This is a genomic window from Hymenobacter terrenus (genome assembly GCF_000972495.1).
In the GTDB taxonomy this organism is placed as follows: Bacteria; Bacteroidota; Bacteroidia; order Cytophagales; family Hymenobacteraceae; genus Hymenobacter; species Hymenobacter terrenus.
The window spans coordinates 1-56,911 of the sequence record NZ_LATM01000004.1; the positions used below are offsets into that span (position 1 = coordinate 1).

The following is a 56,911-nucleotide window of genomic DNA, read 5'->3' on the forward strand; positions in this document are numbered from 1 at the left end:
CAGACTTTTTTTGCCTTGCCTATACCCCGCAACTTGAGTTTGCTAAGCCATTGCCAGAACCTTTCCACCAAACCCGTAACTCACCCTGCCAGGGCTGATAGGCCGCCTAAGGCTTCAAGCAATGCAGTGTGGCGGCGACACGAAACAGCGTATTTTTAGAAGACTGCTGGCACTGTATGTACTACTCCAACTCAAACAAACCTAACTACACAAAAAAGGCGCCCCAGTCAATCTGAGGCACCTTTTTATATACTGTTAGCACAAAATCAGTACAAGCCATATACCCGGAGCTTTATACCTTGCTCCTTGTCTCTTTTATTTTAGTGCGCCGACATCTCCGACTCGCGCTGGGCACTTTGGCCATCAGCACCGCTCTGCCCATCGCTGTTGCTTTCCTGCACTGGCACATCAGTAGCTTGCTGAGCCATCCGTTCTGACATCTAGCCGCTGCCCATGGCACTCTGGTTGCCTTGGCTGCCCTGCACCTGAATCTGGTGGCGCATGGTTTTCTCTTCATTCTTGGGCACCATCACCCGCAGCACGCCGTTCTCAAAATTAGCCTGAATCTGGCGCGGCTCCACGTTATCAGGCAGTTGAAACGAGCGCTGGAACGAGCCGTAGGAACTCTCTACCACATGGTAGCGGCGGTCGTTCTGCTCGTTTTTGAAGTGCCGCTCCCCCGAGATGGTAAGGCGGCCCTGATGGAAATCCACCTTAATGTCTTCCCGCTTCAACCCCGGCAGGGCCACCTCAATCTGGTAGTCTTTTTCGGTTTCGTAGGCATCGACTTGCGGCAAAAACGCCGACACCCGACCCCGGCCCGCCAACGAATCCTGGAAGAACCCGTCGAGCATGTTGGAAAAGCTCTGCGGTATTATATCCGCGAATGAATCCTGATACTTTTGAATGGCCATGACGCAAAAAATTTGAGGTAAACAGAAAGCGCAGTGCCCGGCCAGGCACTGCGCTTTCTACTACCCTGGCAGAGCGTATGTTTCACCAAAAAATACCTATACTGGACCGTATAGGCATTTTTTATTTAAACCACGACCTTCGCCCTCCTCTCTTATGCCTCCATTACTTTGTTCTGGCGGGTGATGGATTCCAGGTGCACAGCCGCCAGGTATTGCTCCACAAATTCGTTCGTCAGTCCCACCGAGGCGCCCTGGCGCAGGGCCCGCTCCAGCACTTCGTTCCAACGGCTGGTTTGAAGGATGGTGATGTCGTTTTCTTTTTTGTACTGGCCGATTTTCTCCGCCACGCTCATGCGCCGACCCAGCAGCTGCATGATTTCGGCATCGAGTTGATTGATTTGCTCGCGGAAGCTGGATAGCGCCGTGAGGAACTCGCGCTCGTTGGTGGTTTCGTGGCGCCACACCAGGCCCTCAATCAGGTCGTGAAGGACTTCGGGAGTGATTTGCTGCTTGGCATCGCTCCAGGCCGCGTCGGGGTTTTGGTGGCTTTCAATCATCGTCCCGTCGAAGCCGAGGTTGAGAGCCTGTTGGGCCACCATGGCCAGCGTATCGCGCCGCCCGCAAATGTGGCTGGGGTCGCAGAGCAGGGGTAGCTCAGGCAGGCGGCGCTTCATCTCGATGGGCAGGTGCCACATTGGCGCATTGCGAAAATCGGTATTGCCGTAGCTCGAAAAGCCCCGATGAATGAGGCCTACCTGCGCTACACCGGCCTTTTGCAGGCGCTCCACGGCGCCCACCCATAGCTCCAGCTCGGGGTGAATAGGGTTCTTGACCAGTACTGGCACGTCGACCCCGCGCAGGGCATTGGCAATTTCCTGCACCGAAAATGGGTTGCCGGTGGTGCGGGCCCCCACCCACAGAATATCGACGCCAAAAGCCAAACAGTCTTCGACGTGCTTGGCGGTAGCTACCTCAACGGCTGTGGGCAGGCCGGTTAGCTCACTAGCTTTTTTCAGCCAGGGCAGGCCTTTGGTACCCACGCCCTCGAACATGCCGGGCTTGGTGCGTGGCTTCCAGATGCCGGCGCGCAGGGCCTGCACCTTGCCGGTGGCGGCCAGGCGCTGGCAGGTGTCGAGCACCTGCTCCTCGGTTTCGGCCGAGCAGGGGCCCGAGATGAGGAAAGGCTTGTCGTCGGGCTGGCGGTTGAATAAGGCGGATTTCATGGTTGGTATCATGGGATATGTTGTTTCTGTTTAGTTGAGAGGTGCCCCACTTTTCAAATTGGGCTATTTGTTATTCAACAACTTACGTACTTAAGGCAAAATCTTGCGGATGTGGTTGGCTTGCTGAATCTGCTCGGTGAGGCCGACGTAGTCTTCCCGCGCCAGCAGCTCACGCAGGTGCTGAAGCTGATGCAGGTGCTCATCGAGCACATCGAGCACGTTGAGCCGGTTTTGGCGAAAGATGGGCACCCAGGTGGCCGGTGCGCTTTTAGCCAGCCGCACCGTGGACTCGAACCCGCCGCTGGCAAGGTCGAAAATACGCTGCTCTTCTTTCTCCTTCTCCAAAACAGTGAGAGCCAGAGCAAACGAGGTGATGTGCGAAATGTGCGACACGTAGGCGGTGTGCAGGTCATGGTCGGCCCCGTCGAGGTAAAGCAGGCGCATAGGCACCGTTTGAAAAAGCTTTTCCACCAGCTGCACGGCATCAGGGTCACTATTAGCCGTGTCGCAGAGCACGACGACCTTTCCCTCGAACAGCTCAGCGAAGGCTGCTTCCGGCCCGGAATGCTCGGTGCCGGCCATGGGATGCACGGCCACGAAACGGCCCCGGTTCGGGTGACCAGCCACGGCCGCCAGCAGCGCCTGCTTGGTCGAGCCTACATCAATTACCACTTGGTGCGCCGCAACGGCGTCGAGCACGGGCGGCAGCACGGCTACCATGGCATCTACGGGCACGGCAACGACGATTAAATCAGCCCGGCGTACGGCGCTGCTCAAGTCATCGATTTCATCGACCAAGCCCAATTCCAGGGCGCGGCGGGCATGGGCCGAGCTTTGCTCCACACCAATGAGTCGCTGCACCAAGCCGTGCTTGCGCAGGTTGAGGGCCAGTGAGCCACCAATCAAGCCAAGGCCGATGATGGTGACGGTCATGGCAGTATGGGAAATTAAAGGCGCAGTCATGCTAAGCGGAGCGAAGGGGTCGCTAAGGTCATTTCGTAATTGATTACTTCTGGGATAGCGCTGCGTCGACAAGCTCAGCAGGGCGTTCTGGACCGGTTTTCTGCCGAGCCGCAACCCTAGCCAGCGCCTCACGCAGCGCTGTTTCGGGCTGGCAGAGGCTGGCGCGCACGTAGCCCAGTCCATTACTGCCGAAGATGCCACCGGGCGTAAGGAAAACGCGGGCCTCGACCAGCACGGCATCACTAAGGGCGTAGCCGTCGGCGAAGCCAGCAGGCACAGCTGCCCAGATGAAGAGGCCCGTTTGGCGCGGCGCGGGGGCGCAGCCCACGGCACGCAGCAGCTCTACTACCAGCTCGCGACGGGCTCGGTAGGTGGCATTTAGCTCCGCAAACCACTCGGGGCCCAGCGCCAGGGCCGCAATGGCGGCCTGCTGCACGGGCAAAAACATGCCCGAATCCATGTTGCTTTTGAAGCGGAGCACATCGGCCAGGATGTCGGCGCGGCCCGCCAGTAGGCCCACGCGCCAGCCGGCCATGTTGTGCGACTTGCTGAGCGAGTTCAATTCGATAGCCACTTCGCGGGCGCCGGGCACGGCCAGCAGGCTGACGGGCGGCGTTTCGTTCAGAATAAAGCCATACGGGTTGTCGTGCACCAGCAGGATGTCGTGCTGCCGGGCAAAGGCCACGAGGCGCGTGAGAAACGGCAGGTCGGCGGCCGCGCCAGTGGGCATGTGCGGGTAGTTCACCAGCATGAGCTTCACCCGGGAGAGGTCGGTGGCGGCCAGGGCATCCAAATCGGGCAGCCAGCCGGCAGCCGCCGTGAGGTCGTACTCGCGCACTTCGGCCCCGCAGATTTCGGCCACGGCGCGGTACGTGGGGTAGCCGGGGTTGGGAATGAGCACGGCGTCGCCCGCTTCCAGGAAAGTCATTCCCACGTGCATCAGGCCCTCTTTGGAGCCCAGCAACGGCAGGATTTCAGTAGCGGCATCCAGGGCCACGCCGTAGTGCTGCTGGTAGAACCCGGCCATAGCGCCGCGCAGCGCCGGAATGCCTTGGTATCCCTGATAGCCGTGGGCACTGGGCAGCGCCGCGCTGGCGGTGAGAGCAGCCGTCACGCTGGGGTGCGGCGGCAAATCGGGACTGCCGATGCCCAGGTTGATGATATTGGCGCCGGCGGCGTTGAGGGCAGCTAGTTCGCGCAGCTTGCGCGAGAAGTAGTATTCGCCGGTGTGGGCCAGCCGGCTGGCAACGGGGATTTGCATGGTGGTGGGGCGAGGCTAACTGAGGGCTTTATTTTGGGTAACTTTCTTATCAGGAAGCGGCTGCTCAGCCTTTGGTTGAAACGCAGATTATTGTGAGCGTTAGAAGCGGGGTAGAATAATGGTTGCGATGAGCCATACGCGAGTCGTTCAACGATTCAACTACCCCAATTTTCGCTGCGCAAAAATGTCCCCTCCTTGGTAGGGAGGGAAGTTTGGTGTTCTGTTGCCATGCTGCCGCGGCGGTAGGTGCCCAGCACCCGCAACTCTTCGGTTACCGGTCCTAAGTCAGTCAGCAAGGCACTGAGCTGGGTGACTTCCTCAAACTCCACATCGGCATGAAAGCCGTAATGCCAGGGCTGGCCGGGGCGCGGGCACGATTGCAACTTGCTCAGGTTGAAGCCGTGAGCGGCTACGCGGGTGAGCACGCCCGCCAGGCTGCCCGGGGCGTGCGACACGTGGAAGTAAAGGGAGGCTTTATCGGCCCGCGGGTCGGGCTGAGCGGTTTCGGCGCGCTCCAGCACCAGGAAGCGGGTGTAGTTGTGCGGGTCGTCGTGGATGGCGGGCACTAAGATGTGGAGGCCGAATTGCGCGGCGGCCTGAGCCCCGGCGACAACGGCCACGCCGGGCGTCCGGTTTTCGGCCAGGAGTTGGGCGCTGTGGCCTGTGTCGTCGGTTTCGACGAGCTTCCAGTTCGGGTGGCGGTCGAGGAATTCGCCGCACTGCCGCAGGGCCATGGGGTGCGAATGCACGGCTTCTATTTCCGCTAGCGTGATGCCGGGCAGGGCCAGCAGGTGCTGGTGAATGGGCAAATACACTTCGCCGGTAATGCGGATGGCGTGGCGCTCCAGCAGCAGGTAGTTGGGCAGGATGCTGCCGGCCAGCGAGTTTTCCATGGCCATGAGGCCGGCTTCGGCGGTGCCATTCATCACGTGAGCCACCACCGCGCCGAAAGTGGCGCAGGGTAGTAGGGCCGGTTTGGCGCCAAAGTACTGGCGGGCCGCTACTTCGTGGAAACTTCCCTGGAACCCCTGAATGGAAACGTGCTTGGGCATGACGCTGCGTGAGAAAGATGGGCAATAAAAAAGGGCCTCCGGTGTGCGGGGCCCTGGTGTTGTTGGCGGAGAGTGTGGTGGTTTACACTAGCAACAGCGGGCCGGCTTCTTCGGATAGAAGAAGTAATAGCCATAGGTAAAGTAGAACTGCTGCGTGGGTACCATGTGTGAAATGGGCATTAAAAAAGCGCCTTCCCGATGAACGAGCGGCGCTGGGAGAGTTTGAGGATTAGCTACAAACGGCGGCTCGTTCTACGCGGTAGCGTAGAAGTAATAATAGCCAAAAAAGTAGCGCGTCTGGAACATGGGGTGATGAATACGGCGGCAAGATAGGCATGAGTTTTAGAAATACAAATTTTCGGTACTGGTTCGTGTTAGTTAAAATGGGGGCTGAGGGTTAATGAGATTCCACACGGGACTGCTGATGTTCTTTCCACTGACCGACCTCTCGGCCCCGCTCTCTTTTGGCGGCACGCATTAAGCGCAGTAGAACTGGGGATGAGGCTGCGCCAGATGCTGAATAGAAATCGCTCCATGTAAGCTTACCTCAAAAGCTCTACCCTAACAACCAAGACGGTGAAAACCGGTTTAGGCAGCTTGTAGTCACCTTTACTGCTGCTTTCTCATGCCCACGCTATTTGAACCATTCGCCCTGCGCGGCGTCACCCTGAAAAACCGCATTGTTGTATCTCCCATGTGCCAGTACAGCAGCGTGGATGGCTTTGCGACCGACTGGCACCTCGTGCACCTGGGCACCCGGGCCGTGGGCGGCGCCGGCCTCATCATCGTCGAGGCTACGGGCGTGTCGCCGGAAGGCCGCATCACCCCCGACGACCTTGGTATCTGGAAAGACGAGCACGTGCCCATGCTCCAGCGCATCAACGCCTTCCTATTGGCCCAGGGCAGCGTGCCGGGCATTCAGCTGGCCCACGCCGGCCGGAAGGCCAGTACTCTCAGCCCCTGGAAAGGCACGGGCCTGGTGCCCGAAAGCGAAGGCGGCTGGCAGACAGTGGGCCCCAGCGCCATTCCCTTCGCCGATAACTACCCCCAGCCGGTAGCCCTCGATGCAGCTGGTATTCAGAAAGTAGTGACTGATTTCCGGGCCGCGGCGGCGCGGGCATTGGCAGCGGGCTTCCAGGTAATAGAGTTGCACGCGGCGCACGGCTACCTGCTGCACGAGTTTCTGTCGCCACTGAGCAACCACCGGACCGATGAATACGGTGGCACGTTTGAAAACCGCATCCGCCTGCTGCTCGACGTGGTGGCCGCTACCCGCGAGGTGTGGCCGGCCGAGCTACCGCTCATCGTGCGCATCTCGGTGACAGACTGGACCGAAGGCGGCTGGAACGCCGATGAATCGGTGCAGTTGGCTGCCATGCTCAAAGCACGCGGCGTGGACATGATAGATTGCTCTACCGGCGGCAACGTGCCCAAGGCGCCCATCCCGGTGGGCCCCGGCTACCAGGTCCAATTCGCCGAACGCATCAAGCAGGAAACCGGCATTCTGACCGGGGCAGTGGGCCTCATTACCACACCGACCGAGGCCGAAGCCATTTTGGCCAATGGGCAGGCCGACGTGGTGCTGCTAGCCCGCGAGTTTCTGCGCGAGCCGTATTTCCCGCTGTTCGCGGCGCATGAGCTGGGGGTTGAGGTGGCGTGGCCGGTGCAATACGAGCGGGCCAAACCGCAGACAATTGTACCCGCAGGCTCGCGGTAGGACAGCAACGCGAACTACGCAGGCGACACCAAACCCTGCACTACCCGCGCCGTCACGAGTAATTGGCCTAGGTGACGGGTGGTGTGCTCGGCCGCATGCACCAGCAAGCCAATGACCGTGGACGGTAGTTGGGCCCGGCCCACGCCGCGCGGCTCGGTCAGGCTGGTTTCGGCAGTAGTGCGCAGCTGCACCAAAGCACTGTTTACCTTCTCACTGAAGCGTTGTACCAATTGATCCACCGTGCCAGACTCAATAGGTAATGGCAAGTTCTCAGCGGCTAAGGCAGCCAGTTGTTCGGCGTTCAGGGCTTCGCCACGGGCGTAGGTCAGCAGCCGGTTGAGCACGCCGGCCAGGTGCTGCAAGTGAAAGCCGACCGAAGCCACGCCGCTGGGCCGCTCATTGAGGAGTTCGGCGGGGAAGTCTTGTAGGGCCGCCGTCAGTTCTTCGCGGGCTTGCAGCAGGGCGTGGGCAATGGGTTGCAATAGCGGTGGCACGTCGGGCAGGGGACCGCGCAGCCAGACTTCGAGGGTTTGGGGATGAGACATAGAGGAGAAGCAGGGAAACTATGGGAGAGCCGCGAATGTACTACCGGCTTGATATTTAGCTAAGGCGCTTCGTGCGCCTTACTTTTGTGATTATGTCAGGTATTAACAATGCGCTGCGCGCCGCCGCCGACCAGTTCGGCACCCCTCTTTACGTATACAATTCGGCGACCATCACCGGTCAGTACGTCAAACTTACCAAGGCCTTTTCGGGGCATAAGACGCGCTTTTTCTACGCCTGCAAAGCCCTGAGCAATGTGGCCATTCTGCGCCACATTTACAACCTGGGCTCGGGGCTCGACTGCGTGAGCATCAACGAGGTGCGGCTGGGCCTGCACGCAGGCTTCGAGCCAGAGAATATCCTGTTTACGCCCAATAGCGTGACGTTTGAGGAACTGGTGGAAGCCAAAGACCTGGGGGTTAATCTCAACATTGATAATATTTCGCTGCTGGAGCGGTTCGGGGCCACGTTTGGCGGCTCCTACCCGGTGTGCGTGCGCCTGAACCCGCACATCGAAGCGGGGGGCAATTACAAGATTCAAACGGGTCACATCGACAGCAAGTTTGGCATCAGCATTCACCAGCTGCGGCACCTGGAGCGTGTAGTGAAAGGCACGGGCCTGCACGTGCGCGGCCTGCACATGCACACGGGCTCCGAAATCAAGGACGTGGGCGTGTTCATGCGGGCGCTGGAAATCCTGTTCGACGCGGCCGGGCGCTTCCCCGAGCTGGACTTTCTGGACCTCGGCTCGGGCTTCAAAGTACCCTACAAGCCCGGCGATGCGGAAACCGACGTGGCTGCGCTCGGCCAGCAGGTGGCGGCGGCATTCCAGACTTTCGAGCAGGAATACGGCCGGCCGCTGGAGTGCTGGTTTGAGCCGGGCAAGTATCTGGTGAGCGAAAGCGGCTACCTGCTGGTGAACGTGGCCGTGGTGAAGCAAACCACCGCCACGGTATTCGCAGGCGTCAATTCGGGTTTTAACCACCTGATTCGGCCCATGTTCTACGACAGCTACCACCACATCAGCAACCTGACCAACCCCAAGGGCACGGAACGGCTGTACACGGTGGTGGGCAACATCTGCGAAACCGATACCTTCGCCTGGGACCGGCTGCTGCCAGACATCCGCGAAAACGACCTGCTGGCTTTCCACAACGCCGGGGCCTACGGCTTCGAGATGAGCAGCAGCTTCAACTCGCGCACCCGGCCCGCCGAGGTACTGCTGGACGAAAGCGGCGAACTGCGGCTGATTCGCAAGCGGCAGACGTTCGAAGACTTGCTAGCCGGGCAGGTGGACACGGCGGAAGTAGCGCGGGCATAGTCGTCGTGTTCTAAACTTCGAAGCAGTTCCCCCAAAAGAGCAATTAGTTGGGACCAAACCCAAACTGGTTCAGCGAAAAGGGCAGTCAGTTCCCCAAAAAGAGGAACTGACTGCATGACTACTTTATTCGTCAGCTACTTGATAGAGGTAGATATGCCAGTACGACCGGGAGTCTGTAAAATCGGCTAGAGGCTGAAGGCCACTCCGGATGGGCGTGGCCAACCGGGCGGCGCTCAAAACAAACCGGCCTCCGAGGCGCCGAAATGCCCGGGCATCGAATGCCCAATCCTGCACGGTGCGCTGCGGAGTACCGGCAACGAGGTAATCGCGGCCCAGCTCGTGCGAAACCAGAAAGCAGCGGTTGCCCCAGGCGTCGAAGTAGGCCCGCAAATCAGCGTCTTTGGCCAGCTCGCCGGCAATAATCGGCCGGAACCGGTGCTTGTACGACAGCGGGTAGTTGTTCTGGTAGCTGTCGAGGGTATAAAAATCGTTCAGCTGCGCCACGGCGGGCGCGAGGCCCAGACAGGCAACCCGGTAGCCAGCGGGCGGCAGCCCCGTACGCCGCGCCAGATAGTCCTTAATAGATTGAAATAGGGGAGCGGCCACGTAGCGTGCGTAGTTCGGCTCGTGCGGACGCGGGTGCCCGGCCAGTTCCCGCAGGTTGTTGGTCCATTCAGTATTCATGAGCAGGCCTGTGAGCAATTGGGCAGCCACCAGTGCCATGCATACCGACCGCCGCGCGGGCGGCAATAGGCGCAGGCTCAGGGCCAAGACGCCGAAGCACGCCAATGGGAGCAAAAAGCCCAGCCGGGTAAGATTGAAGGCGTGCAGCAGGGGCAACTCATGCTGCACGACAGCCACAGCCTGGCGGATGAATCCGCAAAACGCGGCTACTGCTACCAAGCCTGCCAGCCACGGGGCCAGTTGGCGAGCCGTACGCCACTTGCCCCCGGGGGCCCAGGCCAGGGCGGCCAGCACAGCCAGCGCCATAGTCCCCCGAAAAAACTTGCTCGCATGGTATTGTCCCAACACTAGATAGTTCGCCATCAGCCGTAGGCCCGCGCCCAGCCCCGACGGTGCCAGCTGCGTTAAATCGTGCTCGACCCGATGCGAGACGAACTGCCGGGCCACGAGCAGCGAGTAAAACAACGGCCACTCTACTACCACATCTAGCAGCAAGAGCAGGGCCAGACAGGCTCCTATTCGCTTGGCCGCCGCTCGCCGGCCGTGCCGGACATCGTAAAGAGTCAGCGCCGCCAATGCCCCCCAGATAAACGGGCCTACCAATACAAACCACGACCACACTGGAAATACCGCAACAGTCAGCCAGTCCCACCAACGGCCGCGCCCGGCCCGCAAGCGCAGCACGGCCAATAGCAACGCCGGCTGCCCCAGCACGGTCAGCCCGTAGATTGAATAGGTTGGTAGTGTTGCCCAGGTGAGCGCCAGCCCCGCCGCCAGCCCCCGCCGGCCAGGGCCGGGCAGCCAGCACCGGCGCAACAGGGCATACATACCCAGCAGCCCCAATAGCCGCACCAGAGCCTGATGAGCCAGATAAGCCGGAAGCGGTGAGAGCACCCCAAACAGCCAGACCGTTGGGCTTAGACCGGGCCGCAAAGCATTGCGTGGCAACCCATTCATAATACTAGGCATCAAGGTACTGAGCCGATAATCTAACGCTACCCGAAACTTATTCAGCAAGTACAGAATGCTGATTTCGGTGTCGAGATTGTCGTGAATAGTAATGTAGCTATGGTCGCGCAGGAGTGCGAATGGCAGTAAAAAAAGAGCTAATCCAAGCAGAGCCAGGCGCAGGGGCGGCAAAAGATGGTTACGCTCCTTGATTGCATTTAACAGAAGAAAGCGTGGCCTTTTGGCTGCTGGAAGGCGAACCAGCGTGCCGGGGAACTTCATGGAATGAGCTTTCAAAGCAAAAGAGATTCATACAGGCCCGTAAAGGTCATCAATCATGACGGTTCTGAGGGGGCAGCACTCCAAAGGGCCCTAAAGGCCTACAGGGCGGGCATGGCCCTGCGATACTCAAATCCCTATCAGCAAGAAAGATACTACATGTAGCGAATGTAGTACACCCGCGACTGACGCGGACTGACCTGAGCCACGAGGATGCTATCGCGCCAGCACGCCCATCGGTGCTCCGGCCGTTGCAGCGGGCCGCCGAGCTACTATTTGAAGGTAATAACAAGGACCTATTGCCGCCAATTGCTTCACTACGTAGTGTTGTTGCAGACGTGCCGCGTACTTATCGACGCAGACAAAAACCTTTTCGCCGGGCTGCAACTGGCGCAGATGGGCCGGGGTAAGGGTCAGCGCACGGTAAGGCCGATGGGCGGCATCCCAGGGCAACAGGTAGAAGTGGAGTGAGGCGTTGTAGCGCTCGTAGAGAATCGTCAGGCGCTCATTAGATGGGTGCAGACGAGCCACTTCGGGCAGGTGGTGCGCGTAGCGGGCCTGAAAGTTCTTGGCTTCATCTTGCGCCTTACTGTGGAGCGCGAGCAACAAGTAGCTACCCGCGCCGGTGAAAAGTAAAGCCGTAGCCGCAGTAACGATGACAGGGGACCAACGCGCCCGGGCCCACCGGATGCTGGCTGCCAGCCCCAACGCCGCCAGCAGCGAAGTGAACGGAAACAGCGGGGTGCTATACCAGGCCAGCCGCGAGCGGGCCACCGAAATTAGCAGCAGCCCCAGCCCCACGTAAACCGCCGCAAACCGAGTGAATTCGCGCCGCACCGGCTCCGGTTCTCGCAGGCCTTGGTAAATGCCCAGCACCAGCCACACCACCCAGACTCCTGACCCGAGCACCAGCCATAGCAGATAAAACCACCACGGGTTATCACTATTGATAATGAGTTGCGTGTATCGGCCCGCCCAGTCGTTGTACCAAGTGGCGGCCAGATAGCCCGGGCCTGCCGCCTCACGCAGCCAGTAGAATGCCAGCAACGGCAGGACTGCCGCTACCGCGGCCCCATAAAGCGCTGGCTGGCGCCAACGCGGCTGCCAAATGGGCCAGAGCAGAGCCATTGCCAAGCCGGGCAATGGCAGTACGGCCGCAGCGCACTTGGTAAGCAGCGCCAACGCCTCAAACCCAGCGGCCAGCCACAAATAGCGGGGCTGGTTGGTGCGCAACCACGTGAAAAAAGCCAGGCCCAAGCCCGTGAGCCAACAGGTAAGTAGGGCGTCATAATCAGCGGTGCGGGCCATGTGCAGCCAGTTGAACCCCTTGCTGGTAACCAGGATGAGCGCGGCCAGCGCCCCCAGCTTCCAGCTGCGTAATACCCGGCCGGCGAAATAGTACAGCAGCATTGCAGTAGCCACCGAAGCCACCATAGAAGGCAACCGCACACTGAATTCGGAGATACCCAGAACCCTGATGCTCAGAGCTTGCAGCCAGATAAGCAGCGGGGGCTTAGTGTTCCAGAGGTCGGGCAGGCCCCGGTAGTACGTCACGAGCCAGTCGCCGCGCCGGGCCATTGCTACGGCATTCAGAGCCAGACGGGCCTCGTCATAGTTGAGCAGCGAAAGTTCCCAGGTGCCCCAGGTAAGGGCCAGTACCACAACGAGGAACAGGATAATGGTCTGCCAGAAACGGGGAAAAGACTGGGGCAAGCGAGAAGCGGCGGACACCAAGCGAGGGCAAGTTGAAGGAGGGTATTGCTAGATTTTACTGCGCGCGCAGTTAGGCCAGGGCCAATTGCAGGCGCTGGTGGGGTAGCGGTAGTGGTTGGTTAGGAAGAAAGGCTGCCTTTATCGGAAGTGCGGCGGCCAGACCCGGATATAGGGCAGGGCGACTTGAAAGCAAGGCGGTTATGCTCGTCTTACTAGAAACATGACTTGTTTATATACCCGGGGTGACCGGCGTACTTCTTCTATTTTTGGCAGACGCAATAGGCCTGGTTTTAGAGGGGCTGTTCTTGCTCACTCGCTTCGTGAGCTTTGCATTAATTGGAATAATGAAAGCGGTGAGTCCGAATACGGCTTCACTGGCGATTTTAGCGGTACTCACTAGCTGTGCGACAACACGGGTTGGCACCTAGCCTAAATCGGGGTTGTTGCTGGCATCTTTTGACCAGAATAAGCACGTTGTTTTGATGAATAAAGCGCATGAAAAGGAGCACTGGTAAAGGCACAACCTGGAAACCCCCGGGCTACTAAATAGCCTCGAAGCAACCTGTTAACGCCTAGACCAGCGGACCTAGTGAAAGGCTGCTGTAATCAGTAAAACTTTTTTGGCGCGGCCTATTGGGCTTGTAAGCAAGCTCAATAGGCCGCTGGCCGGGTCTGCGACGGTTGTTGAGCTGCACTACGCTAGAATCGGACCCACCCATTAACTAAAAAGCAAAGCCGGCCCGCACAGCAATTCGCTCGAAGACAACGCGCTCGGGCGCCACGTTGTCGCGGGTGAGAGTGGTCCGCTGGGTGCGGTAGGCCAGGCTCACGAGAAAGCCGGTATTGTTATTGAATAATACTTTCATGCCCACACCAGCGGCCCAGAGCGAGCCGCCTTCGTAGGTAACGGGCTGACTAAGATTGTTGTCCTTGCCGGTGATGTTGAAGCCGTAACCGGCGTCGAGGAAATAGAAAGGTAAAAGCGTGCCGCGGCGGGTGAAGTCCCCGCGCAGGCTGGCAAATACCGGCACCAGGCTCTGGGTAGCGTAGAGGTCGGCGCCCACACCCAGGCCGGCAAATACCCACTGATTGAACTTGTAGCCGTTCACGGTTTGGAACGAGAACGCCGAGGTATTGACGGAACTGCTGGTGTTGCGGCCAGCCAGGGCACCCAGCTCGGTGAAATGCCCGAAGCCACGGACTTTATAGGCGACGTTCAGGTTGTGGGCCGGGGGAATGGGCTGCTGCCGCATGGAATCGATTTCGGCCTGACGAAACGCGAACTCATTACGGTCGGCGGTTTGCAGCCGAATAGGGTCAGCGGTGGGCGCGCTGAGCAATTGGCCGTGCAACACCCAGCCGTTTTTCAGGTGCAGCACTTGTTCGGTGGCGTGTTGGGCAGTGGCTTGTTCGAGGCTCAGCAGTAGCAGCGCGCTCAAGAAGAGGAGTCGAATCATAGCAGCAGAAGTCAAGCAATGAAGTGTGGCAGTCAACCACAGCAGCTAGCTTGGGACTGTCCAATTAATTGACAAAAGAACATCACACTGAACAGTTAACAAAAGAAGGTCCTGCTCAGCCGGCGTCCGTGGAGCTAGCTGAGCAGGACCTTCTTTTGGAACAGGCTGACCTTACTATTGATAACCAGCTGGCCCCGGTGTTATTGGTCGAGCCAGGCCTTAAACTCGGGAACTCGCTCGCGGCTGATGATGACTTCGGTGAATGGCGAGGGCAGCAGCAGCACCCGCAGCCGGCTCCCGGCATAAGTGCGGATGTCTTTCACGGCGGCCAGGCTAACGAGGTACTTGCGGTTGAGGCGGAAAAACTGGCGCGGGTCGAGCAGGGCTTCCAGCTGTTCGAGGGTGTAGTCGACGAGGAAGCGCCGCTGGTCAAGGCCCATGAGGTGCACAAATTTGCCATCGGCGCAGAAGAAGGCAATTTCCTCGGTGGTTTTGAACTGGAGCCGGTCGTTGTTACGGGCCAGAAAACGGGTTTTGTAGGGTTTCTGGAACTGCTGAAATACCTCCGTCAGTTGGCGCAAGTTCACTTCGGGCGCCGGCGGGGCCGCGTAGCTGGTGGTCAGCAGGCGCAGTTTTTCCAAGGCTCGGTGCAGGTCGGCGTAGGCAATGGGCTTGAGCAGGTAGTCGATGCTCGTGACTTGGAATGCCTGGATGGCGTACTGGTCGTAGGCCGTGGTAAAGATGATGGGGCAGCGGATTTCAACCTTTTGAAAGATATCGAAGCACAGACCGTCGGCCAGTTGCACATCGAGCAGCACCAGGCGGGGCGGCGGATTGTTGCCGAACCAGTGCACGGAATCTTCCACCGAGTCGAGGCGTTCGACTACCCGAATGGAGGTGTCGTAGCGGTTGAGCAGGGCTACCAGGCCATCGGCGGCCACGGCTTCGTCTTCGATGAGCACAACGTCCATGGACGGTATCAGGGGTTGAGGTTGAGCAAGGGCAGCCGGACGGTGAAGTTGGTAGCATCAGCTTCTACTTCCACGGGCAGCGTGCTAATAAAGCCGTAGCGGCGCCGGATGTTCTCCAGACCCAGGTTGGTGGAAGGCTCCACGGCCAGCTTGGGTTGCAGGGTGTTGCGCACCACCAACTGCTCGTAGTTGGGCGTGGCAAACACCTCAATCAACAGCGGCCGGTTGCGGGAGCTGACGTTGTGCTTGAGAGCGTTTTCGAGCAGCATTTGCAGGGCCACGGGCACGGTATAGCGCGTGCGCAGGGCATCGGGCACGGTAATTTCAATGCGCAGACTGTCCCGGAAGCGGGCCCGTAGCAAGTAGGCGTACGACTCCATAAACTCCAGCTCGGAAGCCACTTCCACTACTTCCTTTTCCTGGTTTTGCAGTACGTAGCGGTATACTTTGGAAAGCTGCTGCAAGAACTCGCTGGCTTGGTTGACGTCCTGGTAGAGTAAAGTCGATAGTACGTTCAGGTTATTGAACAGAAAGTGTGGGTTTACCTGGTCCTTTAGAGACTGGAACTGGGCTTGCAGGCTGATTTTTTTGTGCTGCTCGGCCTCGACCTGGCTTAGGCGCAACTCCCGCATAAAAAACAGTCCCGTATTTATTGTATTCAGAAACAGATTGATGCGAAAGCCTACCGCCAGTATCAGCTTCAGGCCGAGCTGCAACTTGCCGGGTGGCAACGGCTGCACGTAGCGGCCCAGCAGCAGCGCGGGCCCGCCTACTACGACCAGCGTGAGTGGCAGGCTCAACAAAAAAGCCAGCAGTAATGGGTGCAGACGCCAGTTCACGGCCCGGCTAATGGTTGGCAAAGCCAGCTCAATCAGCCGGTTTCCTTCCCATATCAGCACCACGCACACCACAAATAATAGCAGCACGTATCCATTCGCCACCGGCAGCCCATAGTATGGGAGAGCCTCCATCAGCAGCACGTTCACAAAGGTGTAAACGGCTAGCCCCAGCATGTATACGTACCGCAAACGAAGGGAGAATAGCATGGCGAGTGAAGAGTAGCTGGAAAACTACATAAAAAAAGCCCACCCCTAGCTCACGCCGGGGGTGGGCTTCATTTACACGATGACTAAGGACGCAACACGCGGTCAATCACGTGAACCACGCCATTATTAGCCAATTGATTGGCGATTACCACGTTGGCATTATTAGTTCCGTTGCCAGCGCCACGCACCGTCACGCTGGTTCCGCTCACGCCCACCGTCACTGGTCCGCCCAGGGTCGTCACGGGGCCATTGGTCAAGTCTGAGGAGAAGGCCCGACTGCCCACGATGTGCAGCTTGAGTATATTCACCAAGTCTGTATCAGGCACCTGGTTCAGGCTGGTGAAACCGAGTTGGGCGAGCAGAGCTTGAAACGCCGCATCGGTCGGAGCAAATACCGTCAGGTTGGAAGAAGCGTCATCAGCAGCCTTGAGCAGGTCAGCAGCAGCGGTACGCTGCAAGGCAGCCAGCAGTACCGTAAACTGGGCTGGCGAAGCCGTGGTAGCAGCTACTACAATCTCAGAGATTTTCCGAGTCGGCGGAATCAGCACTTTGTTGATGGCGTGAATAGTACCATTGCTGGCGGCTACGTCGGCCGTCACCACGCTAGTGGTGCCGTTGAGCGTGATAGCGGAGCCAGTTTTAGAAGCATACACGGTATTATCGTTCACTCCAGTGGCGGAAGCCGGCTTAGCGGTAAGCTGAGCGCTGGGGCCACTGGGGAAATCAGCGGCCTTCTTGTTGCCAGCCAGTACGTGGTAGAGCAGGATATTACGCAGGGTAGCAATCTGAGCCGCGTCGGTGATGGCCGCGATGCTAGTAGCCGTCTTGAAAGGATCGGGCAACTCAGTAAAAGCCGCATTGGTGGGTGCGAACACCGTGAACGGCCCTGCACCACTGAGCGTAGTACCCAAATCAGCTTTCGTGACGGCGGCTACTAGAGTAGCGAAATCAGAATTGCCTTGCGCCACCTGCACAATATTGCCAGGCCCAGAGGTCGAGCTACCTGCAATCAGCACATTGTCGATAGCATGAATGGTACCGTTGCTGGCGGCTACGTCGGCCGTCCTCACAGTGGAGCTACCGTTGATGGTGATGGTCGAGCCCGTCTTGGTGAGGTTGATAACGTTGGTGGTACTACCAGCGGCTTTCAGGGTAGTCTGCGGACCCGTGTTCAGATCAGCGGCCTTCTTGTTGCCAGCCAGTACGTGGTAGAGCAGGATGTCTTTCAGAGTCGCTATTTGGGTTGGGTCGGTAATGGCCGCGATGCTAGTAGCCGTCTTGAAAGGATCGGGCAACTTGGCAAACGCGGCGTTGGTGGGTGCAAACACCGTGAATGGTCCCGTACCGCTGAGCGTAGTGGCTAGGTCGGCTTTCGTGACGGCGGCTACCAGAGCAGTGAAATCAGGATTGGCCTGAGCTACCTGTACAATGTTTTGCGTGGAGGTAGCCGGCGGCGTTGGCGTGTTGTCATCGTCGTCGTCGCAGCTGGTGACTGCAAAGCCGAGCAGTGCCACCATCAGTACCGGCAATCGCCGGAGAGACAAGAAGGGAGGAAGTGAGAATAACATGAGGCAAACAGTTGTTGAAGGTGGAAAATAAACTTGTTTGCCCCTCTAACTGCCACCTGCCCGGCCCAGATACAGCTCCCGGCGCCATCCGGCATATTTCCGGAGTGTAGTGCTCAAAAACCGGAGTGAACTGCGCCCCCTTTCCGCGAACGCCGCGGTGGCCTTTCCCGCGCCTACGCTTGCAGCAGCCACGCCAGGGCCGCTTCTTCAGCGTCGAAGGTGCGGTACAGGTGGTCGAGGCCGCGGCTGGCCATCACGAACTGATTCATGGCAAGGCGGGCGAATACGTTGTTGGCCACGAGGACCGCGCCGTAGCGGTAGCCACTCTCTCCCACGGCACGGGGCAGCCATTCAGTGGCCATCCATTCCTGCTCGCTCGGACTCAGCGGTGCCATTTCGCGTTGGTCGACCAGCATTTTATCCCAGCGCTGTCGGCGCAGGGCGTGGCCGGCATGGGTGAGCAAGGCCCGGAATTGCACGGTTTCGCGGACGCCTGGCCGGTATTCAAGCCGCAAGTACTCATCGGGCTCCTCCCAAATGCGGCCGATTCTATTCTCAAAATAAAGTGAACGGGCAGGTTTCTTTCCCAACTTAGTTAATGGCGACATGAGCGTTGAATAATTCGACGGCTATGTCAAAAATACCAGAAATCGAGGCCTCAATCCAAGCCCTACCCACCGTTGGCTAACCTTGGCGCACGGTTTCGGCTCTCCTACCCTTCTCAGAATTGTTCGGAGCCTCTGGCTGGGAGCCGTAGCATTTGAGCCCGCTCTAAGGTTTTAATGCTCTACATTAGTGCATGCCCCCAGCTGTGGCACAACCACAACCAGGGACATATCGCACTCTTTTTGCGTCAGTCTAGGCTTGCTCTTCCATGGGCGGGCTGCCCCGGAAGGCGTCTATTTTACTCACGGTGGGCAGCTTCACGGGCTTGTTGTCGTGCGCCGCTTTATAAATGGCTTCCATAATGCGCTGGTCCTGCAAGCCTTCTTCGCCGGGTGTGTAGGGCGTTTTGTTTTGGCGCACACACTCGGCCATATGGTCCATTTCGAGGGCAAACTGGTCTTTGTGCGGGTTGCTGGGCTTCTCGGTAAGCTGCTTGCCACTGGGAGCGTGCACCCGCTCCTGCGCCAGGCCCTGGTAGGTGAAAGCCGGGTCCATTTTGATGGTGCCGGTTTCGGCATACACGGCGTAGCTTTTGGCGTTGAACGAGCCGTAGCCCGTCATGCACTGCGATATCACGCCACTGGGGAAGCGCATCGTAAAGCTCACGTTCTCCTCAACTTCCCTAAACCGGTCGTCGCCCGGCGTGCTGTAAATCTGAGCCGAAACCTCGGTGGGCTCCTCGCCAAGCAGGAAGCGCGTGGTGTTGAGGCAGTATAGGCCGATATCGGGCAGGGCACCGCCGCCGGCCAGCTTTTTTTGGTGCCGCCACTGCCGGTCGTGGGCTTGGTTCTGGCAGTTAGTCATCTGGATGAGCTTGGTAGCGCCATAGGTTTTATCGCGCACGTGTTTCTGGGCCATGCGGTTCAGCGGTTCGTACTGAATGCGGTAGGCAATCATGAGCTTTTTGCCAGCTTTCTTGCAGGCCGCAATCATGTCCTCGCACTCCTTTACGGAGTTGGCCATGGGCTTTTCACAGAGAATATGCTTGCCGGCCTGAGCCCCGCGAATGGTAAACTCGGCGTGCATGGAGTTGGGCAGCACGATGTAAATCACCTCTACTTCGGGGTTATCCTTAAGCTGGTCGTAAGTCTGATAGGAGTAGCAGCTGCTAGGCTTGATGCCGTACTGCCGGGCGATTTTGCCCATTTTGTCGGCATCGCCACTCACCAGGGCCACCGGCTTGGCGTGCTTGCATTGGCCGAAGGCGGGCAGCAATTCTTCCAGCGTGAGGTGGCCCAGGCCCACCAGGGCAAAGCCCACGCGCTGGTCTACGGGGTCGGGGTTGGGCAAGGGGCCGCTTTGCGGCTCGGTGGGCGCGTTCAGGGGCGGCAGCTTCACATCGGTGGGGCCGGTGGCAGGCACAGGGGCAGCTTCGGCTTGGGCCGCGGCTAGGGGCAACGCACTGGCAACACCCACGGCCAGCAGGCCGCGCCCGGCGTGGTTGATGAAGTGGCGGCGCGATTCGTCACAGCCGGGCGCGGGCGCAATAGTTTCAAAAGAAATTGAGGCAGAAGTGTTTTCCTGGAACATTAGCGCAAGGGAAAGGTATCCTCGGCTTACGTAGGACTCCCGGCGCAGTGTTGCGGTGGAGGTTACAACTAGCCGTGCTTGCGGCAAGCCGGTACCCTGCCTCAGCTCGGCAGAATCAGGGCTGTGAGAGGTGCATCGCTAATGCATGGCTTGCATAATTACCGGCACATCCAGCAGCGCATCAAACGACGCAGCCAGATAGTATTTGAAAACGCTGAAGCCAGCCTTCGGGAGTGCTGATACGCACCAGATAGCGGATGAACTCTGGTCGCTGTATCGTAGCACGGGCGCTGTCGTCCGCGTCTCCGCGCCAATAGTGCGTTCCGCGACGCGGACGACAGCGCCCGCGCTACGATGCACCTATCTGAAAGACCTCCTAGGTATTAACTCGTTTTGGGAACTTGATGGGGATAGGTGCTCTGTAGGCATAACACATTAATAATACGCCTGACAAGTAGCTATTTATGCAGAGAAAAGCCTTTATTTGTCATTAAGCCCGGGACACTTTGCTTTAATTGCTGTTTGGTGCCTCGGACAATCTTAAATTCTTTATCTTCTTTTCTATGTTTTCAACTTCTCCTTTCTCTTTTGGCAAACGGCAGGTGCTGGGCTTGTTGCTTGGCGCCCCAATCAGTCTGCTGGCTTCGACGTTTGCCAGCGCTCAGGCACCGGCCTGGCAGAGCGCCGTAGCTCTGACGGTTACCGATAACCCTTCCGCCTCTTTCTCACGCGTGGGGGTGAAAGCAACGGCTACCGATGCCAGCGGCAATTTGTACCTAATTGGTAGCTTCGAGGGCACGGCCACTTTTGGCAGCACCTCCCTGACCAGTGCTGGCTTGAGCGACGTGTTTGTTGCCAAATGGAACCCCACCACCAGCAGTTTTCTCTGGGCCCGGCAAGCAGGCGGTACTGGGGCCGACTACGCCGGCGCGGTAGCCGTGAGCGGTACTAATGTGTACGTGGTGGGCGAATTCTCCGGCAGCTCAGCTAATTTTGGGAGCATCAACCTGACCACAGCCGGCGTTGCGGGTAGTTCCGATGCCTTCATCACCAAGCTGACGGACGCGGGCACCAGCGCCAGCTTTGCCTGGGCCCAGAGTGCCGGGGGCAATGGAGTCGACGCCGCCAACGCGGTGGCTGTGAGTGGCACGAATGTGTACGTAGCCGGCAGTTTCGCCAGCGGTACGGCCAGATTTGGAATTTCTCTCCTTGCAAACGCGGAACCCACCTCTACACCCAACGCTGATGCCTTCATCACCAAGCTAACGGACGCGGGCACCAGCGCCAGCTTCGCTTGGGCCCAGGCGGCGGGCGGCACCGGAATCGATGGCAGCAATGCAATAGCCGTGAGCGGCACTAATGTGTACGTAGCCGGCAAGTTCTCTAATCCCACGGCCAACTTTGGCACCGTTGTCCTAACCAGCCGTGGCTTTGATGACGCCTTTGTGGCCAAGCTGACGGACGCGGGCGCCACCGCCAGCTTCGCTTGGGCCGAGGATATCGGCGGCAGCAGCAGTGATAATGCCACGGCTCTAGCCGTGAGCGGATTGAACGTATTTCTGACGGGCTCCTTTGTGGGCACGGCTACTTTTGGCAGCGTAGCGCTGACCAGCACGGGCAATTCTAACGTGTTCGTGGCCAAATTCGCTGACGCGAGCAGTGCCGCCACCCTAGCCTGGGTGAGACAAGCCGGTGGCTCAGGCCCTAACTCGGGCCGGGCCCTGGCCGTGAGTGGCGCCAACGTGTACGTGGCCGGTGATTTTTCCGGTAGCCCATCCTCCTTCGGAAGCACTTCCCTCAATAGCATTGGCGCCAGCGACGCATTCGTTAGCAAGCTGGTAGATGCGGGCACGACTTCCAGCTTCAGCTGGGCCCAGCGGGCGGGTGGGGGAAATGCCGACGTAGCCCGGACACTGGCCTTGAGTGGAACGAGGGTGTACGTGGCCGGGGGCTTCGCGGGAGCATCAGCCAGCTTTGGCACTATCACTCTGACCAATCCCAACCCAATCGGTGGGGCCAGCTTCGTGGCCTCCATCTCCGATGCGGCACCCCTGGCCTCAGCGTCGGCGGCTCAGCTAGTAGGCGTCAGCCTGTGGCCCAATCCGGCCCGGGAAAATGCTACACTGCGCATTCCGGCGGTGCCGGGCGCTGCGCAAGCTTCCCTCATCCTAACCGATGCGCTGGGCCGGGTACTGCGGACCCAAGCCGTGGCGTTGCCAGCAACGACCACCGTGCCGCTGACTAACCTGGCGCCGGGCCTGTACGCGCTACGCATCCAAGCTGCTGACCAACAAACAACTCAAAAATTCGTGGTAGAATAAGGTCCAAAGGCTTTTTGCAGCCAAGCCCTCTGCGGGCGGAGGATGACGAGCCCGCTTTATTCTGACATCAGGCAAAACGCGTCCAGGATTCCGATTCCGGACGCGTTTTGCTTTTTGTTCGGGGTGGGCGCCCCAGCCGGGAGGAAGTTTTTACCTGGATTTTCCTGCGCCAGACACCCACGTGCTTCTTCGTGACGGGCTACTTCTTCTTAGGAAAGGGCTAAACGCGCCTACATTTGTAGCCACCCATTTATTTGCCTGTTCAAACAGCGTCATGAAACTCTTTACCAAGGTCTTATTATTAGCCACCGCGGCTGTTTGCACGCAGGTAGCGGCCCAGGCGCAGGCAGTTACTCCCATTGGCATTATCCAAGGCAATGGGGCACTGGCCACTTCGGGCACTTACACCGTCGAAGGCATCGTGACGGGCGTGTATGCAGGCCTGAACCCAGCGGGCTTTTACGTGCAAAATGACACGGCCGGCGCCGACGGCGACCCCACGACTTCCGACGCCTTATTTGTGGTACAAACCAGCCCTACGGTGGCCGCTGGCACCAAAGTGCGCATTACGGGCACGGTGCAGGAAATTGCTTCCACCCCATCGTTCAACCAAGCGGTGCTGACCGGGCCGACCATCACGGTAGTTTCGACGGGCAATGCGCTACCAGCTTTCACGACCCTGAATAACGCCACGTTCTCAGGGACCAGCGCCGAGCCTTTTGAAGGTATGCTGGTGCAATTTTCGGCACCCGTTACGGTATCGAATGTGGCCGCGCTGAAATCGCGCGGCGAGTTGACCATCTCCACGCAGGGCCTGGTCTACCAGTCCACACAGTTTGTGGACCCGAACGACGACCCGGCCATTGGCACCAGCAGCAGCGGCACCAGCAACGTGGCGGCCGTTAACGCCTACCAAGCTACCAACGTGGGTAAATCCTTGCTGCTCGACGATGGCCGCGCCGCTACCAGCCCGACGCCTATTCCTTACCTCGACGCGGCTACCCAGACCGTGCGCGTGGGCAGCACCATTGCCAGCCTGCGCGGCATATTGGGCTACGGCAACAGCAGGTGGCGCATTCAGCCGCTGCCGGGCGCCAACGCGCCGGTGCTAACGGTGGTCCGCCCACCGGTGCCCACCTTCGGCCCTATTGATGTGAAAGTGGCCAGCTTCAACGTGCTCAACTATTTCAACGGCGACGGGCTGGGTGGCGGCTTCCCCACCGCCCGCGGCGCCAACACGTTGGCCGAATTCAACCGCCAGCGCAGTAAAATCCTCACCGCCATTGTCCAGATGAATGCCGACGTGGTGGGCCTGATTGAGATTGAGAACGATGGTACGGGGACTAACTCGGCCATCCAGGACATTGTGAACGGCCTGAACCAGACGCTTGGCGCGGGCACCTACGCTATCGTAGACGACGGCGCCAGCAGCCAAGCCAACAATACCGACCTGATTCGCTGCGCCATCATCTACAAGCCGGCTGTGGTTACGCCCTACGGCCCGGCCCTGCTGGCTACTGTGAGCGGCATATTTGAGCGCCCGCCCCTTGCTCAGCTCTTCACTACCAACCTGACCGCAGTGCAGGACACCTTCGCGCTCATCGTCAACCATCTGAAATCCAAAGCCAGCGGCAGCGGCGCCAACGCCGACCAGGGCGACGGCCAGGGTGCCTCCAACCCCCGCCGCAAGAGCCAGGCCAACGCGCTGGTACAGTTCATCGACGCCACTGTGAAGCCCGCCGGCACGCGCTACGTGGTGAGTGTGGGCGACTACAACGCCTATTATGAAGAAGACCCCATGGACATTCTGCGAGCCGCCGGGTTGGTGGTTGGTGGTCCGGCCAGCAGCGCCTCGTACGTGTTCAACGGCCAGAGCGGTAGCCTCGACCATGCCGTACTTACTAGCAACCTAGTGGCCCGCACGGCCGTGGAGAAGTGGCACATCAACGCCAGCGAGCCGGAATTCTTGCAATACGACGTGGCCGGGGCCGCCACCGACATTACCAGCCCCTTCCGCTCCTCGGACCACGACCCGGTGCTCATCGGACTGAATTTCACGAGCGTAGTAACGGGCGCTACTAAGCCCAAAGCAGGCGTGCAGTTGCAAGTGTTCCCAAACCCTGCGCCGGGGCCGTTCAATATTCGCATCACCGGCACGCCCGGCCCACAGCCCCTGATGCTGGACGTGACTTCGCTGCTGGGCCAGCGGGTGCTATCGCTGCGCGGCACGGCCGAGATATTGCAGGCAGAGCTAAGCCGGCGCACCGCCCGGCTGGCGTCCGGCACTTACGTGCTGCGGGTGAGCGGCGCCGATTTCAGCCACGTGCAGCGGGTGGTGAAGCAGTAGAGGGAAAATGGGAATTGAAATGGCAGTGACATAATTCTGGGTAATACCACGAACTGCGGGCTATTAGCTACCCTGACTTACAGTTCATGGCATGGTATTACCCCGTTTCATCGCCTGAAATTGGCCTCAGATTGGCGTGACGTGTATCTCTTAACTCCTCTTTCTATCCTGCATGAAGCCACGCCGCAAGCTCACGGCTGCCCGCAAACCCAACCGATTTCCGGAAGAAAACATAGCTGAGCGATGGAATGCTCGGCACCTGCTGGGCCACACTGAATTTGAGGAGTACCGCTTTGTCAACTGCGATTTTAGCGAGGCAAATCTGAGCGCCCTGCGCTTCGCCAATTGCCTGTTTGAGCGCTGCAATCTGTCGTCGGCTCGTTTGGCGGGCACCGCGCTGCAAAACGTGGCTTTTGAGGAGTGTAAGCTGCTGGGGCTGCAGTTCACGGCGTGCCGCGACATGCTGTTTGGGGTCCATTTCAACCAGTGCCAAATGCGCTACACATCCTTCGTGGGCCGCAAGATGCCGGCCACGCGCTTCGTCGGCTGCACCTTGGACGAGGCCGATTTCGCCGATGCCGACCTTTCCGCCGCCGTGTTTGAGGACTGTTCGCTGGTGGGCGCCGTGTTTCAGAAAACCCAGCTTGCAGGCGCCGATTTCACCACCGCCACCGGCTTCACCATCAACCCCGAAACTAACGCGCTGCTGGGTGCGCGCTTCACGTTGCACGGTTTGCTGGGCGTGGTGGCCAAATATGGGCTAGTGGTGGAATAATAGCTGTACTGACGGGGGCGCGTTGAGTAGCAAGGCCTAATTCGTTGGATAAACTTCAACCATCGAAAAAGCCGCGAGAATTTTCGGGGGTTGAACCTTCCTGTTTCGTTCAGCCTGTGTAGCTTGCATTAGAATTCCCATCTATGCCTGAAAGGGGCAACCTTATAGACTTAGGTTGCTGGCACGCTTTCGGCAAATTGTTAGCTTGCAATGTCCGCACGTTCCCTTGGACGACAAACCAAACGTTTGTGGCATTGCCAGAGGCCGGCGCCGGTGTTTTTAACCGGGGCACGGATATTCTTTCACCTCGCTACAACGACCAGATGGCTAATCGCCGCGCTTCCATTACTGACCTGGCCAAAACCTTAGGCCTTTCTCCTTCTACCATTTCGCGGGCCCTGAGCAATCACGACGACGTGAGCGAAATCACCAAGCAGCGGGTGCGTCAGCTCGCCGAAGAGCTGCATTACCAGCCCAACCAGCTGGCCGCGGCCCTGCGCCGGGGCCGCAGCAACACATTGGGGGTGCTGGTGCCCCAAATCACGGGGCATTTTTTTCCGCAAGTAGTGCACGGCATCGCCACCGAAGCCGCCAAGCTGGGCTTCAACGTGATGATATGCCAATCGAACGAAGACGTGCGGCAAGAGCAGAAAAACATCGACCTGCTGATGCACTCCCAGGTCGAAGGCATTCTGGTGTCCTTGGCCAATACGACGCAGAATTTCACCCACTTCGAAGTCGTACGCCAGCAAAACATCCCACTCGTGTTCTTCGACCGGATAATGGAGGACTTCCGGGGTAATAACGTGAGTTCGGTAATGATTGATGACCACCAGGGCGCCTACCAGGTAGTCACCCACCTCATCGAGCAGGGCTGCACCCGCATTGCGCATTTCACGGGGCCGCTGCATCTAAACATCTACAAAAACCGCCACCAGGGCTACCGCGACGCCCTCACGGCCCACGGCATTCCGATAGATGATGAGTTGATTGTCTTCTGCGAAATGGACCAGAAGGGCGGCACTCAGGCCATGCGCCAGCTCCTGAAGCTACCCCGACGCCCCGATGCACTGTTCTCGTCTAACGACCTAGTGGCCGTGGGTGCCCTGCAGGTAGCCAAGACCCACCGGGTGCGGGTGCCGCACGACCTGACCATTGCCGGCTTCAGCAACGAGGCATTCACGTCGCTCACCCAGCCCACCCTTAGCAGCGTGGATCAGCGCTGCGAGCAAATGGGCAAAACCGCCGTGCAGTTGCTGCAAAAAATGCTAAAAGGCAACGCTAACCGCCAGGAGCCGCCCCGGCCCATCGTGCTCAAGCCCAAGCTGCTGGTGCGGGAGTCGTCGCAACGCCGGCCGAAGTAGGGCTGAGCACCGCGCTCCTTCTCGCGGAGGAAGTGTCGTTTGCTTTCCTCAACCTCTTTCTACCCGAAAGTCGTAGGAAGCCCATTCGGCCCGCTAGTTTGTTAAGTAAAGCGGATTCCCCGTGCTTATCGATGACTGACTCTGCTGCCTTACCTGGGCCGGCCCCCAAGGTCACGCTCTTTACGCCTTTCGCCTATTCTATTTTTCGCGCCATCTGGATTGCGGGCATGGTGTCCAACGTCGGCACTTGGATGCAGAACGTGGCCGGCGTCTGGCTCGTCACCACCCTCACAACGTCGGCCCTGCTCGTGGCCCTGATGCAGACAGCCACCAGCCTCCCCTCTTTCCTGCTGAGCCTGCCCGCCGGAGCCATGGCCGATTTGGTGGACCGCCGCAAGCTGCTGCTGTTCACGCAGGGCTTCATGGCAGTGGTGGCCACCATTTTGGGGGTAATGACGCTGCTGGGTGGTACTTCGGCGCTGGGCGTGCTGGGTTTCACGTTTTTGCTGGGCATGGGCTCGGCTCTAAACTCACCCATTTGGCAGGCGGTGACCAACGAGCTGGTGCCGCGCCCAGTGCTGCCATTCGCCATCACCCTGAACGGCGTCAGCAACAACATCGCCCGGGCCATCGGGCCGGCTATTGGCGGGGCTATTATCGCGTATTATTCCCCGGGCTGGGTGTTTGTGCTGAATGGCCTTTCCTTCCTCGGTACCTGGGCCGTGGTTTACTTCTGGAAGCGCGAAGTGACCATCACCAACGGGCCGGCTGAGAACTTTATCGGGGCCTTACGGGCCGGGATGCGCTATGTGCAGTATTCCCCGTCTATTTATGGGGTACTGGTGCGCACGTTCGCCTTTTCATTTGGAGCGGCGGCCATGTGGGGGCTGGTATCGGTGGTGGTGGCCCGGAAGCTGCACCTCAGCTCAGGGCACTACGGCGTGATGCTGTCGTGGCTGGGCGCCGGAGCCGTGACGGGCGCTTTCCTGATGGGCCGGGCGGGGGAGCGGCTCAGCTTCAACCAGCGGGTGCTGCTGGGCGTGCTCGCCTTTACAGGCACCAACCTGGCGCTGGCGCTCATCATCCAGATTTACGTGCTCTACGCCGTGATGTTTATCTCGGGCATCGCCTGGCTCATGGTCATGACCAGCTTCAGCACTACCGTGCAGCTGAGCGTGCCCAAGTGGGTGCAGGCGCGGGTAATCAGCGTGTACATGCTGGTGTTTCAGGCAGGGTTGTCGCTGGGCAGCTTGGTGTGGGGCGAGCTAGCCGACCACCTCAGCCTGGAAACGTCCCTGCTGCTAGCTGCCGGCTGGATGCTGGTCAGTATCCTCCTGGCCGTGCCTTTCCCCATGCGCGGAGCCGAGGGGCTGGACCTCGCCCCCGCCGAGCACTGGCCCGAGCCCGTGACGAAAAGCACCATCGACCCCGACGACGGCCCGGTGGTAGTGATGATTGAATATCAGGTAGAACCCGCCGACTGGCCCGCTTTTCACGAAGCGGCCGAGCAGCTCCGGCGCCTGCGGCTGCGCGACGGAGCCCTGCGCGTCGGCATGTTTTCGGACGTCGCCAACCCCACCCAAATCACGGAGTTTTTCTACGTGGCTACCTGGGGCGAGCACGAGCGGCAGCACCACCGTTTCACAAGGGAAGACGAGGCTCTGGAAGCCCGGGTGCGCCGGTTTCACCGCGGCCCGTCCGAACCGCGCGTCAAGCACTTCTTGGCCTTCCCCAACACTTCCAATGTGGAAATGGCCACGCCCATGCAGACGCTGGAAAGCCAGCGGTGAGGCACGACGGAACCCTAAAGCAACTGCTGCAAATCCGCTAGCTGGCTGATGCGCTGCGGGGCCTCGGCTTCGCTGAGCCGGCCGAAACCGTAGGTGGCAAAAATAAACGGCACCCCGGCCGCCTGGGCGGCGGCGAGGTCGCCGGAAGTGTCGCCCACGTACACTGGCGCCCGCAAGCCGTACTGGGTCACTACCTCGCGGATGTTCTCGGACTTGGGCAGCTTCTTCGTGCCAAAGCACTGATGGCCTTCGAAATACCGTTCCAGCTGGCTGTTCTGGAAGAAGGCTTCCACATAGCCCAGCTGGCAGTTGCTGACGATGAAGAGCCGGTAGCCCCGGCTACGGAGGTAGCCCAAAGTTGCTTCAAGGCCGGGATACAACTGGCCGCCGTGCTGTTGAGCGGCCAGCAGCTCGTGGCGGGCACAGAGTGCGCGGTACTCATCAAACTTATCGGCGGGCAGATTGGGAAATAGCCGGTCGTACACTACCTCATACGGCTGGCCGGTCACGGCTTGCACCTGGGCCAGCGTCACGTCGTCGTGGATGTAGTCAACGCTGTTTTTAGCCGCCTGGAACGCTTCGGTGATGGCAACTGAGGAATCCCAGAGTGTGCCGTCAAGGTCGAAAATTACACTGTCAAAAGAAGGAGGCATGGTCGATTGTAAGGACTTGGAAAGGCGAAGATGGGGCAGCAGCGCCCACCGGCCTTACCAGCGGCTGGTCTTACTCATACAAATCCTGCGGGTCGGCGGCGGCCAGCGCTACCAAAAACTGGCCGATGTTAGTGGTCACGGCTTCCAGAAAGGCCTGGCCTTTTTCAGCAGTGGCCTCCGCCGGGTTGCCCGTGCCGGTGTCGGCCGTCACTTTGCTCCATTCGCGCTGGGCCCAGGCCCAGCCCTCGCGCAGGGCCGCGATGCGAAACTGCCTGGCGGCACCGTCGCCGGCCTCGGCCAACGGACGCACCAGGGCGGGCGCGATGTGCAGCATAGCACTGGTTTCCAGGGCGTCGGCATGGTCGCCAGGGGCGGTGAAGTACTGGCTCCGGTCGGCTGCCTTAAACCAGCTGACCGTGCTCAGGAACACGGTGGGGAATTCGGCTTGCAGCTCCCGCAGCATTTGCCGGAAGTCGTTGCCGCCGTGTCCGTTTAGGACCACCAGCTTCGGAATACCTTGGCGGGCCAGCACCTGCACTAGGTCGCGCAGGATGACCAGCTGCGTGCTCGGGTTCATATCGAGCGTGATGTCGAGCTGGCCGGTGTTCACGCCGAACGGAATAGTGGGCAGTACCACTACTTTGGCGCCCTGCTCCCAGGCCCGGCGCGCGGCCTCCGCTGCCACGTAATCAACCTGGATATTATCCGTCGCGTACGGCAGGTGATGATTGTGCGCCTCGGTGGCGCCCCAGGGCAGCACCACTACTTCGTACTTCGTTTCCCGGACGGTTTGCCAGGTGGTTTCGGCGAGGATGTAGGAGCGTGGGGTCATGCGGACGAGCAGGGGCATTGGGGCAAGGAGCACAATATTATCGAGCTAGCGAGAGCCGGGTTTCGCGCTCCGCCGGGAAGTAAAGAGCCAGCTGATAGCGTTGCGCGGCCTCACGCACTTATTTTTCATGCAAGTGTTCGGCTTTCCAGCGCATAGCGTTGTACACGCGGGTGTGGCCGCTGGGATGGTCGAAAAATAGGATTTCCTCGAGCGGTGCGGGGTTAATTTTGCGGTATTCCGACAGCTTCATGGCTACCGCGGCGAAGGCGTCGGGCTCACGAGCGGCGTTCAGGCCGAATACGTCGGCCTCCTGCTCATTGGTCCGAATGATGGTATTGAATACCGGCGTGGCGAGGAAGCTGAACACGGCAAACAGCGCCACGGCCAATGGCAGTCCGCCCACGTCAGCCAAGTCGGCTACGTCCCACCGTGGCCCAAAGTGCGCCACCAGCCGGCGGAAAGCCCAGTCGACCAGCCAGAAACCCAAACCGATGAGCAGCAGGAAGAAAACCAGCATCTTCGGAATGTGATTCAGCACGTAGTGCCCCAACTCGTGGCCCATCACGGCTTGTACTTCCTGCGGCGTGCAGCGGTGCAAGAGGTTGTCGTTAAGCGATATCCGAATGGTGCTACCCAGGCCGCTTACGTTGGCGCTGATGCGCTTGCTTTGCTTGGATGCATCTACGAGGTACACGTTGCTGGCGGGCACGCCGTTGGCCCGCGCCATGCTCAGAATGGCCTCGCGCACAGGACTGGCCGGCAGCGGCACGTATTTGTTGAAGAGCGGGCTGATAAACACGGGGCCCGCGAACACGCTCAATACCAAGAAGAACATAACAATGCTCGTGCCCCACACCCACCAGCTGCGGCCGGCGCGCCGCACGGCCGCGTACAGGGCCAGTATCACCAGGCTACCAAATACTACCGATAAGGCCAGGCTCTTCAGCCCCTCTCCCAGCCACTCGCCAAAGCTTTGGTTAGACAAGCCGTACTGGTGCTCCCGGAAGTAACCTTCGTACACGCTCAGCGGGAAGCTCAGCACCCAGGCCAGCAGCAGATAAAGCGCGGCATAGACCAGCGTGCGCAGCGCCGGCCACCGCAGCCGGGCCACGAGCACCTTGAGGCGCCTTGAGAGCCCCAGGGTCAGGAAGACCGCCGCTACGCCAATAGCATAGAGCACGCCCCACAGCTGCAGCCAGTACCCGCCTTCGAAGTAGGCGTCGGACTTGGCCTTTTGGGCCGGCGTCAGGGTGTCGAGGTAGGCCTGGGTAGCAGCTTCCACGTTGAAGGCGGTAGGCTGGACGGTGGCAGGCCCACCCACGGGCTGGGCCGCGGCCCAACCAGTTATGAAACCCAACAACAGGAATATTAACAGCAGTCTCAAAGGCATAGACATGGTTTTCACAGAAAAGAGAGGTAACAGATGAGTCACTGTGGGCCATGAGTCTTCTCGTTTCGCGTACCGAGCCAGTGGGACGAAGTGCGAAGCTCTGCCTAGAGCAGTTTCGGGGGAGCAACTGTAGCGTGGGCTCTGCGAGTCCGCGCCTGAATGAGCCGGTAAAAGCCCCGCCCGGACTCAGCAGAGTCTACGCTCGCTACAATATACGCAAGCCGAAAGCGCTCTAATTGGCTAGCCCGGTCGAACTGGTAGGCCTCCGGCCCGCTCCAGCATCACGATGGGCCCGCCTTTGTAAGTGCTCCGGGTGTATTCGTGGTAGCCGAATTTTGCGGCTATTCGCAGCGAAGGCTCATTTTCGGGGTGAATGATGCACACCGTGCGGACGGAACCGAAATGCGCTTCGCCCCACGCGATAGCCGCGGCTACGGCCTCGGAAGCGTAGCCTTTGCCGTGCGTGCCAGGTGCCAGCACCCAGCCAATTTCCGGGGCATCACCAATGGCTGGCTCTATGTCCCGCTTCAAGTCAGCGAAGCCGATGGAGCCAATAAACTGGCCGGTGGCTTTTTCCTCAACGGCCCAGAAGCCGTAGCCCATCAGGAACCAATGCCCCACGCTGCGCAGCAGGGTTTTCCACACCTCTTCGGCGGGCAGCGGCTCGGGGCTGAGGTAGCGATGGTAATCGGGGTGCTGCCACATGGCTATCCAGGGCTCATAATCATCGACCCGGTAGCCACGCAGGAGCAGGCGGCTGGTTTCGATAACTGGAATGACTTGCGACGAAGTACGGCTTGACGACATAGCAGCGGGAGCGGCCTTGCGGGCCGGTATAAGAATGGTTATCGAGGTGAGTTCCGGTTAGGCCGGCAAGGCAAAATGTGGGTTCTGAATCACCCCCAGTAAGTTGCCGAAGGGGTCGAGTACGGCCCCGAGCAGGATGCCGCCCCCCACGTCGTGCACGTCTTCGCTGGGATGGGCGCCTAAAGCAATTAGCCGGGTATAGGCAGTTTCGGCATCGGGGACGCCCCAGTAGGCCACGGGGCCCGCCTGCCCGGCGGCGGTGTGCTGCGGCACCAATCCCAGTTCGAAGCCACCTACGTTGAAGCCAACATAGAACGACTCCTCAAAATAAGGCGCCTGCTCCAGCGCGGCGCGGTACCACGCGGTAGCCTTCGCCAAATCTCCCACCGGATATACGACTGTTCGCAAGCCCTGAAACATACCAGAAATAAAGACGTGAATGATAGCGAAAGATATAGCCTTTCCCCACTAAACCGCTTCCTGCTACTCCCCATTAGTAGACCAGCGACTGGCTTAGTGGCGTTTCAGGTCGGTGTGGCGCGGACTCTGTCGTCCGCGTTCCTGCGCCACTCGGGCAGTCGTTCGGCTATCCGCTGGAGACCAAAGTCCGCGCTACGGTTTGGTCTGCCACGCGGAGGACGAAACCTAAGCACAAAAAAGCGGGCCCCCGACGCAAGCGCGTCGGGGGCCCGCTGGCTCACGCACAAAGGCCTCCTTACCAGGAGCCGCTGTTGTCATCATCGCTGTCGAAACCACCTCCGCCGGTGTCGCCGGAGGACATGTCGTCGTAGGAGGAATTGTCATCGGAAGAGAAGTAGTCCGACGAGGAATCATCCGCCGTTAAATCATCGGAGAAGTAGTCGGGCGCGGTATTATCGGCGCCGCCATTGCGGGAGGAAAAATAATCCTCGGCCGCGCCCGTACCAGCGAGGCCCGCGCCGGCCGCCGTGCCGGAGTCAAAGTTGTGGGCCGTGCCATTATCGGTCAGGCCATTGCCCGAGGTATCGTGTCCTTCGGCCATGCGGTTGCCGAGGTAGGCTCCGGCCGCCGCCGCGGCACCCGTGGCCAGAATGCCGCCCATGCCAATACCGCCGCCCTGGTTGGGGCCGCCACCGTAGCCCCCACCATAATTACCACCGCCGTAATTACCACCGCTGTAGTTGCCCCCACCGTAATTGCCGGGGCCTTGTCCAGGGCCGTAGCCGCCAGCGGGGCCGTTGGGCCGGTTCGGCAGGAAATTAGGGGTTCCGCCGGGAGAAGTAGCAGCTGTGTTATTATTCCGATTGCGGAACATGCGCAGGATAAACCACAGAATCCCGCCCACTACCAAGGCTCCGATGAGGAGCGTGCCCATGCCGGGGCCCGACGAAACGGGCTCGGTTCGGGGAGGCGTCAGCACCGGGTCGTTAGGCACGGCCGGGCCGGGCGTTTGGTCGACTAAAGCCTCTCTGGCAGCCCCAATACTAGTTGAGGCTGCCGCGCCCGTCGAGGCCGTTGAGGGCGTAGTAGACTCGGCCGTTTGGTCTTTCTTGGGCTTGGAATTGGGGTTAGCTGTTGCCATCAGCGTGTTCAAACCAGTGCGGAGCCCGGCGAAGTAGTTGCTCTGCTTGAAGCTGGGAGTCATCTGACCGATGACGCGGCTGGTTACTTCGGGGGTAATGACGCTGGCCAAGCCGCTGCCGGGCTGGATGGTGACCTTACGCTCTTTGGCCCCTACCAGGACCACGAGACCGTTGTTTTTATCGCGTTGGCCCACGCCCCAGGCCGTACCCAGGGCCCGGCCGTAATCGGCTACGTCGCGCCCACCCAGCGTGGGCACCGTCACGACGACGACCTGCGTGCCGGTGTTGTCGGCGTAGCGGCGCAGGCCGCTCTCCAGCTTCTTGGCATCGGCTGGGGCCATCAGCTGGGCTTGGTCATTCACAAATTTGAAGGGCGAGGGCCGGGGGGGGAGCCCCTCTGCGCCGGTTTGCGCGGTCACGGGTCGGCCCAGCCCAGCCGTAAAAAACAGGATGGCGAGAAATAAGAAACGGTGCATGGCACATCAAGTAAAGTAGAAGAAAAAATGATTTCGCCTCCCTTTTACGGCCTCACCGCCAGTTTGGCTATTCCCACTCTGGCGGCTGAGCCGCTCACCTGCTTCTCGCCACAATGGCTAAGCTGCTCAAGTCCTGAGCCTGAAAATGCCAGAACTGATGATAGCAACTCTCTCGTTGGTGTGCGCGGGGAGGCGACAACATCCGCCGTGCGACACCGCTTAGCCAGCAGGCGCTATGGCGCGCTCGAAACGCAGGCGACCGTCATCAGCCACGCCGGCGGATTGGAAGTCGTTGCGAAGCAGTACCTGCTGTGAGGCGATGTTATCGGCGGCGGTGTGCGCGATGAGCCGCCGAACCATGCCGGTGTTGGCGGCTTGCTGCACCAGACCGGCCACCAGCTCAATGGCCAGGCCCCGCCCGCGCCAGTCGGCCGCGATGGAATAGCCGATTTCGGCCGTGCCGATGGCATCGGGCGGGCCCATGAAGCCGCCGGCACCGATGAGCGTGCGGGGCTCGTCGGCGGTGGCTTTGCGCAGGGCGTACCAGCTGTACCAGCCAGCGGCGGTCCGGCCGCCGGCCGTGAGCTGCTCCAGGAAGAAAATGCGCGCCTCATCATCATACTCGCCGGGCGGCCAGTCGGCTGGCAAGGCGGCCCCCAGCAACACGGGAAAATACTGCGGCTTGTGCAGCTCGGCCGTGAGCAACGCACGACTGGCCGCCAGAATCAGCAGGCGAGGCGTATGGGTTATCAGCGGAATCATGGGCTGCTTATACGGGGCCGCGGGACAGTTGGCCCCGCGAGGTTATTCCTTTTTGGTTGTAATGTAACTCCGTATTCTCCGGCGCTGGAATACTGCCGCGGGATTATAGCTGGCCGGGCCCCCGGGGCAGCCGCAATCAGCACAGTAAACGTAGTACTCCTATTACACTTCGCCGATTAATGAGTACAACCCCGTCTCCTGTTCATTTTGCCAATCCCGCCGGTCAGCTTCGAGAAGACCCGGCGGGGTTCATCCGCATCGAATGGAGCAATCAGCCCCGGGGCCTCCACGATGCGCAGGACCTGTAGCTAATACGGAGCTTGCAACGGCGGCGTTGGAGCCGGATTTTGATTAACCAGACGAACATGCGGTCTTTCACCGCCGCCGAACAACAGTGGGTAGCGCACAAATGGCTACCGCGGGCCGTAGAGGGAGGGTATCGCCGAGGGGCCGTCGTCGTCTCGCCCAACGTGCTCGTCCGGCTGGCCACGGCCTACGTCACCACCAACGTTCAGGGGCTGCCGCTGGTTTACCGCTCGTTCGACTCTGAGGCGGAGGCCGTGCGCTGGCTCTTGCAATAGCGTCCGGCGAATAGCATACACTACCTGCTGTTAGCTATTTTCGCCGAAGTCGCTCTGTCTCCGGGTCAAGCAGGCAGACGTTGGGGTATCAGCGTAGTTGCTTCCTGAAATACCCCAGCACCAGTCTCACCCCAAAATAAGCCCGCCGCGACCAAGATGGCCGCGGCGGATTCAATCTGGAAAAATCTGGAAAAGAGGGCCTTCCATTCGGAAAGGCGTACGGTGTTGATTACCTATTAGTAGCTGTAAGCCACACCTTTTTTTACCGTTTTGCCCGCCAGTATAGAGGCTTGGTCGCCAGTTAACAGTATCATGTGCGCTCCTAGCTTGGCAGCTTTGCGTTTCAGTTTTTCGGTCGCTCGCGCATCCATGTTTGCCTGGCTGGAAAAGGCAGTCATCGGGATAGCGGCGGCTACCACATCTCCTTTGCTCACCAAGCCTTTCACATCGCTCTCAATAGTTGTGATGACAACTTTTCCCCAGTCTTCCTCACTGTGAATTTCCACGCGCGTGGCCAGCGTCTGAACCCGGCCGCTTGCAAAGTCAATTTCCTTTACCTGATTGGCGCTGATGACATTGACAGCTTCCTCGCCGGGGTAAACGAACGAAACATCACGGTCGGTCACGGATGTAACCTTGGCCGACACTGTTTCACCATTGAGCTTGACAATCTTATCTGTTTTAACCTCTTGGGCAAAACTAGTATGGGCTACCGCGCACAGCACGGCAAGGAGGGTAACTGTTTTTTTCATAGACGCAAAGATATTCTAAAGGGCTGAGCTTGTTACTCGCTTCTCCTAAAATCGGTGCGGAGTTGACGAAGTCTGACTAAACAACACGTTGACGATGAACGGCTAGGAGGCCAAACACGACATGGAAAGACCGGCGCGGTGCGGCCCAGACCGTAGAAATTGATTGCTCTGGCCATACAGTTTGTGGATTTGCTGGTGCCAGCAGAACTGGGAACCGATGGACACGAGCAACCATCGGGAGCTTCCTTACCCCCAACGGCAAGTGTAGTGCACCATGGGGCTACACGGGCGGGGGGGTCTCGGGCGGATTCTGCGTCTCTTCCTTGCAGATGATGCTGATTTTACCCGTGGGCTCCATGTACGCTTCCTTGATGGTGGCAATGTCGGTTAGGCCATTGGCGCGGACTTCACTCATCAACTCCTGGCGGGTGATGAGTTCTTTGCGCATATTATCCTTCATCAGTTGCCCATTCTTGATGAGCAGCAGCTTATCGGGCTTAATCAGCTTGTCGAAGAACCGAAAATGGTAGCCCAGCCAGTTCAGGAAATAGCTCCAGAAAATGATGGTGCCGACCAGCAGAACTCCCTCCGTGACGGAGCGGTACTCCCCGGCCATGCCATTCTGCGCGGCATCGGCAACCATCACCACGAAGAGCATATCGGTAATGCCCAGCGTCCCCGATTCGCGCTTGAGCACGACCCGCAACAACAGAAACAGGGCTAGGTAAATCAGCGAGCCCCGCACCAATATTTCGAGCAGGGGCGTGGAAGGGACAAAGACGGCATGCCAGTCAACTCGCTCAAACATAAGGTTCGTAGTTAGGAAGAAGAGCCGGCCGGATAGCGAACGACTCCAGCCTTATACGCCCGGTTAGGGGGTGCCGGCTGGCCCAGATGGTGCGGTGCGGGGCTGTACCCACAGCAAGTAGTGGTTCATACTCTCAAAAGCACTGCCTCTATGGGCCAACGCCCCAAACGCAAAACAGCCGCTCCCGGGGCGGGAGCGGCTGGCAGTAGTCAGGGGTGCGCAGTTACTCAAAAGAGCAACACTACTTTTCCTTGAGTACGGCGCGATTCCATGTCGCGGTGGGCGGTTTGCACCTCGGCAATCGGGTAGGTTTGCACGGGTAGTTGCAGCTTACCGGCCTGGAGGTAGCCAATCAGCTCGCCGGCATAGGCGGCGAGTTTAGACACCTCGGAAAAGAGGGTGTAGCCCCGCACCGCCTGCACTTGACCTATGAGCTGTTGCGCGGCCAGCATGGTGGGCTCGCCGCTGGCCGCTCCGTATATTACCCCGGTGCCGCCCGCACCCAATGTTTGCAGGGCGTCGGCCCCCACTTTACCCCCTACGGCATCGAACGAGGCCGATACGCCCACCCCGTCCGTCGCGTCGCGCACTTGCTGCACCCAGTCGGCGTCGGCGTAGCTCACGGCCGCATCGGCGCCACTGGCCAGTACGGCTGCTTTTTTGGCCGCACTGCCCACTGCCGCAATTACCTGCTGACCGCGGTTTTTGGCCACTTGCACCAGTACTGAGCCCACACCTCCGGCGGCGGCCAACACCAGCACTGAGCCATAGCTACCAGTGTTGAGCAAGCCCACGGCCGTGAGCCCCTGCACCAGCAAGGCAGTAGCTTCGGCATCGCCGAGCCCGTCGGGTAGCGGAATAACCTGCGCGGCCGCAGCCACGGCGTACTCGGCGTAGCCGCCGCTGGGAACCATGGCCATCACGCGCTGGCCCACGGCTACGTTCGTAACGCCCTCCCCGCAGGCTTCAATGGTGCCCGCTACTTCATAACCTGCTACGTGCGGCAGCGTCACGGGCATTGGATACGTGCCTTTGCGCTGCAACACATCCGCATAGTTGACCCCTGCTGCTGCTACTTTAATCAGCACCTCCCCGGCCGTGGGCTGGGGCGTGGGTACATCAACAAATTGTAAAACCTCGGCTTCGCCGTGCTCAGAAAATTGTACTGCCTTCATGAGGAAAGTGGGTTTAATTTCCTCCTAAACCAACTCAGCTATCCCTGGTTTTAAGCCATCTTCAACGTCGATTTGCAGCATAGCGCTGAATTGCTCGCCCGGCTAAGCCGCATCCGCCAGGCGGCCCTCCTCCCCTCTCCATAGCTCGCACGCACCTCAACGCAAACCAGCCGCTCCCGAAATGGCAGCGGCTGGGGATACCGACCTATTGAGCACTACTAGCGTACGGCCGTGGCTTCTACTTCCACTTTCAGCCCCTCGAAGGCCAGAAAGCTTACTTCTACCATGGTGGCAGCCGCCTGAATGCCGTGCCGCCCCACCCAATCGGTAAATACGTCGAAGCACCCGCCTTCGCCAAAGAGCGCGGCGGTATCGGTGGTGTAGAGGCGCAGGTGCACGATGTCGCGGCACTGGTAACCGGCTTCCGTTACCACCTGCTCCACGTTGCTGAGCACTTGCTGGACCTGGGACCGCATATCGGCGGTGCTGGGCTTGCCCTCGGCGTCGATGGCGGCCTGTCCGGCGCAGTAGAGGGTAGCTGCTGCTTGCTTGACTTCTATGGCTTGCTGGTAACCGCTTTGCGCTTGCCACTGCCACGGGTTAATTGCTCGCTTTTCCATTAGAGAGGTTGTTAAGTGCGCCCGGCCCACTGGGGCAGCTGCGCGGGGTGAGATTGCGGAAGCAAAGGTCCCGGCCAGCTCCGCTCACTCTCTGTGATCTAGCTCACTATTTTGGGCCCGGCTCGGCCAGCCGGCTCAGGGTTTCGCGCGATACGCCCAGGTAGGCCGCCAGCAGCGTTTTGGAAACCCGCTGCGGCAGCGTGGGGTACTGGCGCAGCAGCAGCTCGTATCGCTCGCGGGCCGGCAGCGACAGCAGCGACAGGATGCGCTGTTGCGCGGCCACCCCGCCCCGTGCGAATTTGACCAGGAAAAACCGCGCCATCTGGGGCAGGTGGCGGCAGAGGTACTCGTAGCCCTCCAGCGACAGGCACCACACGGCCGTGTCTTCGAGGCATTGCAGCGACAGCGTGGCCGGCGTTTGGGCGAGGTAGGCCGCAAAGTCGCCCTCCCACCAGTCTTCCAGCGCAAACGATACGACGTGGGCCCGGCCCGCCGCGTCGGTATGCACCAGCTTCAGCAGCCCTGTCACCACGAAGTAAATCTCCCGCACCCGCTCCCCTTCCCGAATCAGAAACTGATGCTTGCGCTGGTGCCGGCTCGTGAACTGCGCCAGCACCAGCGCAAACTCCTCGTCGGTCAGCGACACTATTTGTTCCAGATGCTTTCGTAACTGCTGCTGCATGGCTTCCTACTTATGCAGCCACTAAGGTCGGGGGACAGCCATCACGGTCCTAGCAAGCTACCCCCGCCGCGCCCGGGGCGGCAGCGGCTGGAGTAGTAGTTTATTCACCCATCGTCAGACCAATAAGCACCAAACTCCAGCATACAAGACCCAACATTAGCACAACAACTTGCCGCGCGCTGAATTTTTTCTGATTACGGCCGCCGTAAGCGGGTACCTGTAGCATAGCATTCCGAAATGCTCTGTATGCGGGCACGAGAAACCCTGACGCCCCTAGGGCAACAATCCATAGTGGGTCGGGTAACCTAGCGAGTAAATTCAGGATGATATAGCCTGCCGCTAGCCCGGTTGGGTTAGGGATGGGAGTGTACTCGCCAGTAGAATAAGCAAACTGATTGATAGCTCTCAGTAGCTCATTGACGGTAAATAAGCTGAACACAGCTCGTGCAACGGGCCATGTATCCGTCCGTTGCCACTGCTTGAAAAATCGCCACGTTTTGTATTGCCACCATAGGCCGTACAAGCCCAGGGTAAGAACGCATAGCACGAGAAATTTGGTAGGACTGATAAGCGGGTATACTTCCCATATTTCTTCTTGCAGGTGGTCGGCGGCTGGGGTAGCAAAAGGCTCCATGAAGCGGGATAGATTACCGGTGGCTGATGATTAGCAAGCAATATACGCCCGGGCCCACTGTCCTACCCCCGCCGCTCCCGGTATGGCAGCGGCTGCATGCAACACTAGTATCTTAGCCGTATGGAATCCTTACAGCATCGCATCACCACCAACCCGCGCCAGTGCGGCGGCTGGCCCTGCATTCGCGGCATGCGCATCCGCGTGGCCGCCGTGCTCCAACTCTTTGCCGCCGGCCTCAGCGCCGAGCAGATTCTGGCCGAGATGCCCGACCTCGAAGCCCTTGATTTGCAAGCCGCCCTACACTACGCGGCCTAATCCCATTACATTTGCCCCGTGACCTTCCCGAGCCTTGTAGCCCGGTGCGGGCCACGACAAAGTCCTCGGTTAGACCAACCGGGGCGCCTCATTACAGAAAGGCTCTGTAACTCCCGAACACTCAAGTACCACTTGGGAAATTCATGTAGGGCGAACGGAGCCTTTCTTTTTGCCCTCTACGCAACCCAGCCGCAGCCGGGGCGGAATCGGCTAGAGAAGTGGGGGTTATTACTAATTATATTAGGCGAACACTAACTTAGCCAAGTGAGAAATAGTCCCTCGTGGCAGGTTGACCAGCACGATGAGTAACAAAGCCCATTTAAGTGACCTGACCATGCCCTTACCAAATCCCAAAGCCCAGGAAAGGAAATAAGCTTGCGCCTTATCCAAAGCCGTGACCACCTGCTATCTAATTATAAGGAAGAGCTAGAGGTCGATGAATTCTTTCACTCGCGCCAACTATCCTCCGACGAACATTCCGCTTCTTAGATTATCCAAAACGTGTTCAAAATAGGTCAGGGCACGCATGACCCTTTGCAGATAGACGAACAATATGGGCTTCAACGAGCGCAAGACATGACTCAAGATGGTTATGACTTAGCCAACAAGTTATTTGCTGCAAGGAACCCTCCCCGCCCACGACACCAGAACGGATGAAGGAAAGGCTCAATCCGCTACGCGATACAAGAAAATGTTGGGGTTATAGAATCTTTTCCCTTTGATTACCATCTACTATAACTGACTGCAATGTTAGAACCGGAATACAAGCATAAGTACAACGCTCACGACCATCCTGAACGAATATACTATGTCGTTACTGAGTACGTGTATGTGGTGCCGAGTAATCAAAAGCCATACCCAGAGTCTTATTATGAAAGCTACGCCCCTCCCGTTTACAGCGTGAATGAGGTAAATGCCATTCTAGTTGGGGCTTATCATGAACTCGATGACTTGAGGATTTACGTAAGATGCCGTCAAGATGAAGCCAACAATAAACGGCGCGATTCATTTAATAATTATTTTGATTATACCGTAGAAACTATTAGCGGTGAACATTGGGCTGAACGTTATGGGCCCCTTCCTTACCCACCGGAACCAGTCGAACAGATTGTCGAATCTCATATCCTTTACAGATTAACTGGTTACTATCAACACGAGAATTCAGGACGCAAACAGATTATCTGGGAGGATTTTGACTCATTAAGCATGGCTGTTTATAGATTGGGGTGGCACATTGGTTCCGGCGAAATGTCGGATGGCAAATGGTGTAAGAAGGTCCCTTTAGAGGTGATTGAAGCCGTGATTGATTGTATAGGCCGATTTGATACCAAGAAAGTACTAGGCTCAGAATCCTTTAATGATTATACCATTGAGCGCATAACCACGCCGTATTCGGCACTCATATAGCATTCATTCCTTTCCTAATAAGTAGTAAGCGTTACAACAAAAAGAGGCGGTCTAATTAGACTGCCTCTTTTTGTTGTAGCTGAGGATTATTTTCTTTTACGCCCCCCAGGCCTCGCCGCCGTCCGGGTTATCTAGGGGGCAGGCCATGTCGGACTGGTTTTGCGCCACCAGGGCCCAGGGGCTCCAGCGTTTCGGCGGCTTGCTTTTCCACCGTGAACCTGCGGCTGGGTATTAAACAAATAGATATGGCTTGCATTGCCTGGCAAGCTCCCGCGCACAGAACTCTCCTACTTCGTTGTTCATGGCAGCGTATTTTATCTTTCAGTACACGGGCCACCTTCCCCCAAGGCTTCTGTTAGTTCAGGGCTACGCCCAAGCCGAAGCGACCTGCGGTTGAGATGGTTTCGGCGGATAGAAATCAGAGGCCTAGAAAGAGTAAGGCAAGGAATGTTGTGTTGCCACAAGATTATGTAACCAATGCGTGGGCTATTCAGAAGGACGTACTACGCTCGTTACGTCATGCCACTTGCTACACAGCTTCACAGTAACTACTTCGCCTTGAAGCTCAACACTACCAACTGCCGCGTAAGTCTTTCCGTACTATCCCCTGCATAGACTGTACAGCCCAAGCAGATTAATCCTTACTCTCCTATCCGATTACCACCCATTCAACCCACGCCATGAAAGACGACCAGAAGCCCCCCAAATCCCCCAACAGTGCCCCAGAAGCCAATCAAGCCCCTGGTGTAAATGGCCGGCCCTCCGGCCCCCACGAAGGCCCAGTGGCCGGTGATGCCACCAATACCCGCGGCGAAAACGTGCCCAGCCGGGAAGGCCACAGCGGTGGCGCCAAGAAAGGAAAATTCGACCCCGAAAAACACAGCCCCCAAGGTTCCCACGCTAATGCCTCCGACGAGCGCGGTGCCGACAGCTCCGATAAGGAGTTCCGCAACAACCAACCCAACGACAGCACCTCTAATGTCGGCCGCCACACTTCGTAGCGGAAGCGGCACCTGACCGGTCGTTTCTGCTCCTTACGAGTTGGCCGCTACTGGTAAAATCGCACAAAGCCGAGGCCCGTACACCACCCAACAGCGGTGCACGGACCTCGGCTTTCGTTTTGGTCGGCGCTGGCTATACTCCGGCGAGGCTACAAACAATTCCATCCAAGCACGCCGCATCCAACCGCACCCTAGCCGCGCCCGGCGCGATGGCGGCCGAGAGAAGCTTGGGGATTTCCTATCGGTGCAGAAAACCTGCTTTTACCTTTTCCAGGTAAGCCGTAAGTTTGTGGCTGGCTTCATTGTGCTCTTTATAGCCAGAGCACTCAAGCGACGCGCCCGAGTGAAGTTGGGAGCAAATGTTACTACAAGGTAGTTATCTAAATCGTGGGAAGGAGGAGGTGGCGGAAACGAGTCCTTTACCAGGAATGGCTTTGGCGGAACTGCAAAAACGTGACGGGCCAATTGGTAAATCGTATCTAATTGCACTCGGTTTAATACAATGCATAGTGTGTCTAATGGCACCCGAGCTTCTTCTGATACAGCTTTCTGAGGTGTTTTCGGCCGCTTGAAGTTGGAATACCAATAAAGCGCACCGCCGTCCCTTACCTTGTTCTTTTTCCACCACGGCACTTCGACCACAAACTCCACATCGGTCCCGTGCATGGGATTGGTATCGGCCACGCTCAACGAAAAGTAGTAGCTTCCCTGGGGCAACGTTTGCGCAGTATCAGCCGGTGAGGTGCAACTGCTGACGCATGGCAGCAAGAATAGCAGAACTTGGTTTTTCATCGTGACACGAATCTAAACATTTCACTCTGGGATTGGGGAAGTCCCCAACCACCCCCGGCGCGAAGGCGGCCGAGGAAGCGAAAGTTTCTGCTTACCGGTGCGTCACCAGCAGCGTGCGCGACAATTCCAGGTACGAGTGATGCGCGAACAGCTTTGTGAGCTGTGGTAAGAACTCCCGGAAAAGCGCCAATAAATCGTTCGTGCTGATGTTGCCCGTGGACACGAGCAGTAGCTTGTACGGCTGGCCGTGGAGTATGAAGCTGTTCACAAAGCCTGCGTCTTTGGTGATGACAACCCGCTTCTCCGCCATCGAGAGCTGCGTGATGCTACCGTCCTGCGTCTGGTTGGCAGCGGGCAGGTCGAGGGTGTGCAGGCAGTCGCAGCCGGTGTGAAAGGCCAGAAACTGGGCCAGCCGTCGGGGCAGCTGCGCATCGACCAGAAACCGCAGCGGCTCGGCGGTGCTCACGAAGCCAGCCGGAAGATGGACCGCACTTGCAGCATGTCGGCCGCGTAGGCCTGGCAGGCGCGCAGGTCCTCGGCCTCCAAATCGGGGTAGTCAGCCAGGATTTCGGCCTCCGTCATGCCGGACGCCAGGTATTCGAGCACGTTCTGCACCGGGTAGCGCAGGCCGCGCACGGTGGGCTGCCCGTGGCAGATGTTGGGGTCAAGGGTGATGCGCGGATGCGCCGCTGAAGCCACAGTTTCCATGTGGCTAAGATACGAAAGGGCCGGTCCCACCCGCCCCCGGCGCCGCAGCGACTGGGGAAACTTATAGTTTCTTGTAATTCCGCGTGGGTTTCCCAAAAACAAACCAGCCGCCCCCGAAACGGAAGCGGCTGGGGAACCAGTTGGGGCATGAGCAGGCCGGAGCCGGGGCCTAGTAGCCTTCCTTCTGGAAGCCGAACTCACGCAACACGTTCTTGTACGTGTCGGGGTAGTGGGCTTTGATGAGGCTGATGAGGGCCTTGAGCACCTTGCGCACGGGCTTTTCCTGCACGTTTTTCTCGCCGGTTTCGCCGGCGGCGGTGCTTTCGGTTTTGGCGCGCTGGCCGACCAGGGTCTTGTATTCGGCGGCAATGGGCGTCCAGAAGGCCTTGCCGTACTTGCGCTCGTCGTAGCCGTGGGCGTGGACGGCGGCCACCAGCTTGGCCAGGGCTTTAGCCCGGGCGGGGCGGGCACCGGGCAGGCGTTGGTTTTTGCCCTCGGCCTTGATGCCGAACTCGGCGTAGTAGGCTTCGTCGGCCTCGTCGTCGTGGTCTTCGGCCAAGTAGCCTTTCACGAAGGTCAGGGCTTTGTCAATCTGGGCGTCGAGGGTGCGCAGGCGCTGGACTTGGGGGCCGCGGTCGTCGCGGGCCGCGTCGGCGGTGTCGAGGCTGTCAAAATAGGCCTGCGCCTGGGCCAGAAACGCGGCTTTGGTTTTCCAAAGCAGGTCGCCCACCTCAGAGGTTTGCCAGAAGTTGGCCGCGCCCAGGGCCAGGGTGGCCAGTTCCAGCTGGCCGAAGGGCAGGTTGGGGGTGTAGGTGGGCTCGTTGCCGGAGGAGTCGGGTGCCGGCGCACCGGTAGATTCAGGGGTCATAAGCAATTTGGTATTAAATGAATAATGTGCCATAAGGTAGCCGTTATTCTTCATATTCCTACCTGTCTTTTGCCCCAGACCGCAACTTAGGTTCCGAGGAGGCTCTGGGGCCGCCCCAGAGTCCTCCTCCGATTGTAAATAAGGTCCTGGGCGGCCCCAGAACCCTCCTCCGATTCGAGGCCGGGCCTGGGGCCGCCCCAGCGCCTGCCCCGGAACCCAAGCAGGGCTCCGGGACGGCCCCACGGGCTCCAAAACAACCCAGCCGCTCGCTTCTGGGGCGACTGCAAAAGCTTCAGTTACTTACCATGAATAACCTCTAAGATGCGGCCGTCTCGCTTGCTTATTTCTATGTAAGCCACACCGCCATCCCGGCCTTCACGCAAGGAGCCTTCCACCACCCACACGCCTTTGCCAATTAGTCGCGCCGTGTAGGGCTTTTCGGTCAATACTTTTTTGCCATAGATGGGTAACCAAACCGCTTCGGCTATCCTAATGGCGGTAGCTGCGTCAGGCACGAACCCGCCAGCAGGTATGAAACTCGGTGATGCACTTGGCTCTTGCAGCTTGGCCTTAGGGGTTTGGGCATTGGTGCTGCTTGCTGCTAATAGCACCGCCGTAACGAGGGAAAGAAAAACGTGCTGCTTCATCTCGCAAACTACCCTCAAAACCAGCCGCGCCCGGGGCGAAGGCGGCTGGTGAACCTAGCTTCCTGCGTCTGGTTGGCGGCCGGTAGGTCGAGGGTGTGCAGGCAGTCGCCGCCGATGTGAAAGGCCAGGAAATCGGCCAGCCGTCGGGGCAGCTGCGCATCGACCAGAAACCGCAGCGGATCGGCTGGGCTCACGGCGCCAGCCGGAAGATGGACCGCACTTGCAGCATATCGGCCGCGTAGGCCTGGCAGGCGCGCAGGTCCTCGGCCTCCAAATCGGGGTAGTCGGCCAGGATTTCGGCCTCCGTCATGCCGGACGCCAGGTATTCGAGCACGTTTTGCACCGGGTAGCGCAGGCCGCGCACCGTGGGCTGCCCGTGGCAGATATTCGGGTCGAGGGTGATGCGCGGATGCGCGGCTGAAGCAACAGTTTCCATGTGGCTAAGATAAGAAAGCGACGGGGCCGCCCCACGCCCCCAACCGTCCCCGGCGCGAAGGCGGCTTCGTGATACTACCCCAACAAAAAACCCGCCCTGGTGCGCGTGCGTCCGAAGAAGCAGAGGCGGGGCGGGTGTTGTTGAATCAGGATTTGACGTGTTAAGAAGCTCTTTTCAGCTCCGCGTTGGGCGGCAGCTTACCTATCTTTTTTAGGTAGGCAAATAGCTCTTTATCGGAAAGAGGGCCACTGATACGACCTGCCTCCCACTCCTCGGGCGTTTTCCCGTTCATCGATAGGTTAGTTGGCTTCTTCGAGGAACTGTTGGATGATGGCATTTCGAATGGCTCCATAGTCGGCAAGGTTTACGTCGTCGATGACGACTTTGTGGTCTACTAACGTGAGTTGTACGGCAATAAATTTCCGGTAGCCGGCCGTGTACCCCACTCGTTCGAACTGGCTGGCTGCCCGAATATACGTCGAAGCCTTATCGGTTTGCAGCAGCAACTCGCGAATCTCCTCCATCTCGATGCGGACGCTGTGCATCCGGTTCAGGTTGAGCTTGCCAAAGTCGATTTCGTAGCCTTCGAACATGGGGTAAAGCTATGCCGCTACTTGACTCACCGCCCCCAGCCGCCCCCGGCGCGCCAGCGGCTGAGAGAAGCTTAGAGTTTCTCGCCATTCCGCGTGAGCTTCCCCAAAACCACCCCAGCCGCTCCCGGGGCGGCAGCGGCTGGCGAAGCTTAAGAAGCCAGTATTTACAAGAGGCGCTAGTCTTGGTCGAAAGCAGAAAACTTCCTTCCTCTTGTATAAGCTGTTGAAGAGGTTCTAGTACCGTCTATTTTCTCAATCAATTCCCGGTCTGTAAGCCGTCGAAAAATTTCTTTAACAACGTAGTCCTCGTTGATATTGCAAATTTCTCTTGCCTTCTTGTTTTGTATTGAATCATTTGTTTTCAAATAATTCATAATCACAACTTCCGGTGAAGCAAGTTGCTCATGTCGTAGCACTACTAATACGGAGTTTTCCTTGTTGTCAATTAATGGCTCTTTCAAGCCAATTTTTTTCATAGCAGCAAAGGCTGTATTTAGGCCTTCGCCTACGTCCTTGTTAGGTGGGTCAGGGAATTTGTTAATAAGGCGTACGATGCTTGGATTCCTAGCAAATCTTTCATCCAAAATATTCTTTGGAGTAATGTGAGCAGGCAAGCGACCAGGACTTTCTACTTCAACTCGGTTGTCGTATATCCTGATGTGAATATCATCAGCTAAGCTATAGTCCCGGTGCAGTACAGCATTTGAGACTATCTCATGAATAGCTTCGGATGGGTAAACTACGTCTTCGAAAGCTTGCTCTCCTAGACGTTTCATCTCCTCAACAACCTTTGTAGTAGCTTCTACGCTGTTATGGATTTGTTCGTATATGCAACCTTCGATTGTTATGGGTTGGAATGCTAGGCTTTCCCTTGTGCCAATATTTTTTGTTTTATAACGGTAGATTTTAATACCGCACCTTTTAGGAAGTACAGCTTGAGGTTCTTCAGCAAAAAGCAGTATTCCGGCGACTGTAGGGTAGTTGTTACGTATCAGAAGTTGCTTCCTTAGCCAGTTGAAAACATCTACTGTAGGAACAACATTTTGAATAAACTGCCCAACAACCTCTGACTCTGTTAGCAGCGCTATATCAACCTGCGTTGCTTCACTTTCGAATGAAGATAGGCCTTTGGTGTATTCCAGGCGTTTCTTCTCTTCGAATGTCACGAGACGCAGATTTTGTGCGCCACGTCGAATATAGATTTCTCCGTCCGAAGCACTTTTAATATCCGTGGTTTTTGAAACCTGGATATATAACACTAGGCCGTCTTCACCGCTACACTCCAAAAAAGTATACTGAAAATCCTTATCCAGCGGAAATAGCTTTTCAAATATTTGCAGATGGCCGTTCGCTGCCTCAACGTCCTTAAATCCCTGCCAAATACGGTCCTTCGCTTGGCCAACCTCTGCGATACCAATGTACAATTCGCCTCCATCACTATTAGCTAAAGATGCTATAGAGCGTGTAAGCTTCGCGGGGGCAATTTCAATTGCCTTGAGGTCATTATAATGGTCTTCCCTTACCGCAAGGATAATGTCTCTCTGTTGCTGAGAAATACCTTGTACATCAATGGGCATGGCTTATAGCTATAAAGAAGGGGGCTATTAACCCCCTTCTGTGACAGAAACAAAATTCAACCCTACGACCCGCAGGCCTCGCAGGCGTCCGGGTTATCCAGGGAGCAGGCCATGTCGGACTGGTTTTGCTCCACCAGGGCCAGGGGCTCCAGGGTTTCGGCGGCTTGCTTTTCCACCGTGAACTTGATGGCGTCGGCGGCGGCTTTGGTGCGCAGGTAGTACATGCCGGTTTTCAGCCCGCGCTTCCAGGCGTGGAAGTGCATGCTGGTGAGCTTGCCGAAGTTCACGTTTTGCACGTGCAGGTTCAGGCTCTGGCTCTGGCAGATGTAGGCGCCGCGGTCGGCGGCCTGGTCGATGATGCGGCGCTGCGAAATCTCCCACACCGTCTTGTACAGGTCCTTGATGTGCTGCGGAATGCGCTGGATGTTCTGCACCGAGCCGTTGGCCGCGATGATTTCCTGCTTCATCGCGTCGTTCCACAGGCCCAGGGCCACCAGGTCCTTCAGCAGGTGCTTGTTCACCACCATAAACTCGCCGCTGAGCACGCGCCGCACGTAAATGTTGCTCGTGTAGGGCTCAAACGACTCGTTGTTGCCCAGAATCTGGGCGGTGCTGGCCGTGGGCATCGGCGCCACCAGCAGCGAGTTGCGGGCCCCGTGCTTCACCACCTCGGCGCGCAGGCTTTCCCAGTCCCAGCGGCCCGAGTCGGGCGTCACGCCCCAGAGGTCGAACTGGAACTTGCCCTGGCTCAGGGGCGAGCCGGGGAAGGTTTCGTAGTGCCCGTCCTTGATGGCGAGGTCCTTCGAGGCCGTCATGGCCGCGAAGTAGATGGTTTCGAAAATGTCCTTGTTCAGGCCCGACGCCTCGTCGCTCTCGAAGGGCATGCGCAGGGCAATGAACGTATCGGCCAGGCCCTGCACGCCCAGCCCGATGGGCCGGTGGCGGAAGTTCGACTTCTGCGTTTCGGGCACCGGGTAGTAGTTCACGTCAATCACCTTGTTCAGGTTCAGCGTGGCCTGGTAGGTCACCTCGTACAGCTTCTGGTGGTCGAAGGTGGTGTTGCCGGCCGCATCGGTCACCAGGTAGCGGGGCAGCGCCAGCGAAGCCAGGTTGCACACCGCAATTTCGTCGGCGTCGGTGTACTCAATAATCTCGGTGCACAGGTTCGAGCTCTTAATCGTGCCCAGGTTTTGCTGGTTGCTCTTGCCGTTGGCCGCGTCCTTAAACAGCATGTAGGGCGTGCCCGTCTCCGTCTGGCTTTCCAGGATGGCAAACCACAGCTCCTGCGCCTTGATGGTGCGGCGGCCGCGGCCTTCCTTCTCATATTTGGTGTAGAGCTTTTCGAACTCCGGGCCCCAGGAATTCTCCAGGCCGGGGCACTCGTGGGGGCACATCAGGGTCCAGTCGCCGTTTTCCTCCACGCGCTTCATGAACAAGTCGGGCGTCCACAGCGCGTAGAACAAGTCGCGGGCGCGCATTTCCTCCTTGCCGTGGTTCTTTTTCAGGTCGAGGAACTCGAACACGTCGGCGTGCCAGGGCTCCAGGTAAATGGCGAAGGCACCTTTGCGCTTGCCGCCGCCCTGGTCCACGTAGCGGGCCGTGTCGTTGAACACCTTCAGCATGGGCACCAGCCCGTTGGAGTTGCCGTTCGTGCCTTTGATATAGGAGCCCGTGGCCCGCACGTTACTCACCGAAAGCCCAATGCCACCGGCGCTCTGCGAAATCAGCGCGCAGTTCTTCAACGTGTCGTAAATGCCGTCGATGGAGTCGTCCTTCATCGTGAGCAGGAAGCAGCTCGACATCTGCGGCTTGGGCGTGCCGGCGTTGAAGAGCGTGGGCGTAGCGTGGGTAAACCAGCGCTCCGACATCATGTTGTAGGTCTTGATAACCGAGTCGATGTCGTCCTTGTGGATGCCCACCGACACGCGCATCAGCATGTGCTGGGGCCGCTCCACCACCTTGCCGTCGAGGCGCAGCAGGTAGCTCCGCTCCAGCGTCTTGAAGCCGAAGAAGTCGTAGTTGTAGTCCCGGTCGTAGATAATGGCCGAGTCCAGCGTGGCGGCGTTCTTGTGGATAACTTCCCACACATCCTTGGCCAGCAGCGAGGCATTGTCGCCGTTCTTGGGGTCTTCGTAGGTATAGAGCCGCTTCATGGTGCTCGAAAACGACTTCGAGGTCACCTTGTGGAGGTTGCTCACCGCAATGCGGGCCGCTAGGATGGCGTAGTCCGGGTGCTTGGTGGTGAGCGAGGCGGCCGTTTCGGCGGCGAGGTTGTCGAGCTCCACGGTGGTCACGCCGTCGTAGATGCCATCAATGACTTTCTTGGCTACTTCAATCGGCGACACGAAATCCATGTGCAGGCCGTAGCAAAGTTTCTCAATCCGCGCCGTGACCTTGTCAAACTTCACAGATTCGCGACGCCCGTCGCGTTTAATTACTAGCATACCAGTAGTGTTTTGGTGTGATTTTTTTCGTATAAAAAGCAGCCAGCAAGGGCAGGCCCCGGCCGCAAGTCGTTAATTCAGTTGTGAGAGGGTAGAGAGGGCGGCGGCAGAGTGTGGACCTGCGGGGCTATTCAACCATGGAAATTACCGCTTGTGTTTTGGGAGGACAAGCAAAAGTTCCAGAAGTTTTCCACAAAGGACCTGAAATGGGACGTAAGCGCATATTTCCGGGACATTTATCTTTGCCAATATGATTAGTCGTCAACCTACTTGTGGCGCTGCCTCCGGCCTGGGGTATCTCTATGCCGAGCCTGCCACAGAGCCACCCCCAGCCGGCTGGCCGCTGGTGGTGTTCCTGCACGGCTCGGGCGAGCGGGGCAACGTCCCGGAAGCTGTGGCAGCCTACGGCTTACCGGCATACGTAGCGGCAGGCCAGGAATTGCCATTTGCTTTGGCCAGCCCGCAGTGCCCCGCCGCCACCCGCTGGGAGCCGCACCTGCCGGCTCTCGCGGCGCTCATCGGCGAGCTGTGTGCCAACCGCCCCATTGACGCCACACGGGTGTACGTCACTGGCCTGAGCATGGGCGAGCAGGGCGCGTGGCAACTGGCAGCCCGCTACCCGGCGCTCCTGGCTGCTGCGGTCCCCATTTGCGGTCGGGGCTGCCCAGACGAGGCGGCGCAGCTGCGACACCTGCCCGTCTGGGTATTCCATGGGCTGGACGATGCCTTGGTGCCCGCCGCTGAGATCGAAGGCATGGTAGCCGCGCTCCAAGCTGGTGGCGCAGCGCCCCGTCTCACGCTCTACCCCGGCGTGGGCCACTTCGACGTTTGGGACCGTGCCTACGCCGAGCCGGAGCTGTGGCCCTGGCTATTGGCCCACAAGCGGCGCTCGGCAGTGGGTGAATAAAGGTGTTCTTGAAACTGGCATAGCGAGCATCAGAAGCAAGAAAGCCCGTTCCTGCTGATGCAGCACGGGCTTCTATTGTGCTCAGGCAGCTTACCGGACGGCCGTGGAGGCAGCAGTCGGCGAGCAAGTCAGTATGACGCTCACGTCAATAGATTTGGCAATGTTGTTCCGCACCAGCGCCGGAATCTTAATTTTGAAGTCAGCCGGCGCGATGGCGAATTTCGACGTCACGACCAGTTTATTATCGCGCAGCTGCAAGGTGCCGGGCACCCGCACTTTCCGCTTCACGCCGTGGATACTGAGGAAACCCTCCACGTACACTGGCTGCGGGCCGTTGCAGAGCATGGTTTCGTCGGGTATCGTCAGTAGCTTGCCCGTGAACCGCGCCCGCGGGTGCTTCTCCGACTCGGCGTAGTTTTCGTTGAAATGCTCCTGCATCAACGTGTTCTTAAACTGGAAATCTCGCATCAGCATCGAGAAAGCCAATTGCCCAATGGCCAGCTCAAAAATGGCCGCCACCCGCGAGTTAAGGGCCTCAATATCCTCCAGCGGCGCCGAGGAAAAAAACGTAATTTGTCCATTGGCAGTGGTGTAGCGCGAGAGCGGGGCCACCACGGCAGGGGGAGTGGTAGGTTGGGCCTGCACCACCGTGGTAGCAGTCATTAGGCTCAATGACAAGAGCATTCCATATTTCATAGCTAAAATAGGGAGTCGTAGGAGTAATAGAAAGGAGCGACGGGCCAGCGGCTCGACAACGTTCACTCGGCGACTGCTCTCGAAGAGTTGCCTACTGCTCGCCCCGCCGGGCCCACCACCATACCCCTACTACCACCAGCACCGCGCCCCCCACCAGCGCCCCAATCGTGACGGGCGGCCCCAAAGCCTTGCACGAACACGACGCAAATACCGGCCGGCCGTTGAACCGCAGCCGGCGGCGGCAAAAAGCACAAGGCCTGAGATTGGGGTCTACTTGGCCTGGCAACGGCCATTCTTTGAGCGGAGAAGTCATTGAACTGAGGGATAATGGTGAAAAAGCACAAGCGTAGCCCATGGGCAGAGCTACATACCGTGTTTCTTAAAAGGTCACCTCTCTACCAAAGCCGGCAAGCCAGTGCCACCAGCACTAATGCCGCTTGCACCACTACCACGCCGGCTTGCCGGCGCACCAGCCGGCGCGCGCCCTGCCAGCGGCTCGCCATGGCACGCGCCCCCGGAGCAGCCTTTCGACCCAGAAAATCCGCCAAAGCTGCGTCGAAGGCTTCCAACTGCCCCGGCTGCTCGTGGAGCAGGGTGAAAAACTCTACATCCAGCGCCACGCGCCAGGCAAAATACTTCTCCACCAGTCCCAGAATCAGCGCGGCCACGAGGGCAGCCATTGGGAGCGGCGCCACCGGTGCCCATACCAGCACCAGCGTACCAAGCAGCAGCACCGACGAGCCGCCATCCAGCACCCGGCCCGCTTTCAGGAAGCCCAGCAATACGCGCAAGGCCATTGGCGGCTCTGCATTCATGGTAAGGTAGGTGAAAGAGTGAAAGCCGTGGGCAAACTTGCATGGTAGTCCGCCAACGCCGCCCGGTACGCCGCCGAAAACACTACCTGCGGGCGGGCAGCGCGCAACCGGGCAATGGCCGCGTCGGGCGTAGCGGCGGCGCCGCGGTGCAGCAGCCAGGCGGCCACCGCCACGGCGCTGCGCGAGTAGCCGAGCGCGCAATGCACCAGCACTGGCTGGTGCGGCTCCAACTCATCGAGGGCCGCGACGGCCCGCGCCAGCTGTCCCACCGACGGTGCCACTAGGTCAAGCAGCGGCACGCTACGGTGCGGCAACCTACGGGCGGTGGCGTCGAGGCTGAATTCGGCGGTTAGGTCCAGCACTGCGCCGGGTCGCTGGGCGCGCCAGTCGGTCCGGCCGGGCGCGCGGCCCAGCCAGATACCCGGCACCACTTCTACGCAGGGAGCCGTGCCGCGCGTAAACCAGCGCGACGACCACCAGGCGCCCACCCGGTACGGGGCCAGTAGCACCCGGGCCGCCCAGCACAGCCGCCCGTCATGCTTCTGAAACACGCTGGTCCCCAACCCCGCGTAGGCCAGCCCCACGAGCAGCAGCGCCCCACTGGGCCACAGCAGCAGCCAGCCCCAGCCGCCCAAAGCGACGGCCAGCCCAAAGCACAGCAGCGCAACCAGCAAATAAGCCGCCACCAGTTTGCGCCGCAACGGGTAGTCGGCCGGGGCTGGGGCGCGTTGCCACACCACCGGGGCATTGGGGAAAAGGTAAACACAAACCACCCCGACCGCCGCCCCCGCCACTCCATCAATAAAATGGTGTTGGTAGGTAGTAAAAACCGACAGCGCAATCAGAAAAAACCAGCCGTGAACCGCCCACCGCGCCACCCCACGCACGTGGCGGGCAAACACCAGCCACACCAGCAGCACCAGGCTGATATGCAGCGAAGGCGCCTGATTGTAAGGCTTGTCAAAACCCATCAGCACGTCGAATAAAGCGCCATTGAAGCCACTGGTAGCTGGCCGCACGAAACTGAATTGCAGCGGAAACAGTAGAAATCCCGCCACCGAAATCAAGCTGGCGCTGAATAACCGTTTGGCGTGCGTATCCAGCTCGGCCCGCGTGGCGCACAGAAACAAGGACCCCGCATAAAACGCATCCAGCGACATGTAGGGCAAGATGGTCCAGTCCCAGAAGGGTATGTATTTCTCCCACCCAAACACCACCGAATCCACGTGGACCAGTTGACCGGTCCACCAATTGGTGAAGCCGTAAGACAGAAAGAAAAACGGCCCCAGCACCGCCAGCCACCCCGCCGCCCGCCGCCAGGGGCGGGGCTCGGGAGCAGTGACTAGAGATGGAGCTGCGAGGTTCATGCTGGTGGTTGCGGGCAAGAGAAAAGGAATAGCATTTCTGGTAAGCCCAGGTGCTACTTGCGCCGGGCCAGCGACACGCTGAAAATACCCCACTGGTCGCTCAGCTGGTCGAATTTTTCGAACCCGGCCTCGGTTACCAGCTCGTCCATTTCGGCTTGCACGCGGCGGCGCATTACCCAGGCGGCACCTTCGCGGTGGCTGGTCAGCGAGCGGGCAATCATCTCCAGTTGCGGGTGCCAGGGCTGGTTGGTATACACAATGTAGCCGCCGGATGGCACGGCTGCGGCCAGTCCGTTTAGAGCTTTCATCACCAACGCATTATCCGAGAATAACTCAAACAAGCCTGATACCACGGCCAGCGTGGGGCGCGGCTGCAGGCTCGCTAAGGACTCCTGGTCGAAGGCGTCGCCTTGCTGAAACTCGGCGACATCAGTCAAGCCTTTTTCGGCAATCAGGCGGCGGCCGGCTTCCACGTTGGCCAGGCTGTAGTCGCGCAGCAGGATGTGCTGGGCCTGCCCCGGCCGCCCCGCCAGCGCCTCCAGAATGTAGCGCCCGTGGCCGGCCGCGATGTCCACGATGCGCACGGGCTGACCGGCGGCGTGCAGCAAATCGATGGCTCGCCCGATGAGCTTTTCTACGTGCGTTTTGCGAATGCGAATGCCGCGCCAGCCAATGCTGTTCAGGAAAACGTAGTCGACCAGCTTGCCGATGGGCGTGAAGCCCTGGTTGCGGTTGCGGTACACGTAGTCGAGCGTGCTGCCCGAGTCGAAACCCGTGGCCAAGCTGTTTTTGATGCCCGTCGAGAACCGGCCACCTACCTTAATCCAGAACCGGCCCATGGTCCAGTACGCGCGCGCCAGCGCCGATTGCGCGGGGCGGCTGAGCTGGTCGAACTCGGCTTTGGTGTAGCCGCGCTGGTCGGCGTCGAGCAGGCTGGATTGCCCGGGTACCGCCGCGAAGGCCCGCGTAATAAAGTCGCGCACCAGTGCCACGGCCGGCGCCCGGTCCCGCTCGCCCAGCGTATCGTGCAAGAAGCCGTCGAGCACGTGCATCTCCTTCACCGGGCTGCTGATGCGGTCGAAGAACTGCTGCTGCGGCTTCTGGTACACCACTTGGTCGTTGCCGGAGACGAGCAGCTGGGTGGGCACGTGAATGGCCGCCGCATCGGCAATAATACGGTCGGCGGCGTCGTTCACTTCCAGCAGAATATTCACCGAGATGGGCCGCGTAATGAGCGGGTCGCTGTTGTAGGAAGCAATGCGGGCTTCGTCGTGCGTGAGCTGGGTAGCTTTCACGTAGGACTTCACGAAGTAATTGCCAATTACGGCGTGCAGCAGCGTCAGGCCCTGGAGGGCACCGGGCACTATCAGGTTGATTTTGAAGGCGGGCGATGCCAGCACCATGCCGCGCAGACGGGGCGCGTAGTCGTGCACCCAGGTGGCCACCGTCACGGCGCCGAAGCTTTGGCCCAGCACCACCACGTTCTCGGTCGCGATGCCGTGCTGGGTGGCGATGTGCCGCACGAAGGCGTCCACGTCTTTCACCAGCACGCCAAAATTGTCGGCGTAGCCCCGCTCGCCGGGCGAGCAGCCCAGGCCCCGCGAATCCCAGGCGAAGAAATCGTAGTCGGGCAGCGCCAACTCATCGACCAAGTGCCCCATGCGCCCGCCGTGCTCGTGGCCGCGGTGGAACAGCACCACGGCTTTTTTCCCGGCTGCCGGCTCCGTAGCCGGCCAGTGCCGGTAGAACAACAAAGTCGCGTCGAAGGAAGGAAATTGCTGCTCAGCGCAGGGACGGGCAGTGGTGTAAGTCGTAGCCGTTAGCATATTGTTGACAGGAGATTTAACAGAAAGCCGAATTGCCAACTGGCATCAGCGGAGTACTTATAGAGGGGTGGAAACCGGGCGTCGGGCCGCAGCGACTAAGCCGCAAAAGCTACTAGTCGTCTTCAACCGGAATGTATACTTTGTGCCGGAGCTTGTGGAACTGCTCGCGCAAGGCGTGCATGAACCCCGCTTTGTCGTCGACCCAGCGCAGGGCGTTGCCCACGGCCACTTTCACGTAGAACGGCACCGGAATCAGGGTGCCTTTGGGCATCGATTTGCCTAGGCCATGCATGTACACCGGCACCACCGGTGCGTGTGGAAAGCG

The 56,911-nt window shown here is 59.1% G+C and carries 55 protein-coding genes (1 of these 55 cut by a window edge); 13 read left to right on the forward strand and 42 right to left on the reverse strand.

The genetic code is table 11. The features are described from left to right. Positions 1-440 precede the first annotated feature (440 nt). From WX88_RS08135 to WX88_RS08155, 5 genes are all read right to left on the reverse strand, one after another. Positions 441-914: an Hsp20/alpha crystallin family protein gene (locus WX88_RS08135; protein WP_046243876.1), complete on the reverse strand. Its 474-nt coding sequence runs from the start codon at positions 912-914 to the stop codon at positions 441-443. A gap of 152 nt (positions 915-1,066) precedes the next feature. After that, positions 1,067-2,137: a chorismate mutase gene (locus tag WX88_RS31340; protein WP_046243877.1), complete on the reverse strand. Its 1,071-nt coding sequence runs from the start codon at positions 2,135-2,137 to the stop codon at positions 1,067-1,069. A gap of 90 nt (positions 2,138-2,227) precedes the next feature. After that, positions 2,228-3,100 carry a prephenate dehydrogenase gene (locus WX88_RS31345; RefSeq protein ID WP_231590656.1) on the reverse strand — a complete coding sequence of 291 codons (873 nt, stop codon included), beginning with the start codon at positions 3,098-3,100 and terminating at the stop codon, positions 2,228-2,230. Positions 3,101-3,143: 43 nt separating this feature from the next. Then, positions 3,144-4,361, reverse strand: coding sequence for a pyridoxal phosphate-dependent aminotransferase (locus WX88_RS08150; protein WP_046243879.1), 1,218 nt, complete (start codon positions 4,359-4,361; stop codon positions 3,144-3,146). A 155-nt stretch (positions 4,362-4,516) separates the two neighbouring features. Further along, entirely contained in the window at positions 4,517-5,413 is an 897-nt protein-coding gene (locus WX88_RS08155) for a prephenate dehydratase (RefSeq protein WP_072052969.1), read from the reverse strand. A gap of 625 nt (positions 5,414-6,038) precedes the next feature. Between WX88_RS08155 and namA the strand changes: the two genes are divergently transcribed. Then, on the forward strand, positions 6,039-7,130 hold the full coding sequence (gene namA, locus WX88_RS08160) for an NADPH dehydrogenase NamA (protein WP_046243880.1): 1,092 nt from the start codon (positions 6,039-6,041) through the stop codon (positions 7,128-7,130). A 14-nt stretch (positions 7,131-7,144) separates the two neighbouring features. Here the strand turns inward: namA and WX88_RS08165 are convergent, their stop codons facing one another. Further along, positions 7,145-7,675 (reverse strand): DinB family protein, encoded by a 531-nt coding sequence (locus WX88_RS08165; protein ID WP_046243881.1) that lies wholly within the window; start codon positions 7,673-7,675, stop codon positions 7,145-7,147. 92 nt (positions 7,676-7,767) lie between these two features. On the opposite strand from WX88_RS08165, the gene lysA reads away from it, so the two are divergent. After that, the gene (gene lysA, locus WX88_RS08170; protein WP_046243882.1) at positions 7,768-8,994 is read left to right on the forward strand and encodes a diaminopimelate decarboxylase; all 1,227 of its coding nucleotides are present in this window, start codon (positions 7,768-7,770) and stop codon (positions 8,992-8,994) included. A 123-nt stretch (positions 8,995-9,117) separates the two neighbouring features. On the opposite strand, the gene WX88_RS08175 is transcribed toward lysA, so the two are convergent. The 8 genes from WX88_RS08175 to WX88_RS08210 form a co-directional block, all read right to left on the reverse strand. Continuing rightward, positions 9,118-10,818 (reverse strand): DUF6044 family protein, encoded by a 1,701-nt coding sequence (locus WX88_RS08175; protein ID WP_156176017.1) that lies wholly within the window; start codon positions 10,816-10,818, stop codon positions 9,118-9,120. A gap of 303 nt (positions 10,819-11,121) precedes the next feature. Further along, the gene (locus WX88_RS08180; RefSeq protein ID WP_156176018.1) at positions 11,122-12,636 is read right to left on the reverse strand and encodes an ArnT family glycosyltransferase; all 1,515 of its coding nucleotides are present in this window, start codon (positions 12,634-12,636) and stop codon (positions 11,122-11,124) included. Positions 12,637-13,340: 704 nt separating this feature from the next. Continuing rightward, on the reverse strand, positions 13,341-14,075 hold the full coding sequence (locus WX88_RS08185) for a hypothetical protein (RefSeq protein ID WP_052732481.1): 735 nt from the start codon (positions 14,073-14,075) through the stop codon (positions 13,341-13,343). Positions 14,076-14,275: 200 nt separating this feature from the next. Then, complete coding sequence (locus WX88_RS08190; RefSeq protein WP_046243885.1) at positions 14,276-15,046, reverse strand: LytR/AlgR family response regulator transcription factor; 771 nt, start codon at positions 15,044-15,046, stop codon at positions 14,276-14,278. Positions 15,047-15,054: 8 nt separating this feature from the next. Further along, positions 15,055-16,092: a sensor histidine kinase gene (locus tag WX88_RS08195; protein ID WP_046243886.1), complete on the reverse strand. Its 1,038-nt coding sequence runs from the start codon at positions 16,090-16,092 to the stop codon at positions 15,055-15,057. 83 nt (positions 16,093-16,175) lie between these two features. Then, entirely contained in the window at positions 16,176-17,636 is a 1,461-nt protein-coding gene (locus tag WX88_RS08200) for a fasciclin domain-containing protein (RefSeq protein WP_197076715.1), read from the reverse strand. 197 nt (positions 17,637-17,833) lie between these two features. Next, positions 17,834-18,268, reverse strand: a complete 435-nt coding sequence (locus WX88_RS08205; protein ID WP_046243888.1) for a hypothetical protein — start codon at positions 18,266-18,268, stop codon at positions 17,834-17,836. Positions 18,269-18,518: 250 nt separating this feature from the next. Beyond that, positions 18,519-19,856, reverse strand: coding sequence for a Gfo/Idh/MocA family protein (locus tag WX88_RS08210; RefSeq protein WP_082115920.1), 1,338 nt, complete (start codon positions 19,854-19,856; stop codon positions 18,519-18,521). 563 nt (positions 19,857-20,419) lie between these two features. Here WX88_RS08210 and WX88_RS08215 point away from each other — a divergent pair. The 5 genes from WX88_RS08215 (at position 20,420) to WX88_RS08235 (ending at position 28,453) form a co-directional block, all read left to right on the forward strand. Continuing rightward, positions 20,420-22,177, forward strand: a complete 1,758-nt coding sequence (locus WX88_RS08215) for a T9SS type A sorting domain-containing protein (RefSeq protein WP_156176019.1) — start codon at positions 20,420-20,422, stop codon at positions 22,175-22,177. Positions 22,178-22,451: 274 nt separating this feature from the next. Beyond that, on the forward strand, positions 22,452-24,524 hold the full coding sequence (locus WX88_RS08220; protein ID WP_052732484.1) for an ExeM/NucH family extracellular endonuclease: 2,073 nt from the start codon (positions 22,452-22,454) through the stop codon (positions 24,522-24,524). A gap of 172 nt (positions 24,525-24,696) precedes the next feature. Next, positions 24,697-25,299, forward strand: coding sequence for a pentapeptide repeat-containing protein (locus WX88_RS08225; RefSeq protein WP_052732485.1), 603 nt, complete (start codon positions 24,697-24,699; stop codon positions 25,297-25,299). Between the two features lie 323 nt (positions 25,300-25,622). Continuing rightward, positions 25,623-26,663 carry a LacI family DNA-binding transcriptional regulator gene (locus WX88_RS08230; RefSeq protein WP_046243890.1) on the forward strand — a complete coding sequence of 347 codons (1,041 nt, stop codon included), beginning with the start codon at positions 25,623-25,625 and terminating at the stop codon, positions 26,661-26,663. A gap of 131 nt (positions 26,664-26,794) precedes the next feature. Next, positions 26,795-28,453 (forward strand): MFS transporter, encoded by a 1,659-nt coding sequence (locus WX88_RS08235; protein ID WP_052732486.1) that lies wholly within the window; start codon positions 26,795-26,797, stop codon positions 28,451-28,453. 14 nt (positions 28,454-28,467) lie between these two features. Here WX88_RS08235 and WX88_RS08240 read toward each other — a convergent pair whose 3' ends face one another. The 7 genes from WX88_RS08240 to WX88_RS08270 form a co-directional block, all read right to left on the reverse strand. Further along, positions 28,468-29,106: an HAD family hydrolase gene (locus tag WX88_RS08240; protein ID WP_046243891.1), complete on the reverse strand. Its 639-nt coding sequence runs from the start codon at positions 29,104-29,106 to the stop codon at positions 28,468-28,470. 70 nt (positions 29,107-29,176) lie between these two features. Further along, entirely contained in the window at positions 29,177-29,956 is a 780-nt protein-coding gene (locus WX88_RS08245) for a creatininase family protein (RefSeq protein WP_231590657.1), read from the reverse strand. Positions 29,957-30,056: 100 nt separating this feature from the next. Further along, positions 30,057-31,322 (reverse strand): M48 family metallopeptidase, encoded by a 1,266-nt coding sequence (locus WX88_RS08250; protein WP_197076717.1) that lies wholly within the window; start codon positions 31,320-31,322, stop codon positions 30,057-30,059. Positions 31,323-31,568: 246 nt separating this feature from the next. Then, entirely contained in the window at positions 31,569-32,135 is a 567-nt protein-coding gene (locus WX88_RS08255) for a GNAT family N-acetyltransferase (protein WP_046243892.1), read from the reverse strand. A gap of 57 nt (positions 32,136-32,192) precedes the next feature. Then, positions 32,193-32,555 carry a VOC family protein gene (locus WX88_RS08260; protein WP_046243893.1) on the reverse strand — a complete coding sequence of 121 codons (363 nt, stop codon included), beginning with the start codon at positions 32,553-32,555 and terminating at the stop codon, positions 32,193-32,195. A gap of 295 nt (positions 32,556-32,850) precedes the next feature. After that, positions 32,851-34,173, reverse strand: coding sequence for a TPM domain-containing protein (locus WX88_RS08265; RefSeq protein WP_046243894.1), 1,323 nt, complete (start codon positions 34,171-34,173; stop codon positions 32,851-32,853). A gap of 219 nt (positions 34,174-34,392) precedes the next feature. Beyond that, on the reverse strand, positions 34,393-34,935 hold the full coding sequence (locus tag WX88_RS08270) for a GNAT family N-acetyltransferase (protein ID WP_052732487.1): 543 nt from the start codon (positions 34,933-34,935) through the stop codon (positions 34,393-34,395). Positions 34,936-35,114: 179 nt separating this feature from the next. Here WX88_RS08270 and WX88_RS31750 point away from each other — a divergent pair, with 179 nt between their 5' ends. Next, complete coding sequence (locus tag WX88_RS31750; protein WP_262489826.1) at positions 35,115-35,243, forward strand: hypothetical protein; 129 nt, start codon at positions 35,115-35,117, stop codon at positions 35,241-35,243. A gap of 57 nt (positions 35,244-35,300) precedes the next feature. Further along, positions 35,301-35,516, forward strand: coding sequence for a hypothetical protein (locus tag WX88_RS08275; protein ID WP_046243895.1), 216 nt, complete (start codon positions 35,301-35,303; stop codon positions 35,514-35,516). A gap of 236 nt (positions 35,517-35,752) precedes the next feature. Here WX88_RS08275 and WX88_RS08280 read toward each other — a convergent pair whose 3' ends face one another. From WX88_RS08280 to WX88_RS08300, 5 genes are all read right to left on the reverse strand, one after another. Continuing rightward, positions 35,753-36,268, reverse strand: coding sequence for a hypothetical protein (locus WX88_RS08280; protein ID WP_046243896.1), 516 nt, complete (start codon positions 36,266-36,268; stop codon positions 35,753-35,755). Positions 36,269-36,548: 280 nt separating this feature from the next. Beyond that, complete coding sequence (locus WX88_RS08285) at positions 36,549-37,076, reverse strand: DUF421 domain-containing protein (protein WP_046243897.1); 528 nt, start codon at positions 37,074-37,076, stop codon at positions 36,549-36,551. Between the two features lie 227 nt (positions 37,077-37,303). Continuing rightward, the gene (locus WX88_RS08290; RefSeq protein WP_046243898.1) at positions 37,304-38,251 is read right to left on the reverse strand and encodes a quinone oxidoreductase family protein; all 948 of its coding nucleotides are present in this window, start codon (positions 38,249-38,251) and stop codon (positions 37,304-37,306) included. 218 nt (positions 38,252-38,469) lie between these two features. Further along, positions 38,470-38,871, reverse strand: a complete 402-nt coding sequence (locus WX88_RS08295; RefSeq protein ID WP_046243899.1) for a RidA family protein — start codon at positions 38,869-38,871, stop codon at positions 38,470-38,472. A 106-nt stretch (positions 38,872-38,977) separates the two neighbouring features. Continuing rightward, complete coding sequence (locus WX88_RS08300; protein WP_046243900.1) at positions 38,978-39,553, reverse strand: Crp/Fnr family transcriptional regulator; 576 nt, start codon at positions 39,551-39,553, stop codon at positions 38,978-38,980. Between the two features lie 754 nt (positions 39,554-40,307). Between WX88_RS08300 and WX88_RS08310 the strand changes: the two genes are divergently transcribed. The 3 genes from WX88_RS08310 (at position 40,308) to WX88_RS08320 (ending at position 42,910) form a co-directional block, all read left to right on the forward strand. Next, complete coding sequence (locus tag WX88_RS08310; protein WP_046243902.1) at positions 40,308-40,502, forward strand: DUF433 domain-containing protein; 195 nt, start codon at positions 40,308-40,310, stop codon at positions 40,500-40,502. A 747-nt stretch (positions 40,503-41,249) separates the two neighbouring features. Next, positions 41,250-41,909 (forward strand): hypothetical protein, encoded by a 660-nt coding sequence (locus WX88_RS08315; RefSeq protein ID WP_046243903.1) that lies wholly within the window; start codon positions 41,250-41,252, stop codon positions 41,907-41,909. A 680-nt stretch (positions 41,910-42,589) separates the two neighbouring features. Continuing rightward, positions 42,590-42,910: a hypothetical protein gene (locus tag WX88_RS08320; protein WP_046243904.1), complete on the forward strand. Its 321-nt coding sequence runs from the start codon at positions 42,590-42,592 to the stop codon at positions 42,908-42,910. A 261-nt stretch (positions 42,911-43,171) separates the two neighbouring features. Here the strand turns inward: WX88_RS08320 and WX88_RS30755 are convergent, their stop codons facing one another. The 10 genes from WX88_RS30755 to WX88_RS08365 form a co-directional block, all read right to left on the reverse strand. Next, on the reverse strand, positions 43,172-43,702 hold the full coding sequence (locus WX88_RS30755) for a hypothetical protein (RefSeq protein ID WP_197076718.1): 531 nt from the start codon (positions 43,700-43,702) through the stop codon (positions 43,172-43,174). A 91-nt stretch (positions 43,703-43,793) separates the two neighbouring features. Continuing rightward, positions 43,794-44,168 (reverse strand): DUF5615 family PIN-like protein, encoded by a 375-nt coding sequence (locus WX88_RS08325; protein ID WP_197076719.1) that lies wholly within the window; start codon positions 44,166-44,168, stop codon positions 43,794-43,796. Then, positions 44,165-44,410, reverse strand: a complete 246-nt coding sequence (locus WX88_RS08330; protein ID WP_046243905.1) for a DUF433 domain-containing protein — start codon at positions 44,408-44,410, stop codon at positions 44,165-44,167. The genes WX88_RS08325 and WX88_RS08330 overlap by 4 nt, the downstream gene beginning before the upstream one ends. A 169-nt stretch (positions 44,411-44,579) precedes the next feature. Next, positions 44,580-45,278 (reverse strand): hypothetical protein, encoded by a 699-nt coding sequence (locus tag WX88_RS08335; protein ID WP_046243906.1) that lies wholly within the window; start codon positions 45,276-45,278, stop codon positions 44,580-44,582. Positions 45,279-45,574: 296 nt separating this feature from the next. After that, positions 45,575-45,925, reverse strand: a complete 351-nt coding sequence (locus WX88_RS08340) for a YbbC/YhhH family protein (RefSeq protein WP_052732488.1) — start codon at positions 45,923-45,925, stop codon at positions 45,575-45,577. A gap of 14 nt (positions 45,926-45,939) precedes the next feature. Continuing rightward, complete coding sequence (locus WX88_RS08345) at positions 45,940-46,119, reverse strand: hypothetical protein (RefSeq protein ID WP_046243907.1); 180 nt, start codon at positions 46,117-46,119, stop codon at positions 45,940-45,942. Beyond that, a complete protein-coding gene (locus WX88_RS08350; protein WP_046243908.1) occupies positions 46,116-46,361 on the reverse strand; it encodes a DUF433 domain-containing protein in 246 nt (81 codons plus the stop codon). The genes WX88_RS08345 and WX88_RS08350 overlap by 4 nt, the downstream gene beginning before the upstream one ends. A 299-nt stretch (positions 46,362-46,660) precedes the next feature. Then, complete coding sequence (locus WX88_RS08355; RefSeq protein ID WP_046243909.1) at positions 46,661-46,954, reverse strand: hypothetical protein; 294 nt, start codon at positions 46,952-46,954, stop codon at positions 46,661-46,663. A 176-nt stretch (positions 46,955-47,130) separates the two neighbouring features. Further along, positions 47,131-48,531: an ATP-binding protein gene (locus WX88_RS08360; RefSeq protein WP_046243910.1), complete on the reverse strand. Its 1,401-nt coding sequence runs from the start codon at positions 48,529-48,531 to the stop codon at positions 47,131-47,133. A gap of 62 nt (positions 48,532-48,593) precedes the next feature. Next, a complete protein-coding gene (locus tag WX88_RS08365) occupies positions 48,594-50,975 on the reverse strand; it encodes a ribonucleoside-diphosphate reductase subunit alpha (protein WP_046243911.1) in 2,382 nt (793 codons plus the stop codon). A gap of 250 nt (positions 50,976-51,225) precedes the next feature. On the opposite strand from WX88_RS08365, the gene WX88_RS08370 reads away from it, so the two are divergent. Continuing rightward, entirely contained in the window at positions 51,226-51,882 is a 657-nt protein-coding gene (locus tag WX88_RS08370) for a carboxylesterase family protein (RefSeq protein WP_052732489.1), read from the forward strand. A gap of 90 nt (positions 51,883-51,972) precedes the next feature. Here the strand turns inward: WX88_RS08370 and WX88_RS08375 are convergent, their stop codons facing one another. From WX88_RS08375 to WX88_RS08395, 6 genes are all read right to left on the reverse strand, one after another. Continuing rightward, positions 51,973-52,545: a YceI family protein gene (locus WX88_RS08375; protein WP_197076720.1), complete on the reverse strand. Its 573-nt coding sequence runs from the start codon at positions 52,543-52,545 to the stop codon at positions 51,973-51,975. Positions 52,546-52,669: 124 nt separating this feature from the next. Continuing rightward, positions 52,670-52,891: a hypothetical protein gene (locus WX88_RS29915; protein WP_156176020.1), complete on the reverse strand. Its 222-nt coding sequence runs from the start codon at positions 52,889-52,891 to the stop codon at positions 52,670-52,672. 82 nt (positions 52,892-52,973) lie between these two features. Then, entirely contained in the window at positions 52,974-53,393 is a 420-nt protein-coding gene (locus WX88_RS08380; protein ID WP_156176021.1) for a hypothetical protein, read from the reverse strand. Beyond that, entirely contained in the window at positions 53,390-54,778 is a 1,389-nt protein-coding gene (locus WX88_RS08385; protein WP_197076721.1) for a dual specificity protein phosphatase family protein, read from the reverse strand. Before WX88_RS08385 ends, WX88_RS08380 begins: the two co-directional genes overlap by 4 nt. Positions 54,779-54,813: 35 nt before the next feature. Beyond that, positions 54,814-56,586, reverse strand: coding sequence for a bifunctional alpha/beta hydrolase/class I SAM-dependent methyltransferase (locus tag WX88_RS08390; protein ID WP_046243913.1), 1,773 nt, complete (start codon positions 56,584-56,586; stop codon positions 54,814-54,816). A 112-nt stretch (positions 56,587-56,698) separates the two neighbouring features. Continuing rightward, positions 56,699-56,911: the end of a lysophospholipid acyltransferase family protein gene (locus WX88_RS08395; protein ID WP_046243914.1), read on the reverse strand. 447 nt of this gene lie beyond the right edge of the window; 213 of the gene's 660 nt are visible here — the last part of the coding sequence; its start codon lies beyond the right edge, outside the window — the gene reads right to left on this strand; its stop codon occupies positions 56,699-56,701.

Bases quoted from the DNA above. Each gene is read 5' to 3' on its own strand.
- WX88_RS08135 (WP_046243876.1), bottom strand. From the start codon at position 914: ATGGCCATTCAAAAGTATCAGGATTCATTCGCGGATATAATACCGCAG.
- WX88_RS31340 (WP_046243877.1), bottom strand. From the start codon at position 2,137: ATGAAATCCGCCTTATTCAACCGCCAGCCCGACGACAAGCCTTTCCTC.
- WX88_RS31345 (WP_231590656.1), bottom strand. From the start codon at position 3,100: ATGACTGCGCCTTTAATTTCCCATACTGCCATGACCGTCACCATCATC.
- WX88_RS08150 (WP_046243879.1), bottom strand. From the start codon at position 4,361: ATGCAAATCCCCGTTGCCAGCCGGCTGGCCCACACCGGCGAATACTAC.
- WX88_RS08155 (WP_072052969.1), bottom strand. From the start codon at position 5,413: ATGCCCAAGCACGTTTCCATTCAGGGGTTCCAGGGAAGTTTCCACGAA.
- namA (WP_046243880.1), top strand. From the start codon at position 6,039: ATGCCCACGCTATTTGAACCATTCGCCCTGCGCGGCGTCACCCTGAAA.
- WX88_RS08165 (WP_046243881.1), bottom strand. From the start codon at position 7,675: ATGTCTCATCCCCAAACCCTCGAAGTCTGGCTGCGCGGTCCCCTGCCC.
- lysA (WP_046243882.1), top strand. From the start codon at position 7,768: ATGTCAGGTATTAACAATGCGCTGCGCGCCGCCGCCGACCAGTTCGGC.
- WX88_RS08185 (WP_052732481.1), bottom strand. From the start codon at position 14,075: ATGATTCGACTCCTCTTCTTGAGCGCGCTGCTACTGCTGAGCCTCGAA.
- WX88_RS08190 (WP_046243885.1), bottom strand. From the start codon at position 15,046: ATGGACGTTGTGCTCATCGAAGACGAAGCCGTGGCCGCCGATGGCCTG.
- WX88_RS08195 (WP_046243886.1), bottom strand. From the start codon at position 16,092: ATGCTATTCTCCCTTCGTTTGCGGTACGTATACATGCTGGGGCTAGCC.
- WX88_RS08205 (WP_046243888.1), bottom strand. From the start codon at position 18,268: ATGTCGCCATTAACTAAGTTGGGAAAGAAACCTGCCCGTTCACTTTAT.
- WX88_RS08210 (WP_082115920.1), bottom strand. From the start codon at position 19,856: ATGTTCCAGGAAAACACTTCTGCCTCAATTTCTTTTGAAACTATTGCG.
- WX88_RS08215 (WP_156176019.1), top strand. From the start codon at position 20,420: ATGTTTTCAACTTCTCCTTTCTCTTTTGGCAAACGGCAGGTGCTGGGC.
- WX88_RS08220 (WP_052732484.1), top strand. From the start codon at position 22,452: ATGAAACTCTTTACCAAGGTCTTATTATTAGCCACCGCGGCTGTTTGC.
- WX88_RS08225 (WP_052732485.1), top strand. From the start codon at position 24,697: ATGAAGCCACGCCGCAAGCTCACGGCTGCCCGCAAACCCAACCGATTT.
- WX88_RS08230 (WP_046243890.1), top strand. From the start codon at position 25,623: ATGGCTAATCGCCGCGCTTCCATTACTGACCTGGCCAAAACCTTAGGC.
- WX88_RS08235 (WP_052732486.1), top strand. From the start codon at position 26,795: ATGACTGACTCTGCTGCCTTACCTGGGCCGGCCCCCAAGGTCACGCTC.
- WX88_RS08240 (WP_046243891.1), bottom strand. From the start codon at position 29,106: ATGCCTCCTTCTTTTGACAGTGTAATTTTCGACCTTGACGGCACACTC.
- WX88_RS08245 (WP_231590657.1), bottom strand. From the start codon at position 29,956: ATGCCCCTGCTCGTCCGCATGACCCCACGCTCCTACATCCTCGCCGAA.
- WX88_RS08255 (WP_046243892.1), bottom strand. From the start codon at position 32,135: ATGTCGTCAAGCCGTACTTCGTCGCAAGTCATTCCAGTTATCGAAACC.
- WX88_RS08260 (WP_046243893.1), bottom strand. From the start codon at position 32,555: ATGTTTCAGGGCTTGCGAACAGTCGTATATCCGGTGGGAGATTTGGCG.
- WX88_RS08265 (WP_046243894.1), bottom strand. From the start codon at position 34,173: ATGCACCGTTTCTTATTTCTCGCCATCCTGTTTTTTACGGCTGGGCTG.
- WX88_RS08270 (WP_052732487.1), bottom strand. From the start codon at position 34,935: ATGATTCCGCTGATAACCCATACGCCTCGCCTGCTGATTCTGGCGGCC.
- WX88_RS31750 (WP_262489826.1), top strand. From the start codon at position 35,115: ATGAGTACAACCCCGTCTCCTGTTCATTTTGCCAATCCCGCCGGTCAG.
- WX88_RS08275 (WP_046243895.1), top strand. From the start codon at position 35,301: ATGCGGTCTTTCACCGCCGCCGAACAACAGTGGGTAGCGCACAAATGG.
- WX88_RS08280 (WP_046243896.1), bottom strand. From the start codon at position 36,268: ATGAAAAAAACAGTTACCCTCCTTGCCGTGCTGTGCGCGGTAGCCCAT.
- WX88_RS08285 (WP_046243897.1), bottom strand. From the start codon at position 37,076: ATGTTTGAGCGAGTTGACTGGCATGCCGTCTTTGTCCCTTCCACGCCC.
- WX88_RS08290 (WP_046243898.1), bottom strand. From the start codon at position 38,251: ATGAAGGCAGTACAATTTTCTGAGCACGGCGAAGCCGAGGTTTTACAA.
- WX88_RS08295 (WP_046243899.1), bottom strand. From the start codon at position 38,871: ATGGAAAAGCGAGCAATTAACCCGTGGCAGTGGCAAGCGCAAAGCGGT.
- WX88_RS08300 (WP_046243900.1), bottom strand. From the start codon at position 39,553: ATGCAGCAGCAGTTACGAAAGCATCTGGAACAAATAGTGTCGCTGACC.
- WX88_RS08310 (WP_046243902.1), top strand. From the start codon at position 40,308: ATGGAATCCTTACAGCATCGCATCACCACCAACCCGCGCCAGTGCGGC.
- WX88_RS08315 (WP_046243903.1), top strand. From the start codon at position 41,250: ATGTTAGAACCGGAATACAAGCATAAGTACAACGCTCACGACCATCCT.
- WX88_RS08320 (WP_046243904.1), top strand. From the start codon at position 42,590: ATGAAAGACGACCAGAAGCCCCCCAAATCCCCCAACAGTGCCCCAGAA.
- WX88_RS30755 (WP_197076718.1), bottom strand. From the start codon at position 43,702: ATGAAAAACCAAGTTCTGCTATTCTTGCTGCCATGCGTCAGCAGTTGC.
- WX88_RS08330 (WP_046243905.1), bottom strand. From the start codon at position 44,410: ATGGAAACTGTGGCTTCAGCGGCGCATCCGCGCATCACCCTTGACCCC.
- WX88_RS08335 (WP_046243906.1), bottom strand. From the start codon at position 45,278: ATGACCCCTGAATCTACCGGTGCGCCGGCACCCGACTCCTCCGGCAAC.
- WX88_RS08340 (WP_052732488.1), bottom strand. From the start codon at position 45,925: ATGAAGCAGCACGTTTTTCTTTCCCTCGTTACGGCGGTGCTATTAGCA.
- WX88_RS08350 (WP_046243908.1), bottom strand. From the start codon at position 46,361: ATGGAAACTGTTGCTTCAGCCGCGCATCCGCGCATCACCCTCGACCCG.
- WX88_RS08355 (WP_046243909.1), bottom strand. From the start codon at position 46,954: ATGTTCGAAGGCTACGAAATCGACTTTGGCAAGCTCAACCTGAACCGG.
- WX88_RS08360 (WP_046243910.1), bottom strand. From the start codon at position 48,531: ATGCCCATTGATGTACAAGGTATTTCTCAGCAACAGAGAGACATTATC.
- WX88_RS08365 (WP_046243911.1), bottom strand. From the start codon at position 50,975: ATGCTAGTAATTAAACGCGACGGGCGTCGCGAATCTGTGAAGTTTGAC.
- WX88_RS08370 (WP_052732489.1), top strand. From the start codon at position 51,226: ATGATTAGTCGTCAACCTACTTGTGGCGCTGCCTCCGGCCTGGGGTAT.
- WX88_RS08375 (WP_197076720.1), bottom strand. From the start codon at position 52,545: ATGACTGCTACCACGGTGGTGCAGGCCCAACCTACCACTCCCCCTGCC.
- WX88_RS29915 (WP_156176020.1), bottom strand. From the start codon at position 52,891: ATGACTTCTCCGCTCAAAGAATGGCCGTTGCCAGGCCAAGTAGACCCC.
- WX88_RS08380 (WP_156176021.1), bottom strand. From the start codon at position 53,393: ATGAATGCAGAGCCGCCAATGGCCTTGCGCGTATTGCTGGGCTTCCTG.
- WX88_RS08390 (WP_046243913.1), bottom strand. From the start codon at position 56,586: ATGCTAACGGCTACGACTTACACCACTGCCCGTCCCTGCGCTGAGCAG.